Raw genomic sequence first — 56,852 nt, forward strand, 5'->3', positions numbered from 1 at the left:
TGGCGCCCTGCCCCGCCCGACAAGACGCTCCGGACAAGGCGCCATAAATCATGCCCGCCCCGGACGACCCCCCACCCCGGCCCCGACCCCGGCCCCACCCGCAGCCCCCACCACGGGAACGGCCCGGGCCGGGGCGGCAGCCCCCGCCGGGGCCGAAGTAACAGCCCACCCGACCCCACCCCGCCCGGCCAGGGCAACGTCATCCCTCCGCCGGAGCCCGCCCCGTCAGCGCCGCCAGGCTGGAGCGGACGTGGTTCATGTGGGCCCGCATCTCCTCCTGCGCCTCCGCATGCTCCCGCAGGATCCGCTCCGTCTCCCGCCCGACCCGCTCCTCCCGCACCCGCGCCTCCGCCACCAGCTCCGCCGCCCGCGCCTCCGCGTCCTCCTGCCCGTGCCGCGCGGATTCCTCCGCCTCCGCGAACCCCCGCCGCGCCTCGTCCAGCCGCGCCTGCGCGTACCGCTCCTGCTCCGCCGCCCGCGCCTCCAGCTCCGCCTCCCGCGCCGCCAGCTCCCGCTCCGCCGCGTCCCGCCGCTCCACTTGCTCCTGCTCGCGCTCCGCGAGCAACGCCTCCGACCGGCGCCGCGTCTCCGCCAGCCCCGCCTGCGCCTCCGCCCGCCACGCCGCCGCGTCGTCCCGCGCCTCCGACCGCACCTCGTCGGCCTCCCGCTGCGCCCGCAGCAACCCCTGCCGCGCCCGGACCTCCGTCTGCTCCCGCACCGCCTCCCCGTCGTGGCGCGCCAGTTCCGCCACCCGGTCCGCGTGCGCCTCCGCCGCGCCCAGCGCCTCCCCCGCGTCCGTACGCGCGTCCCGGCGCAGTACGTCCGCCTCCTCCTGCGCGAGCAGCAGGATCCGCCGGGCCCGTTCGCTGAGGTCGTCGTACGTCTGCGGAGCCAGCGCCGCCACGGCCTCCCGCAGCCGCTCGGCCTCGGCCTCCATCCGCTTCGCGAGGACGGTCAGCCGTGCCACCCGTTCCCAGGCCTCGTCCCGGCTCCCGGAGAGCCGCGCGAGATACCGGTCGACCTCGTCCATCCGGTAGCCGCGACCGCGCACGGTGGCCAAACCCTGAGGTCCGTGAGGTGACATGGGTGCACTCATCCTGGAAGCGCCTCTCTCGCGGGGATTCCCGTCAAGGATGCGTCATTTGCTCGCAGAAGCCGGAATGGCCGGGCCGGTACCCCGTTCGAGGGTCCCGGCCCGGCCATCCATCCGATCATCCGATCAGAGCAATCCGTCCCACATCTGCTCCAGCAGCACCGACCACCAGCTCTCCGGCGAGGCCAGCGCCGCACTGTCGAGACCCGCCAGATTCGCCTGGAAATCGACGGTCCACCGGCCTGCCTGCTCCGGCGTCAAATGCTGCCGCAGCCGCCACATGTGACCCAGCATCGCCAGCGAACGCGCGAACTGCGGCAGGCTCGAATTCACGAACTGCGGCGCCACGGGCGCCCCGCCCGGACCGGCCTCCACCGGCACCGCCACTATGTGCGCGGTCCCGTACTGAACGCACAGCGCCTTCCCGAAGTCGCTGCCGACGACGAGGTACGAACCCGCGTCGGACGCCGGCTGCACCTGCCGCTGCGCCGCCAGTTCCGCGAGCGTCGGCACCGGCTGGCCCGGTACCGCCTGCGCCCAGAAGAACGGCCCGAAGTCGACGGGAAGACCCGCCCACATCAGGGTCTGCGCCACGATGTCGGGCACGCCCTGCCGGGACACCGCCCGCTGATCGAAGCGGAACACGCCCTGCGGCCCGAACGCCCCGGCCAGCTCCTGCCCGATGACCTCCATCGGGACGGCGGGCTGGAGCGGAACCTGCGGCAGCGGCGCCCGTACCGGCGCGGGCCGCGCCGGACCGTCCGCCACCTGGTGCAGCTCACCCTGATGGGTGAGCAGGTGCCGCATGCCCTGCTGACGGCCCGCGTGGTCCGTTCCGTACGGGGCCACGCTGGTGATCCGCACCTGCGGCCACGTCTCCCGGATCATCCGGGCGCAGTAGCCGCCGGGCAGCTCACAGGAGGCCAGCTCCGTGTGCAGCTCCAGCACCTGCTGGGGCGGCACGTTCATCGCACGGAGCTCGTACAGGATCTGCCACTCGGGGTGCGGTGTACCGGGCGCCGAGCGACGGATGAGCTGCTGCTCGGAACCGTCGGGCGCGCGGTAGCGCAGTACGGCCTGGTAGCCGGGACCGACCGTGGGCACACCGGACGGCACCGGCCCCTGGGCACCCGGATGCGGACCGGAAGGACCGGGCGGCGGACCGGGAGGACCGGGCGGCTGCGGCACACCCGGACCGGCCAGCATCGTCGCCGCGTGGTGCGCACCGCCACCGGGCGCACCCGGCGGACCGGGAGGCGCCGGAGGCTGCCCCACCGGCGGACCGGCCAGCATCGTCGCCGCGTGATCGACCCCGCCCCCGGGCGCACCGGGCGCGCCGGGCGGACCCGGCGGCTGCGGCACACCCGGACCGGCGAGCATCGTCGCGGCATGGTGCGCACCGCCACCGGGCGCACCCGGCGGACCCGGAGGCGCGGGCGGCTGACCCGCACCCGGAGCCCCGGGCGGACCGGGAGGCGCGGGCGGCTGACCGACCGGCGGGCCGGCCAGCATCGTCGCGGCATGGTCGATCCCCCGCCCGGAGGAACCCCCCGGCACACCGGGCGGACCGGGAGGCGCGGGCGGCTGACCCGCACCCGGAGCCCCGGGCGGACCCGGCGGCTGCGGCCGGCCCACCGCCGGGCCGGCCAGCATCGTCGCGGCGTGATCGACCCCCCGCCCGGAGGAACCCCCGGGCACACCGGGAGGCTGCGGCGGCTGCACCCCGCCGGCACCACCGGCGGGGCCGCCCGCGGGACCGCCCGGCCGGGAGACCTGCGCCTTGCTCGTCGGCGCGTCGGCGATGTCCGCCGCCTCCGGCGACTGCCCCAGCGCGGGGACCACGGCCGTCCTCGGCAGCTGGCTGCCACCGGCCATCAACGTCGTCTTCGCCTCCGGCGCCACACCGGAGGACGAGGGCGCCTCCTCCAGGTCCGACCCGGACAGCGGCGGTGCGAACACCGTCGCGGGCAGCGGTACGGACGCGTCGTCCGCACCGGAGTTCACATCGGTCCCGGCCCACGGCGTGGACCCGGCCGGCACCCCGTCGTTCGCGGTCGGCTCGTACGGGACCTCGCCCCCGCGCCGCAGCGGCACCGGGTCCCCCGCCACGGCCGGAGCCGCGGCCGGCTCGGAAACCGGACCCGGAGCCGCCGGAGCCCCGGGGTCGAAGGACCCGGAAGAAGCGGGCGACACAGAAGGCGGGGAAGAAGACGGGGAAGCGGGCGGGGAAGAAGAGGACGGCGAAGAACGCGGACGGCCCCCCGGGATCCCCGCCCGGTCCGCCGCCTCCTGGAGCCACTCCGGCGGACTCAGGATGAACGAGGTCTGCTCCGCGTCGATCCGCGGCGGCGGCACCGAAGCCTCCGCCGCGGCCGCCGAGGCCGACGCCCCGTACTCCTCCTCGTACCGCCGGATCACCTCACCGACCGGCAGCCCCGGCCACAACGTCACCTCACCGCTGTCCCGCGCGATGACCAGCCGCTGCCGGCCACCCCCCGACACCGGACCGGTGGGCCGGTCCTCGGCCCACACCACGAACCCGAGACCGAACTCCCGCACCCGCACCTCACGGTGCTGGTACGCGGGCACGTCCCCGTTGATCCACTCCTCGGCGCGCTCCTGCGCCTGCGCGAACGTCACCACAGTGCGATCAACCCTCCATGCCCGGACTCAGCACCGGAACCGAACGTGCGAATCCGCCGTCCACCATCAGACCGGCCACCGACTCCAGCTCCGGCGGGTTCCCCGCCAGCCGCTCCAGGAAGGCATCGAAATCGGCACCGCACGGCAGCAACAGCCGCTCCACCCGCTCCTGCACCGACCAGCCGTCCCGGTCGCGCGCGTCGTCGTACGGGGAGAACCAGACCGAACCGATGCCCTGCCCCTTCACCTTCACCGCGAGCAGCCCGCCCTGCACGAAGGCCACGCACAGGTAGTCCTTCGTCAGGTGGTCCCGCAGGCACTTGTTGACGTACACGAGGTCGTTGACCGCGGCCTCCTCACGCACCGTGAAGAACGGCTGGTCGACCAGCAGACCCAGCTCCACGAACAGGCCCGCCCCCACCGGAGCACAACCGCCCGCCGCCTTCAGGAACGACCGGTACGCCTCCGGCAGCCGGTACCCGAGGTCCTCCTCGACCCCCTGCACCTGCTGCTCCGACACCGAGACCACGGCCTTCGGCAGCTCCAGGTGCGCCGGACGCACCTCCTGGAGCGGCCGCGTACCGCGCTTGTCGTGGTCGACCGGGGCCGTCGCCAGTCCGGCGTGGTGCCGCAGCAGCGCCTTGACCTCGACCGGGACCAGCTCCATCCGGCGCGACCCCGCCACGTGGTGCCAGGTCCAGCCGTGCGGAGTCGCCACCGCACCGACCGTGTCCCACAGCTCGTGGCCCGCCGCCCGCATCGCCGCGTTCGCGGACACGCAGTCCGTCAGACGCAGCTCGTCGACACCGAAGCCCTCCGGCGGCTCGGCGATCTCCACCGCCGCACGCGCGTAACGCGAGAAATCGGGATGACCGTCCCCGTCCATCCGCACACCGTGGGGATGGCGGGCGGCCCGGACCGGGTCCGGGAAGTGCACGACCTGCCCCGAGTAAGCGGCGTTGGGTGGCGCGGCCTGCTGCCCGAGCCGACCTGTCGTCATGGCGGTAGCCCCCTGCTGGATCTGGCTGGTTCACCACAGCCTATGTGTTCAGGCAAGACCGGCACCCGCCCCTACCCAGTGCGCACGCCCGCCAGGCAGGAACATCCGAATTGATACGAATATTCGACCCCGCTTCCACACGGCAGGTGACATTTGACAGGCTGTCCCCGCAGCACGGGGGCGTGCGCGACAGCGGCCACCACCGCCGCCACGGGAGGGAAGGCGCGACCATGCAGACCGCGACACCACGAAACACGGCAACCCGCACCGACCACGCGGAACCGACGGAAGCCGGCACCACCGGCCCCGCCGGCGACCCCCGCCTGCGCTGGAGCAGCACCGACGGCACCACACCACCCGTCCTGCGCTTCCGCCGCGACGGCATCCTCCCCACCGTCGCCGCCGCACTCTCCGTACGCGGCGAAACCCTCACCGGCACCGCCGGCAAGGCCGACCAGCCGCCCGTCCTCCACCCGCTCGTCCAGGACTTCCTCGACACCCTCACCAGCGGCCAACGCGAACGCTTCACCGGCCGGTGCCCCGAAGCCATCCTGCTCTCCCGCCACCTCACCGCCGTCGAAGCGGCCCGCAGCCGCCGCGCCTCCCGCAAACCGCTCACCGCCGGCGAGGCCCGCCGCTCCCTCAAACACTCCCGGATCACCGCCCGCCGCATCCGCGAGGACGGCGACCCCCTCCACGGCAGCTACGCACCCCCGTGCCGCTCCTGCGACGCGCTCCTCACCCACTTCGGCGTACGCCCCGTCGACCTCACCCACCCCGAGTAGCCACCATGACCGCCTCCTCAGCCTCCTACGACCGCTCCTCGGCCACCCGCTTCCAGGGCCCCGTGGACTCCGCCCTGCGCACCGCCGGCTGGGAACCCGGCCGCTGGGACATCAAGCAGGCCGAATACTGGGCCGACGCCCTGCGGGACCACACCACCCCCGCCGGACACCGCCACAACGTCTTCCCGGCAGCCGTCGAAGCCTGGGCCGAATTCGGCGGACTCATCGTCACCGCCCCCGGACCCGGCCGCCAGACGGCACCCACCACCGTGCGCCTCGACCCGCTCACCGGCCTCCACCTGGCCCGCACCTTCGCCGACCTCGGCCGCGCCCTCTCCACCCAGCTCTGCCCGCTGGGCGTGGACTCCGACGGCGCCTCCCACCTCGCGATCGACCGCGAAGGCCGCGTCTACGGCATCGACCACACCGGCGACTGGTACCTCGGCGCCGGCCTCGACGAAGCCCTCACCCTCCTCCTGACCGGCCTCCAGCCGGCCCGCCTCAGCACGGAGGGCTGAACCGGGACCCGGCCGCCCCCACGCGGCCGCCCCGCACACCCCCGGCACGTACCGGCCCGGAGCCGTCCCCCGGCCGTGCCCTCACGCTCACCGGAGCACCACCGGACCCGCCGCCCCGCACCGCACCGCACCGCGAAGCCCCTACGCACCCCGCCCGCGCGGCAGCACCGCCGACACCCGGAAACCCCCCGCCTCCGTCGGCCCCGACACGAACACCCCGCCCAGACCCAGCACCCGCTCCCGCATCCCGACCAGCCCGTTGCCCCCGCTCGGCAGCCCCGGCACGTCCGCCTTCCCGTCACACGGCCCGTTCTCCACCTGCATCGCCACCTCCCCCTCCCGATGCGCCAGCCGCACCACCACCCGTGCACCCGGAGCGTGCTTGTGGCAGTTCGTCAACGCCTCCTGCACCACCCGGTACGCCGTCTGCTCCACCTCCGCCGGATACGCGTCCCCCACACCCGGCTCCCCCTGCACCACCAGCTCGACGCTCATCCCCGCCGCCCGCGACTGCCCCACCAGCGCCTCCAGCTCCGCCAGCGACGGCCCGTCCTCACCGGCCCCCGCCACCGGCGCCACCACCAACGGCTGCGCCACCGGCTTCGGCGACTCCGCCCGCAGCACACCGAGCATCTCCCGCAGCTCCGTGAGCGCCTGCCGCCCCATGTCCCCGACCAGCGCGGCGTTCCTCACCGCCTTCACGGGATCCTTCAGCGCGACCGCCTGGAGCGCCGCCGCGTGCACCACCATCAGCGACACCCGGTGCGCCACCACGTCGTGCATCTCGCGCGCGATGCGGGTCCGTTCCTCGGTACGGGCCCATTCCGCCCGCTCCTCCGCCCGGTCGGCGAGCAGCGACAGCTCCCGTTCCAGCGAGTCCGCACGCTCCTGGAGGCTCTCCATCAGCCGGCGCCGGGCACCCACGTACAGCCCGAGGAGGAGCGGCGGCACGGTCAGCGCCACCGCCATGAACGCGGACAGCACCAGCACCAGCGTGCCGTCGGCCTCCACGTCCCCGCGGGTGCGCATGTACGTCACCACGAACGTCCCGGCGAGCGCCATCGAGGCCAGCGTCGCCACGATCCGGCGCGGCACCTCGGAGGCGGCCAGGGTGTACAGCCCGACCAACCCCAGCAGGAAGCCCATCATCGCCGGGGTCACCGCGATCCCGACCAGGACCACCGCGATCGGCCAGCGGCGCCGCAGCACGAGCGTGGACCCCACCACGAGCCCGAACAGCACCCCGACGGCCACGGGCACGCCCGCCTCACGGGCCGTCGGCACCCCTTCCAGGGCGCACTCGATCGCGGAGGCCACCCCCAGCCCCACGTCCAGGACGGCCCCCCGCCGCCGCTCCCACCACCAGGGCCCGTCCCGCCCCGCCCCGCCGCGCTCTACCCCCGTACCGGTCATGCCGTCCAGCGTACGCACGGCCCTCAGCACACCCGCCAGCGAAATTCCCGCTTCCTCGTCGGCGTCGCCGCGTATCGGGGGAAAGGGGCCGAGGCCAGACCTCAGCCCGGAAGAACGCCGGTGCGGGTTACCGCGGCTGCCTGTCCGTGCGCGTCTTGCGGGGCGCGGAACTTTACCGTCGCATCGAGGGCTGGTGGTACGGCATAGTAGGGGCGTCTAGTTGAGGCGGCACAGGCAGATGTCCGTTTTGGGCTAGATCGCCATCCCCTGTGGTGTAATTGGCAGCACTGAGGCTTTTGGTGCCTTATGTCCGGGTTCGAGTCCTGGCGGGGGAGCCTTGCACGTTCGGGTCCTGACCTCCGCGGTCGGGACCCGGCTTCGTTTGGGGCCCCTGACCCCCCGCTATCCTTCACGGGTCCACCACCCGAAGCCGAAGGGCACACCCGTGAGCGCAACCCGCCCGGCAGCCGTCGTCGTACTCGCAGCGGGTGAAGGCACCCGCATGAAGTCGGCCACTCCCAAGGTTCTGCACGAGATCAGCGGGCGCTCGCTCGTCGGTCACGTGGTCGCCGCATCCCGCGAACTGGACCCCGCGCACCTCGTGGTCGTCGTGGGTCACGCCCGCGAGCAGGTCACCGCGCACCTCGCCGCGATCGACGCCGGCGTCCGCACCGCAGTCCAGTACGAGCAGAACGGCACCGGGCACGCCGTCCGGATGGCGCTCGAAGGGCTCGGCGGACCGGTCGACGGGACCGTGGTCGTGGTCTGCGGGGACACCCCGCTGCTGACCGGCGAGACGCTGGAGCAGCTCGCGCGGACGCACGAGGCCGACGGCAACGCCGTCACCGTGCTGACCGCCGAGGTGCCGGACTCCACCGGCTACGGGCGCATCGTCCGCGACGGCGCCACCGGCGCCGTGACGGCGATCGTCGAGCACAAGGACGCCACCGACGCGCAGCGCGCGATCCGTGAGATCAACTCCGGGGTCTTCGCGTTCGACGGCGCGCTGCTGTCCGACGCGCTCGGCAAGGTGCGTACGGACAACAGCCAGGGCGAGGAGTACCTCACCGACGTGCTCGGCATCCTGCGCGAGGCGGGGCACCGCGTCGGTGCGGCGGTGGGCGCCGACCACCGGCAGATCCTCGGGATCAACAACCGGGTGCAGCTGGCCGAGGCGCGGGCGTTGCTGAACGCGCGGCTGCTGGAGCGGGCGATGCTCGCGGGCGTGACGGTCGTGGACCCGGCGAGCACGTTCGTGGACGTGACGGTGACGTTCGGGCAGGACGCGCTGGTGCACCCGGGTACGCAGCTGTTGGGTGAGACGCACGTCGGCGAGGGCGCCGAGGTGGGTCCGAACACGCGGCTGAAGGACACGCGGGTGGGTCCGCGGGCGCGGGTGGACAACACGGTGGCGGACACGGCCGTGATCGGGGAGTCGGCGAGCGTGGGTCCGTTCGCGTACCTGCGGCCGGGGACGAACCTGGGGCCGAAGGCGAAGGCCGGTACGTACGTGGAGATGAAGAACGCGACGATCGGCGAGGGCACGAAGGTGCCGCACCTGTCGTACGTGGGCGACGCGACGATCGGCGAGTACACGAACATCGGTGCGGCCAGTGTGTTCGTGAACTACGACGGTGAGCACAAGCACCACACCACCGTCGGCTCACACTGCAAGACGGGTTCCGACAACATGTTTGTGGCACCCGTCACCATCGGGGACGGTGCCTATACGGCGGCCGGCTCGGTGATCACCAAGGACGTGCCGCCCGGTGCGCTGGCCGTGGCCCGTGGCCAGCAGCGGAATATCGAGGGCTGGGTGGCCCGCAAGCGTCCGGGCAGCGCGGCGGCGACGGCCGCGCAGTCGTCGGTGGACAAGGACTCCGGTCACCCGTGAGGTGAACTGACCGGAAACGGGTACGCCCGGGACGGCGTACCGTGATAGGTGCACGCAATTCGGCTGGCTCACCGTGTGCGGGACGGACGCACACGGGGGCGAGCAGCTTTCCACACGTCTGAGGAGACAGTGCTGTGACCGGGATCAAGACGACCGGCGAGAAGAAGCTGATGCTCTTCTCCGGCCGCGCCCACCCCGAGCTGGCCGAGGAGGTCGCGCACCAGCTGGGGGTCGGCCTCGTGCCGACCAAGGCTTTCGACTTCGCGAACGGTGAGATCTACGTCCGCTTCCAGGAGTCGGCACGTGGCGCGGACTGCTTCCTGATCCAGAGCCACACGGCTCCGATCAACAAGTGGATCATGGAGCAGCTGATCATGATCGACGCGCTGAAGCGCGCGTCGGCGCGCTCCATCACCGTGATCGTCCCGTCCTACGGTTATGCCCGTCAGGACAAGAAGCACAAGGGCCGCGAGCCGATCTCGGCGCGTCTGGTCGCGGACCTGCTGAAGACCGCGGGTGCGGACCGCATCCTCACGGTCGATCTGCACACGGACCAGATCCAGGGCTTCTTCGACGGTCCGGTGGACCACCTGTCGGCGCTGTCGGTCCTCGCGGACTACGTGGGTGCCAAGGTGGACCGCACGAAGCTGACGATCGTCTCTCCGGACGCCGGCCGTGTGCGGGTGGCCGACCGCTGGTGCGACCGTCTGGACGCGCCGCTGGCGATCGTGCACAAGCGCCGCGACAAGGACGTCGCCAACCAGGTGACCGTCCACGAGGTCGTGGGTGAGGTCCGGGGCCGCGTCTGCGTCCTGGTGGACGACATGATCGACACCGGTGGCACCATCTGTGCCGCGGCCGACGCGCTGTTCGCGCACGGCGCCGAGGACGTCATCGTGACGGCGACGCACGGCATCCTGTCGGGTCCGGCGGCCGACCGTCTGAAGAACTCGAAGGTCAGCGAGTTCGTGTTCACGAACACCCTGCCGGACCCGTCCGACCTGGAGCTCGACAAGATCACGGTGCTGTCGATCGCTCCGATGATCGCCCGCGCGGTGCGCGAGGTCTTCGAGGACGGTTCGGTGACCAGCCTGTTCGAGGAGCAGCAGTAACCGCTCCGCGGTAGATCCTTTTGGTGCGGCCTCCCCCGCCGGGTACACTCCTCGAGTTGCTCGGCGAGGGAGGCCGTACCTGTTTTCGGGTGCGGATGCTCCGTTATCGACGCGCTCTTCGTAGCAGGCCGTTTCGGCCGGGTGACTGTCATCTTGTTTCCGTCACCCCACGAGGAGTGAGCATGTCCGAGATCAAGCTTTCCGCCAAGATCCGTGACACCTTCGGCAAGGGCTCTGCCCGCCAGGCCCGTCGCGACGCCCTGGTTCCCGGTGTCATCTACGGTCACGGCCAGGCCCCGAAGCACGTGAACGTCGAGGGTCACGCCCTTCAGCTCGCGCTCCGTACCCCGAACGTCCTGCTGTCCCTGGACATCGAGGGTGAGGGCACCGAGCTGGTCATCCCGAAGGCCGTGCAGAAGCACCCGCTGAAGCGTTCGATCTCGCACGTCGACTACCTGATCGTCAAGAAGGGCGAGAAGGTCACCGTCGACGTCGCGATCGTCACCGAGGGCGAGCTGGCCGCCGGCGGCAACATGCTGGAGACCCTGCAGAACACCGTCTCCGTCGAGGCCGAGGCCACCCACATCCCGACCGAGGTCACCGTCTCCATCGCGGGCCTCGAGGCCGGCGACACCATCCACGCCAAGGACCTGGTCCTCCCGAAGGGCACCACCCTGGCCATCGACGGTGACGTCGCCGTCCTGCAGGTCGTCGCCCCGCAGGCCGAGGAGCCGGCCGCCGAGGCCGAGGGCACCGAGGCCTGAGCCTCGCCCCACCCCCTCAGCAGTTGCTGACCGACCGCCGTCCGGCTCCACTGGAGCGGGACGGCGGTCGTTCTCGTACACGGGCATAAGGAGCTTTTGATGTCGGACGACGCGGCGCCGTGGCTGGTCGTCGGTCTGGGGAACCCCGGGCCGGAGTACGCGGGCAACCGCCACAACATCGGGTTCATGGTGGCCGATCTGCTGGCCGAGCGGATCGGCGGCAAGTTCAAGGCGCACAAGGCCCGGGCCCAGGTGGTCGAGGGCCGCATCGGTCCGCCGGGCCCGGCGAACCGCCGGGTGGTGCTGGCGAAGCCGATGTCGTTCATGAACCTGTCGGGCGGCCCGGTGACGGCGCTGCGCGACTTCTACAAGGTGCCGCTGGAGCGGATCGTGGCGGTCCACGACGAGCTGGACATCGACTATCCGACGCTGCGGCTGAAGCTGGGCGGCGGGGACAACGGGCACAACGGCCTGAAGTCGATGACGAAGGCGATGGGCGCGGACTACCACCGGGTGCGGTGTGGCATCGGCCGGCCGCCGGGCCGGATGCAGGTCGCGGACTTCGTGCTGAAGGACTTCTCGTCCGCGGAGCGCAAGGAGCTGGACTGGTTCGTGGACCGGTCGGCCGATGCGGTGGAGTGCCTGATCCAGGAGGGCCTGGAGCGGGCGCAGTCGGCCTACAACTCGTAGCCGTCCACGCGCGAAGGCCCCCGTCACCGTTTCGGTGGCGGGGGCCTTCGTGTGTGTGGCGGGGTCAGCCGGTGTTGCGCAGGCCGGCGGCGACGCCGTTGACGGTGAGCAGCAGGGCGCGGGCCAGGAGCGGGTCCGCTTCCTCGCCGCGGGCGGCGGTCGCGCGCTGGCGGGCGAGCAGGGAGACCTGGAGGTAGGAGATCGGGTCGAGGTAGGCGTCGCGGACGGCGAAGGTCTGCTGGAGGACCGGGTTGGAGTCCAGGAGCTTCTTGCCGCCGGTGATGCGCAGGACCTCGCGGACGGTGAGCTCGTGCTCGGCTTCGATGCGGGCGAAGACGTGCTTGAGGTCCTCGGGCACGAGGGTGTCGACGTAGTGGCGTGCGATGCGCAGGTCGGTCTTGGCGAGGGTCATCTCGACGTTGGAGAGGAAGTTGCGGAAGAAGTGCCACCGCTCTCCCATCTCGCTGAGGGCGGCGTCCTGGCCGGCTTCGCGGAGGGCCTTGAGGCCGGAGCCGACGCCGTACCAGCCGGGGACGATCTGGCGGGACTGGGTCCAGCCGAAGACCCAGGGGATGGCGCGCAGTCCGTCGAGGCCGGCTCCGGAGTCGGGGCGGCGGGAGGGGCGGGAGCCCAGGTGGAGGTCGGCGAGCTGGTCGACGGGGGTCGCGGCGAAGAAGTACGCGGGCAGGTCGGGGTCTTCGACGAGTTCGCGGTAGGTGGTGTGGGCGGCGTCGGAGACGATGTCCATGGCCGCGTCCCAGCGGGCGAGGGCCTCGTCGGACTGGCGGGGGGCGGTGTGGAGGGCGGAGGCCTGGAGGGTGGCCGCGACGGTCAGTTCCAGGTTTTCGCGGGCCAGTGAGGGGACGAGGTACTTGTCGGAGATGACCTCGCCCTGCTCGGTGACCTTGATCTCGCCTTCGAGGGTGCCCCAGGGCTGGGCGAGGATCGCGTCGTGGGAGGGGCCGCCGCCGCGGCCGACGGTGCCGCCGCGGCCGTGGAAGAGGCGCAGGCGGACGCCGTAGCGGTGGGCGACGTCGCGGAGCCGGCGCTGGGCGCGGTGGATCTCCCACTGGGAGGTGGTGATGCCGCCGAACTTGGAGGAGTCGGAGTAGCCGAGCATGACCTCCTGGACGTCGCCGCGCAGGGAGACGAGGCGGCGGTAGGAGGGGTCGGCGAGCATCTCGTCGAGGATGACGTCGGCGGCGCGGAGTTCGTCGGTGGTTTCCAGGAGCGGGACGATGCCGATCTTGGCCCAGCCGCCGTGGAGGTCGATGAGGCCGGCCTCGCGGGCGAGGACGGCGGCGGCGAAGACGTCGTCGGCGCCCTGGCACATCGAGATGATGTAGGACTCGATGACCTCGGGGCCGAACTTCTCGAAGGCGTCCTTGATCGCGCCGAAGACGCCGAGGGTCTTGTGGCCGGCGGCGTCGAGGGGGGCCGGGGTGGGGGCGAGGGGGCGGCGGGAGCGGAGTTCCTTGGCGAGGAGCTTCTGCCGGTAGTCGCGGGGCATGTCGGCGTAGCGCCAGGATTCCTCGCCGAGCCGGTCGAAGAGCTGGCCCAGGGCGTGGTGGTGGGCGTCGGCGTGTTCGCGTACGTCCATGGTCGCGAGCTGGAGGCCGAAGGCGGCCAGCGTGCGGATGGTGCGGTCCATGCGGCCGTCGGCGAAGAGGGCGCCGCGGTGTTCGCGCAGGGAGGTCTGGACGAGGGTGAGGTCGGTGAGGAGCTCGGCGGTGCCGAGGTAGTCGCGGCCTTCCTCGTGGGGGGTGCCCTTGGCGAGGCGCTCGCGGGTGTTGACGAGCTTCTGGCGGATGCAGGTGGCCTTGAGGCGGTAGGGCTCTTCGGCGTTGAGGCGCTTGTACCGGGGGCTGATCTCGGGGAGGCGTTCGAGGTCGGCCTGGAGGGAGGTGAGGAGTTCCTCGGTGGCGCCGGTGTAGCGGATGGAGTTGGACAGCAGCCCGCGCAGGAAGTCGATCAGTTCGAGGGCGTCGGTGATGCCGTGTTCGTGCTGGAGGATCAGGACGTCGCGGGTGACGTCGGGGGTGACGTTGGGGTTGCCGTCGCGGTCACCGCCGATCCAGGTGCCGAAGGTGAGCGGGCGGGTGCCGGCGGGGAGCTCGACGCCGACGCGCTGGAGTTCGGCGGCGAGGTCTTCCAGTACGTCTCCGACGGCGCCGGCGTGGAGCTCGTCGAGGTAGTAGATGGCGTTGCGGGCCTCGTCGGCGGGCTCGGGGCGGACGACGCGCAGTTCGTCGGTCTGCCAGACGAGGTCGATGTTCTCGGCGAGCCGCAGGTCGTGGCGGCGGCGCTCGCCGGCCCCGGAGACGGGCTCTTCCAGGAGGGCGGCGATGCGGCGCAGCTTGTTGAGGACGCTGCGGCGGGCCGCCTCGGTGGGGTGTGCGGTGAAGACGGGCCGGACGTTGAGGTTCTTGACCGTCTCGCGCAGGTGCTCGGGGTCGGCGTCCTTGAGCATGTCGGCGGTGCGGGCCAGCAGGCCGCCTTCGGCGGCGCGGTGGGCGCGCAGTTCCTTGCCGCGGTGCACCTGCTCGGTGACGTTGGCGAGGTGGAAGTAGGTGGAGAAGGCGCGCACGAGCTTGGCGGCGGTCTCCAGGTCGGTGTCGCCGAGGAGGGCGGCCGCGGCTTCGCCGTCGGTGCGGGTGAGCGCGCGGACGCGTTCGACGAGGTCGAGGAGGTCTTGGCCCTCCTGGCGTACGAGGGTCTCCCCGAGGAGGTCGCCGAGGCGGCGGATGTCCGCGCGCAGCTCTGCGTTGGCCGTGTCCGCGGCGGTCGCGGCGACGGAGGTGGCGGGGGCCTGGTCAGCACTGCTCACAGGTGCGGCTCCTTGCAGTGTTCGAGCGCTACTGGGCGGGGGGCTCCCGGGTGCGCGCGGCGGTGCCGCGTCCTGATGCGCAGCTCGGGCTGCCCGTGCGGACCGCGCTGTCCGACGACACCAGGATAGGTGTCCTGTGCGGGTGACCGGGCAGGGTGCCCGCCCAGTGGACCGTGCGGGTCGGAGCGGGAAGGTCCCGGCCGTGCTCCTCTTGCCGGAAGCGGCAGCTTTGCCATACTTACGATGCCGTAGGTTACGGATGCGTAGGTCCGGGCCCGGTGCCTGCCGACTCCTCACCCCCCGGGGGAACCCCCATGACCACCAGTCCCGATCTGATCGAGGACGCCTCGGCGTCCTCCGTGCGCGGTGGCGATCCCGCGTCCGAGCCGTCCGCGACGCGCGGCGGCGAGAGCAAGCGGTCCGTCGAGCAGGTCGCCCTGCTGCTGTTCATCACCGTCCCCTTCGTGGCGCTGCTGGCGGCGATCCCGCTGGCCTGGGGCTGGGGGGTGAGCTGGCTGGACGTGGGCCTGATGGTGTTCATGTACTTCCTGGCCTGCCACGGCATCACGATCGGTTTCCACCGGTACTTCACGCACGGTTCCTTCAAGGCGAAGCGGCCGTTGCGGATCGCGCTGGCGGTCATGGGGTCGATGGCGGTGGAGGGTCCGCTGGTGCGCTGGGTGGCGGACCACCGCAAGCACCACAAGTTCTCCGACCACGAGGGTGATCCGCATTCGCCGTGGCGGTTCGGCGAGACGGTGCCGGCCCTGATGAAGGGCCTGTGGTGGGCGCACATCGGCTGGCTCTTCGACGAGGAGCAGACCAATCAGCAGAAGTACGCCCCGGACCTGATCAAGGATCCGGCGATCCGGCGGATCTCGCGGGACTTCGTCTTCTGGACGCTGTTCTCGCTGGCGATCCCGCCGCTGGTGGGCGGTCTGGTGACGATGTCGTGGTGGGGGGCGTTCACGGCGTTCTTCTGGGGTTCTCTGGTGCGTGTGGCGCTGCTGCACCACGTGACGTGGTCGATCAACTCGATCTGTCACGCGGTGGGCAAGCGGCCGTTCAAGTCGCGGGACCGCAGTGGCAACGTGTGGTGGCTGGCGGTGCTGTCGTGCGGGGAGTCCTGGCACAACCTGCACCACGCCGATCCGACGTCGGCCCGGCACGGCGTGCTGCGCGGGCAGGTCGATTCGAGTGCGCGGCTGATCCGCTGGTTCGAGCAGCTGGGCTGGGCGAGCGACGTGCGGTGGCCGTCGGCCGAGCGGATCGATGCCCGGCGCCAGGAGAAGACGTCGAACCCGGCATGATGGGGGACGTGGCGATCGACGGCAGCAGTTCCAGCAGCGACAAGCCCCGGCGAGGCCGCCGGGTCCGGATGACGGGCGCCGAACGGCGTCAGCAACTGCTGGACATCGGCCGCGCCCTGTTCGCCGAGAAGGGTTTCGAGGGCACGTCGGTGGAGGAGATCGCGGCGAAGGCCGGGGTGTCCAAGCCGGTGGTGTACGAGCACTTCGGCGGCAAGGAGGGCCTGTACGCGGTGGTGGTCGACCGCGAGATGCGCCAGCTGCTGGACGGGGTGACGGGGGCGCTGACGGCGGGGCACCCGCGGGAGCTCCTGGAGCAGGCGGCGTTCGCCCTGCTCGACTACATCGAGAGTTATACGGACGGCTTCCGGATCCTGGTCCGGGACTCTCCCGTGGCGCAGTCGACGGGTACGTTCGCCTCGCTGATCAGTGACATCGCCACGCAGGTGGAGGACATCCTGGGTCTGGAGTTCAAGGCCCGCGGCTTCGATCCGAAGCTGGCGCCGCTGTACGCGCAGGCGCTGGTCGGGATGGTGGCGCTGACGGGTCAGTGGTGGCTGGAGACCCGGCGGCCGAAGAAGGCCGAGGTCGCGGCGCACCTGGTGAACCTGGCCTGGCACGGGCTGGAGAACCTGGAGCCGAGACCGCGGCTGGTGGGTCACCGCAAGAGCTGAGCGGACGCGACGGCGCCCCGTCACCGGAGGTCCGGTGGCGGGGCGCCGTCGCGTCACGCGGCTACAGGCAGGGCTCTTCCAGGCCGTGCCGTCGCACGTCGTGGGCCTCCAGGAACTCCAGCCGGTTGCCGACCGGGTCCTCGGAGTAGAAGCGCTTGTGGCCGGGCAGGTCGCCGTCCCAGACGACGGATGCCCCGCGCTCCTCCAGTCTGCGCGCGTACGCCTCGATGCCGCTCACCCTGAGGCCGGGGTGGGCCTTGCGGGCCGGGCGGAAGTCCTCTTCCACCCCCAGGTGCAGCTGGACGCCGCCGGCGGCGAACCAGCAGCCGCCGCGGGCGGCGAGGACGGGGGGTTTGGAGAGCTCCGTCATGCCCAGGACACCTGTGTAGTAGGCGCGCAGCGCGTCTTCCGAGCCGGGGGGCGCGGCGAGTTGCACGTGGTCGACGGCGGTGAGCACGGTCAGGCCTCCTTGCGGGCGACGGCGAAGATGCGGCGGAAGGGGAAGACGGTGCCGCGCGGGCCGGGCGGGTAGGCCTCGCGCAGGATTTCCCGGTATTCGGCGAGGAAGCGTTCGGCTGCCTCGCGGTCGTCGCCGAGGGCGGTGAGCACGGGCCGCAGGGCGGTGCCCTTGACCCAGTCGAGTACGGGGTCGGGGCCTTGCAGCATCTGGTGGTAGGTGGTTTCCCACACGTCGACGGCGCAGCCGAGCTCGGTGAAGCGGGCGAGGTATTCGGCGGGTTCGAGGAGGTGGATGTAGCGGGCGCCGTGGCCGGCGAGGCGGGAGCGCCAGCGGGCGGTGTCGCAGAGGTCGGCGAGCAGGCGGTGGCTGGGGGCGCCGAAGTTGCCGGGGATCTGGAAGGCGAAGGTGCCGCCGGGCCGCAGTCCGTTGATCCAGGCGGCGAAGGAGCCGGGGTGGCTGGGCACCCATTGCAGGGCCGCGTTGGACACGATCAGGTCGTAGGTCTCCTCGGGCATCCAGTCGGCGATGTCGCCGCGGCGGAAGTCGAGGTGGCCGCCGCCGGCGGTGGGTCCGGCGTGTTCGGCGGTGGCGCGTTCGAGCATCTCGGGTGACAGGTCGAAGCCGGTGATGCGGGCTTCGGGCCAGCGTTCGGCGAGGAGGGCGGTGACGTTGCCGGGGCCGCAGCCGAGGTCGGCGATGCGCAGGCCGGGGGCGCCCTCGGTGGTGCGGCGGGGGGTGGGGAGCTCGGGTATGCGGGTGAGGAGGTCCAGGAAGGGGCGGGTTCGGTGGCCGGCGTGCCGGAGGTACTGCTGGGGGTCCCAGGTGGGTGCGGAGGGGGTGGAGCCGTCCATGGCCTGGGGGCGCACGGCCGGAGCGATGTCGGAATGCATGTTCGAGCCTCCCTGCTGGTGGGGCGGTCGGAAGCGGAAGCCGTTCCGGCCACCTCCATGCCCCATGGTCGGCCAGAATATATCTCGTAGTCAAGATTCTTGATTTCAAGAGACTTCATGTCGACAGACCCCTTACACTGATCGGCATGGAGGACGAGGTCGACCGACTGGTCGCGGCATGGCGGCGAGAGCGCCCTGACCTCGACGTGGAACCGCTCGAGGTGCTCAGCCGCGTCAGCAGGCTCGCGCGCCACCTCGACCGCGCCCGCAGGCTGGCCTTCTCCGAGCACGGGCTGGAACCGTGGGAATTCGACGTGCTGACCTCGCTCCGGCGCGCGGGCGCGCCCTATCAGCTGTCCCCCGGGCAACTCCTGACCCAGACGCTCGTCACCTCGGGCACCATGACCAACCGCATCGACCGGCTCGCCAAGAAGGGCCTCGTCGAACGGCTGCCCGACCCCAACGACCGGCGCGGCGTACTCGTCCGGCTGACGCCCGAGGGCCGCGACCGCGCCGACCAGTCCCTCGCGGGGCTGCTGGCCCAGGAACGGGCGATCCTGGCCCAGCTCTCGACGGCGCAGCGCGGCGACCTCGCGGGGCTGCTACGCCAGTTGACCGCTCCGTTCGACAACGTCCCCGGGTAGTCCCGACAGTTCGGCGGGCCGTACGCCGGCCCTCCTGGCCAGGGCCACGGCAGCCAGCGTGGAGTGCACCCCGAGTTTGCCCAGCACGTTCTGCATGTGGGTGCGGACGGTGTGCGGGGACAGGAACAGCCGGGCCGCCACGTCCTTGCGGCCCAGCCCGGCCACCATGCAGCGGAGCACCTCGTGCTCCCTCGGCGTGAGGGATTCGACGAGCCGTTCGCTGTCCGTACGGTGCTTGCGGGCCGCGGTGAGCTCCCGGAGCACCCCGGTGAGCAGCGCGGGCGGCAGGTGGGTCTCCTCGCGCAGCACCCCCCGGATGACCGCGAGCAGCCGTGACAGGGAGCAGTCCTTCGCCACCCACCCGGAAGCGCCCGCCTGGAGGGCCAGGGCGGCCCGGCGGGGGTCGTCCCGTTCGGCGAGGACCACCGTGCGGACCCCGGGGTGGGCGACGCGCACCCCGGCGACGAGCGCGATCCCGTCGGGCCCGGGCGGCGCCCCGGAGCCCGGCTCCCGCTGGGCGGGTACGGTCCCGGCGGCGGCACCGAGGTCGGCGTCGACGAGCATGACGTCGAAGCGGCGGCCCTCGGCCGCCGCGCGTTCGAGACAGCGCGCGGCCGCGGGACCGCTGCCGGCCGCGGACACGTCCACGTCCGGCTCGGCCGCGAGCGCGGCTGCGAGGGACTCGGCGAAGATGCGGTGGTCGTCGACCACCAGAACCCGGATGCGAACCACAAAACCCCCAAGGGTCGGGGAACGGACGGCTGCGGGTACGACGCCCGGACCAGGAGGTCCACAGGGCGCCGCGGCCGCCGCCGCGACTTCTGTGCACTACCCCGGACCGGACGCCGTACCCGGCGTGTCTCGACCCCTGAATCAACACCGGCCCCCACCGGTGTCACGCATCAGCGTAGGGCCGGGGGCGTCTCGCGGTTGGCCGAATAGCAGAAGTTTTTCCGGGGATTTTCCGCTGGGCGGGTCCCGAACAGGCTTTGGGGTGGCTGGTTTTCGATGGCCCTGAGGGTCCGGACGGAGCAATCGGGGCCGGAGTGTGCCATGGGCAGTTGCACGAGGGGGCTTTCACCCGGCGTACGCACGCTGGGCGCCCGCGCAGAGCGCCCGCGCACCGCGCCCGCCGCACACGCGCACGCCCCCCGCACCGGTCGGGTGCGAGGGGCGCGGGGGACGGCCGCGGACCTGCGGCGCGCGGGGCGGGCCGGGGCAGGGCGGGCCGGGGCGGGCCGGGGTCAGGAACGCTGCCCGCGGGCGAAGTTCCAGGCGTCGGTGACGATGGTGGTCAGGTCCGAGCGGGTCGGGGTCCAGCCGAGGCGCTCGTGCGCCGCGCGCGCGGAGGCGACCAGTACCGCCGGGTCACCGGGGCGGCGGGCGGCGACGGTCTCCGGGATGTCCCGGCCGGTGACCTTGCGGACGGTCTCGATCACCTCGCGGACCGAGAAGCCGCTGCCGTTGCCGAGGTTGCAGACCAGGTGCTCGCCCTCGGCCGCCGCCTCCAGCGCCGACAGGTGCGCCTCCGCCAGGTCGGCGACGTGGATGTAGTCCCGTACGCAGGTGCCGTCCGGGGTCGGGTAGTCCTCGCCGAACACCGAGATGGACGCGCGCTCCCCCAGGGCGACCTGGAGGACCAGCGGGATCAGGTGGGTCTCGGGATCGTGCCGCTCACCGAACTCGCGGTAGGCGCCCGCCACGTTGAAGTAGCGCAGCGAGACCGCCGCGAGGCCGTGCGCCACGCACTCCCCCGCGATCATGTGGTCGACGGCCAGCTTGGAGGCGCCGTAGGGGTTGGTCGGCGCGGTGACCGAGTCCTCGGTGAGCGGGCCGTCGGCCGGCTCACCGTAGGTCGCGGCGGTGGAGGAGAAGATGAGCCTGCGGACCCCGGCGCCGCGCATCGCGTCGAGCAGGGCGAGGGTGCCGCCGACGTTGTTGTCCCAGTACTTGCCGGGGTTCACGACGGACTCGCCGACCTGCGAGGAGGCCGCGAAGTGCAGCACCGCGTCGTAGGAGGGGTCCAGGTGCTCGGCGGCGTCCTGGATCCGGCCGTCGATCACGGTGGCGCCCGCGGGGACTCCCTCGCCGAAGCCGGTGGAGAAGTTGTCGAGGACGGTGACCTCGTGGCCGGTCTCCAGGAGACGGGCGGCGACGACGCTGCCCACGTATCCGGCGCCGCCGGTGACCAGGTACTTGCTCACTCGCACTCCTACTGCTCGCGGACGCACGCGTACGCGCGTGCTGGTGACTGGCTTACCGGATTCCGCGGCTCCGGGGAAATCGCCGGAGCCGCGCGACTCATTCCGCGGCCGGCTGCGGACGGGCGGGCAGCACGGCCCGGTCCAGCAGACCGGTGCGCGCGGCCAGCGCGGCCGCCTCCAGCCGCGAACCCACGCCCAGCTTCATCAGCACCCGCTGGACGTGGGTGCGGGCCGTGCTCGGCGCGATCGCCATCCCGGCGGCGATGAGCCGGGTGTCCTCGCCCTCGGCGACCCGGACCAGCACCTCCACCTCGCGCGGGGTGAGCATCCGCAGCAGCCGGCTGCCCTCGTCGTCGGGCTGGGCGGCGGGGTTGAGCAGCTCGGCGAAGGCCCCCTGCAACAGTTGGGGGGCGATCGCCACCTCACCCGCCCGGGCCTTGGCCAGGGCCCGTTCCACGCCCTCGATGCGCTCGTCGTGGCGTACGTAGCCCGAGGCCCCGGCGGCGAAGGCCGCGGCGATCCCGCGCGGGCTGGGCACCGGGCCCAGGACGACGACGGCGATCTGCGGGCGCTCCCGCTTGATCCGGGCGACGGGTTCGAAGATCCCGGGGTCGGCGGGGGTGGCGGTGCCGAACAGACAGACTTCCGGGGCGCGGCTGATGACCAGTTCGGCGGCTCCGGCCGTCGGCGCGGCCGCCGCGAGCACCCGGTGCCCGCGCAGTTTCAGTGCCGAGGCGAGCGCCTCGGCCAGCAGCCGGTGCTCGTCGACCACCATGACCCGTACGCCCATTCAAGGCTCCCACCCCAGATCCTTCTGACCCGGCAAGCTACACGCTTGTTCGACGGGGCGTGCCGGTTACCGCGCAGAAGCCCCCGGAAGGGCGGACCTTCCGGGGGCTTCGGGGTGGGACCGCTCGCGGTCGGCCGCGGTCGGCGCGCGGCCGGCCCGCGGTCAGCTCGCGGTGAAGGAGACGAAGAGGAACTCGGGGTCGGCCTTGTCCGAGTACGGCTTGCGGACCATCGTGCGCGAGATGAAGAACTTGCCGTTGTGGTAGCGGAACTCGGAGTGGTCCGCCGAGAACTGGCCCTCGGCGCGCTGGCCCGTCTTCTCCGGCGGGTTCTCCATGAGGAGGGTTTCCTTCATGGTCTTGCTGTCGATGCTGACGATCTGGCCGCCCTTGTTGTACGGGGGCGACTTGTAGGCGATGACGTTCGAGCCGTCCATGCGCAGCGGGGTGATGGTGTAGCTCTCGCCCGCGTCGGCCCGGTCGGTGGTGGCCTTGCCGGTCTCCAGGTCGAAGGAGACGAGCTCGTTGGTGCGGCCGACGGAGGATCCCGAGCCCTGGTGCTCGTAGGTCGGGAGGTAGACCTTGCCGTTGCCGACGACCATCTTCGAGCACTGCTCGACCTCGGTGGCGGGGCACTCGGGGGCGTAGTTGCCGGTGGCGAGCGGGATGCGGCTCTTGAGCTGGCCCGCGTCGTCGACGACGAAGAGGTCGCTGACGCCGGTGGCGTTCTTGGCCGTGTCGCCGACGTCGGCGGCGACGATGAGCGGCTTCGTGGAGATGATGCCGGCCCACTCGATGCCCGGGGACAGCTTGTACGAGGACTTCGGGGCGCCGCTGACGGGGTCGAGGATCTGCGCGTAGAGGGTCTGGTTGGGGATCCGGCCGCACTTGCGCAGGACCGCGAGGGCCTCGCCGCCCGCGTAGCCGAGGTCGTAGCAGCCCTCGCCGTCGACCTTGGGCGTCCACAGGGACTTGCCGTCGGCCAGGCTCCAGGCGGCGCCGCCGCTGAGGCCGCCGGCGGCGACGGTCTGGCCGCTGATGGAGACCTCGTTGAAGCTGACCGGCTTGTCGCCGCCGGTGGCGGACTTGGCGGTGGCGGACCACACGAGCTTGCCGGTGTTCAGGTCGATGACGCCGACCTGGGTGCACTGCGGGTACTTCTTGTCCTCGGTCGGCATGGCCTCCTGGAAGAGGATGGCCGACTTGTTGTCGGTGACGTGCTTGGTCGCGCCGCAGATCTGGGCGGGGAGCGGGAGCTCCCACTTCTTGCCGCCGTCGACCAGGTTGTAGCCGACGACCTTCGCCACGTCGGACTTGACGTAGGTGGAGTCGGTGAGCCAGGAGCCGTCGACGGAGACGACCTCGGCGGGCGCCGGGCTCGGGACGTTGACGAGGGTCTTCGACTTGGGGTTGGACGGGGCCTTCTCGGTTCCGCCCGGGGCCGCGGGGGCCTTGGGGTCGGCCGAGCCGGTGGGGTCGCCCTCGGCGACGGTCTGGCCGCCGTCCCCGTCGCCGGAGACGTACCAGAAGCCGCCGCCGATGATCATGACCATCGCCAGCAGGGCGGCGCCGACGATCATCAGCTGGGTGCGCTTGTCGTTGCCGCCGCCCGCCGGGCGCTGGGCCGGGGCCTGGACGACGGTACCCGGCTGCGGCGGGTAGCCGTAGCCGGGCTGCTGCTGGGGGTAGCCGTATCCGGCCGGCTGGGTCGGCGGCTGGGCCGGCGGCTGGGGAACGGTCGGCGGGGCCGAAGGGGGCGGCGGCGTGGGCGCGCCGAAGCCTCCCGACGGGGGCTGCTGCGGGGGCGGCGGGGTACTCATGGAGTGCTGTTGCCTCTCGGTGGGCGGCTCGGTGGACTCGTTCACTTGCCGAAGGCCATCAGGAGCTTCTCTTCCTTGCCCTCGCCGGCCAGCCTGGTGACGGAGAGGAAGAAGCGTCCGTCCTCGTAGGCGGTCTGGGAGAACATGAAGGAGCCCTCGATCTTCGCGGCGGGGCCCGAGGGCAGCTTCAGGAGCACCTTGGGCGTGCCGCTGCCGGCCGGGAGCGACACGATCTCGCCGGGCTCGTCGAGGGCGCCCCTGCGGTAGGCGGTCAGCTGGCCGTTGGCGGCCTTCAGCGGGACGAAGGTCTGCTTGTCGCCGGCCTTGGTGCGCCACTTGGTCTTGCCGGTGTTGAGGTCGAAGGCGACGATCTCGGCGCTCGCGGTGTCCAGTTCCGCGCCGGTGCCCAGGTAGACGGTGTCGCCGTCGACGACGGAGTTCCCGCAGTGCTGGAGGCCCTCGCTGGTGCTGCTGCCGCCGCAGTTGATCGTGAAGTTGCCGTCGCCGGAGAGCGAGTTGCGCTTCTGTCCCTTGTCGTCGATGACGAGGATGCCGCGCTGCTTGGTCTCGCGGTTCTGGGCGTCGATGACGGTCGGGCTGACCGAGTAGACGGCCTTGACCTGGAAGCCCTTGGGGAGCTTGTAGGACCAGGTCTTCTTGCCGGTGTTCGGGTCGGCGTCCTGGATCTCGACGGTCTTGTCGGCGTCCTGGCACATGGCCACGGCGATCATCTTGCCGTTGCCGGCGGCGTAGTCCGTGGGCTTGCAGCCCTCGGGGCCGGCGTCGGAGAAGAGCTTGTCGCCGGTGCTCAGGCGGTGGGCACTGAGGCCGCCCATCCAGCCGAGGGCGAAGGTGTCCCCGGTGAGGGTGACCGTGGTGTCGACGGCGGACTTGAAGAAACCGTCCATGACGACTTCCTTGGTCCAGACCTCCTTGCCGCCCTTGAGGTCGATCAGCTTCATCTGGTTGCAGTTGGAGTCGTCGGCGTTCTTGACGACCATGACGGTCTTGCCGTCGGGGGTGGTCTGACCCGTGAGTCCGCAGATCTTCGTGCCGAGGTCGAGCTTCCACTTTTCCTTGCCGTCGGCCACCGCGTAGGCCACGACGGACTTGTCGACGGTCTTGACGACGGCGTCGCCGACCACCCACTGCCCGGCGGTCGGGATCCCGACGGCGGGGCCCTCCATCTTGGCGGTCTTGAGCCAGAGCGCCTTGTCCTCGCCGGGCTTGCGGCCGGAGTTGAGGTCGGTCGGGTACGAGACGCCGGCGCCCTTGCCGTCGCCCTTGTCCACGGAGGCCGAGGGGGAGGGTTCGCCGGAGGGGGCGGGGCTCTGCGCGACGGGTTCCTTGGGCGCCTTGCCGTCGTCCCCCGCGAGGAGGAACCAGCCGCCGGCGCCCAGTACGAGCACGCCGGCGACGGCGGCCGCGATCAGCGCGGCCGGCTTGCGCCGGCCGGGCGGCGGCGGGACGGGGGGCATGCCCTGCGGCGGGGGCGGGAACCCGTAGCCGCCCTGCTGCACGGGCTGCGGAACGGTCGGCGGCTGCTGCTGGGCGTACGGGTTGGCGCCCTGTGGCGGGAATCCGTACCCCTGCTGGGGAGGGCCGGGCAAGTGTCCGTAACCGGACGGCGGCGGCGGCTGGTTCGGCGGCTGGGGCGGCTCGGTCATCAGCGCATACCTTCGGCGTCAGGCGGTCAAGCGGTCGGTAGAACGACCCTTTCTATCACTCGTGGCCGACATGCGACGGGCCGGTCCGACCCCTGTTCCCAAGGGAGGACCGGCCCGTGACTCGGCCGTTATCCGACCGGACGGCGCTCAAAAGTGTCCGGACTCACGCTTCTTCGGCCAGTTCCAGCCAGCGCATCTCCAAGTCGTCCCGCTCCGAGATCAGTTCCCGGAGCTCGGCGTCGAGCTTGGCGACCTTGTCGTAGTCGGTGGAGTTCTCGGCGATCTGCGCGTGCAGGTTCGACTCGCGGTCGGACATCTTGTTGAGCTGCCGCTCGATCTTCTGAAGCTCCTTCTTCGCGGCGCGCGAGTCCCCCGAGGCGGACGACTTCGCGGCCGGCGCCGGGGCCGCCGGGGCGGCCGCCTCGATCATCCGCTGCCGGCGCTCCAGGTACTCGTCGAGGCCGCGCGGCAGCATCCGCAGGGAGGCGTCCCCCAGGAGCGCCATCACCGTGTCGGTGGTGCGCTCGATGAAGAACCGGTCGTGGGAGATCACGATCATGGAGCCGGGCCAGCCGTCGAGGAGGTCCTCCAGCTGGGTCAGGGTCTCGATGTCGAGGTCGTTGGTGGGCTCGTCGAGGAAGAGGACGTTGGGCTCGTCCATCAGCAGCCTCAGGATCTGGAGCCGGCGCCGCTCACCGCCGGAGAGGTCCCCGACGGGGGTCCACTGCTTCTCCTTGGTGAAGCCGAACTGCTCGCACAGCTGGCCCGCCGTCATCTCGCGGCCCTTGCCGAGGTCGACGCGGTCACGGACCCGCTGGACGGCTTCCAGGACGCGCAGCGAGGGGTCGAGCTCGCCCACCTCCTGGGACAGGTAGGCCAGCTTGACGGTCTTGCCGACGACGACCGTGCCGGCCGCGGGCTGGACGTCGCCCTGCGTGCGGGCGGCCTCGGCGAGGGCGCGCAGCAGGGAGGTCTTGCCGGCGCCGTTGACGCCGACGAGGCCGACGCGGTCGCCCGGGCCCAGGTGCCAGGTGAGGTGCTTGAGCAGGGTCTTGGGGCCGGCCTGGACGGTGACGTCCTCCAGGTCGAAGACCGTCTTGCCGAGGCGGGCGTTGGCGAACTTCATCAGCTCGGAGGTGTCGCGCGGCGGCGGCACGTCGGCGATGAGCTCGTTGGCGGCCTCGATGCGGTAGCGCGGCTTGGAGGTCCGGGCGGGGGCGCCGCGGCGCAGCCAGGCCAGCTCCTTGCGCATCAGGTTCTGCCGCTTGGACTCCTCGGTCGCGGCGATGCGGTCGCGCTCGGCGCGGGCGAAGACGTAGTCGCTGTAGCCGCCCTCGTACTCGTGGACGTCGCCGCGCTGCACGTCCCACATGCGGGTGCAGACCTGGTCGAGGAACCAGCGGTCGTGGGTGACGCAGACGAGCGCGGAGCGGCGTTCCTGGAGGTGCTTGGCCAGCCAGGAGATGCCCTCGACGTCGAGGTGGTTGGTGGGCTCGTCGAGGACGAGGAGGTCCTGGTCGGCGATGAGCAGCTTGGCGAGGGCGATGCGGCGGCGCTCGCCGCCGGACAGCGGGCCGATGACGGTGTCGAGGCCCTGGCCGAAGCCGGGCAGGTCGAGTCCGCCGAAGAGGCCGGTGAGCACGTCGCGGATCTTGGCGTTGCCGGCCCACTCGTGGTCGGCCATGTCGCGGATGATCTCGTGCCGGATCGTGGCGGAGGGGTCGAGCGAATCGTGCTGGGTGAGGACGCCCATGCGCAGGCCGCTGTTCTGGGTGACCCGGCCGGTGTCGGGTTCCTCCAGCTTCGCGAGCATCCGGATGAGGGTGGTCTTGCCGTCGCCGTTGCGGCCGACGACACCGATCCGGTCCCCCTCGGACACGCCGAGGGAGATGCCGTCGAGCAGGGTACGGGTGCCGTACACCTTGCTGACTGCCTCGACATTGACCAGATTGACGGCCATCAGACGCGCTCCAGGGAAGGGGTGTGGATCAGCCCCTCAGCCTAACGCTCCGGAGCGACACCGACCGATCCACCAGCAGGGCGCCCGCCAGAGCCATGCCGATGGCGGCGGGTGCGGTCAGGGGCAGGGCGATGAGGGTGGCGCTGTGGCCCTCCAGGATGCCGCCGAGGCCGGTCATGGAGAGGCCGAGGATCCCGAGGAGGCACAGGGTGATGCCGAGGGCGGCGGCGGGCCCGTTGCCGGGGGCCCGCGCGGCGGGGGCGGACGCGGGAGCGGGTGCTTCGAAGCGGCGGAAGCAGGCGACCAGCAGGGCGGTGACCAGGGCCGCGAGGAGGATCCGCGGCGGGACCTGCGCCCACCAGGCGGCGGTGGCCGGCTCGGGGAGGGTGAGGCCGAGGGCGAGCTGGGCCGCGTACACGCCGAGCATGGCGGTGAGGTGCCACAGGAACGCGGTCATGGCGATGCCGTTGGCGGCGACGACGCGCCGCCAGACGCGGGGCCGCTCCAGCCAGGCCGTGGCGGGGCCCGCGCACAGCTGGACGGCGCCGACGAGCCACAGGCCGTGGCACAGCAGGGCGAGGGTGGGCGGGGCCATGTTCGACACCTTTTCCCCGGGCATCCCGACCATGGACAGCGGGTACGGTCCGGCCGCGACGAGCAGGACGGCTCCGGCGAGCCCGGCGGCGGCCAGGACCGCCGGCCGGGTGAGGCGCCCGTCGGCGCGCAGGAAGCCGAGCTGGTGCACGGCCAGCCACACGAAGGCGAAGTTCAGGAACTCCACGTACGGGACCCCGAGCGCGAAGCGCAGGACGTCGACCAGCGCGGCCGCCCCGGCGAGCGCGGCGAAGGCGGCCCAGCCGTGGCGTTCGTGCAGGGTGAGCAGGGGCGGGGTGAAGGCGACCATCGCGAGGTAGATCCCGATGAACCACAGCGGCTGCGTGACCACCCGCAGGGCGGCGCCGGTCAGCCGTCCGCCGTCCAGTCCCGCGAGCTGGACGGCCAGTGCGAGGGCGGCCCACACCAGGACGAAGACGAGGGTGGGCCGCAGCAGCCGCTGGAGGCGGGCCCGCAGGAAGGCGGCGTAGACGGGTCCGTCGGCCTTGCGGGCGAGCGAGCGGTACGAGAGGGCGTGCGCGAACCCGCCGACGAAGAAGAACACCGGCATGATCTGGAGCCCCCAGGTGAGCACCTGGAGCGGGGGGACGAGGGCGAGCAGGTTCCCTATGCCGTCTCCGGCGACGGCCGCCATCAGCCAGTGGCCGAGCACGACCGTGCCGAGCGAGGCGACCCGGAGCAGGTCCACGTACCGGTCGCGGCTCGCGGGGGTCGCGGCGGCCATGTCGCGTGCGGTGACTGTCATGTCCCCCACGGTCGTGGCCGGGCTGCCGCGGCGACAGGGTACGGATACTCAGATCGCGCTGGGTACCGCGGCCGCCCGGCCGCCGGGCGGGGTCAGGCCGGCAGCACCGTGGCGCCGGGGACGGGGCCCGACGCGGTACGGGTGGTGCGGCAGGTGCCGGAGGCCTCCAGTGCGGCGGCGACCTTGGCGGCGCCTTCCTCGTCCCGGACCAGGAAGGCCGTGGTCGGGCCGGAGCCGGAGACCAGCGCGGCCAGCGCCCCGGCGCCGATGCCCGCCGCGAAGGTGTCGGCCAGCCGCGGGCGCAGCGACAGCGAGGCGGCCTGGAGGCCGTTCGACAGGGCGGGCGCGAGCCGGTCCGGGTCGCCGGAGGCGAGGGCCGCGAGGAGTTCCGGGGAGGCTTCCGGTTCGGGGACGGAGGTGCCCGCGGTCAGCCGGTCGAACTCGCGGAACACGGCCGGGGTGGACAGGCCCCCGTCGGCCACCGCGAACACCCAGTGGAAGGAGCCCGCGTCGACCGGGGTGAGCAGCTCGCCCCGGCCGGTGCCGAGGGCCGCGCCGCCGACCAGGCTGAAGGGGACGTCGCTGCCGAGCTCGGCGCAGATGTCGAGGAGTTCGGCGCGCGGGGTGCCGAGCCCCCACAGGGTGTCGCAGGCCAGCAGGGCGGCCGCGCCGTCCGCGCTGCCGCCCGCCATGCCGCCCGCGACCGGGATGTTCTTCGCGATGTGGAGGTGGACGGCGGGCTCGATCCCGGCACGGGCGGCGAGGAGCTCGGCGGCCCGGGCGGCCAGGTTGGTGCGGTCCAGGGGCACCTGGCCGGCGTCCGGTCCCTCGCAGGTGACGGTCAGTTCCGCGGCGGGGGTGGCCGTGACCTCGTCGAAGAGGGAGACGGCGAGGAAGACCGTCGCGAGGGGGTGGAAGCCGTCGGGGCGGGCGGCGCCCACCCCGAGCTGGACGTTGACCTTCGCGGGGACCCGTACGGTCACGCTCACAGCGCGGGCCTCTCCGCGACGGGCTTGTGCTCGGCGATCGCGGCGAACTCCTCCACCGTGAGGGACTCGCCGCGCGCCTGCGGGGAGACTCCGGCGGCGACGAGGGCCGCCTCGGCGCCCGCGGCCGAACCGGCCCAGCCGGCCAGCGCGGCGCGCAGGGTCTTGCGGCGCTGCGCGAAGGCGGCGTCGACGACGGCGAACACCTCGGCCTTCGAGGCGGTGGTCTTGACCGGCTCGGTGCGCCGCACGAGGGAGACGAGTCCGGAGTCGACGTTCGGGGCGGGCCAGAACACCTTGCGGCCGATGGATCCGGCGCGCTTGACGTGCGCGTACCAGTTGGCCTTGACGGAGGGGACGCCGTAGACCTTGTTCCCGGGTTCGGCGGCGAGCCGGTCGGCGACCTCCGCCTGGACCATGACGAGGGTCCGCTCGATGGTCGGGAAGCGGTCCAGCATGGTCAGCAGCACGGGGACGGCCACGTTGTAGGGCAGGTTCGCGACGAGCGCGGTCGGCGCCGGGCCGGGCAGTTCCGTCACCAGCATGGCGTCGGAGTGGACCAGCGCGAAGCGGTCCTTCTTCGCGGGCATCCGCGCCTCGATGGTGGCGGGCAGCGCGGCGGCCAGGATGTCGTCGATCTCGACGGCGACGACCCGGTCGGCGGCCTCCAGCAGGGCGAGCGTCAGCGAGCCGAGACCCGGACCGACCTCGACGACGACGTCGTCCGGGCGCACCGCCGCGGTGCGCACGATGCGGCGGACGGTGTTGGCGTCGATGACGAAGTTCTGGCCCTTCTGCTTCGTCGGGCGTACGCCGAGTACGGCGGCCAGTTCCCGGATGTCGGCCGGCCCGAGGAGGGCGTCAGAAGGGGTTTCGTCGGGCTGCTGCTGCTCTGCGGTGCTCACCGGTACAGCGTCTCAGATCGGCCGGGGGGAACCGGACACCGCACGGCGTTCACGGCACGAGCCCGTTCACGACACGAGCCCGTTCACGACATGAGCCTGCGCCCGCAGTGCGGCCACGGGCTCGCCCCCCGCTGCACGTAGAGCTTCTTCGCCCGGTACGTCTGCTCGGATCCGGAGGCGTCCTGCGGGCGGCCGCTGCCGCCGAGGCCCTGCCAGGTGCGTACGTCGAACTGGTAGAGGCCGCCGTAGGTGCCGGAGGGGTCGGTGGCGGAGGCCCGGCCGCCGGACTCGCAGTGGGCCAGCGCGGCCCAGTTGAGGTTGTCGGCGCCGGAGACGGAGGTCGGCAGCGGTTTCGTGCCGACCTTGACGAGCTGGTGGACGGGCTCGCGGACGACCTCCTCGGCGATCTTGCGGGGCTGCTGGCGGACGCCGTTGACGGTGCGCAGGCCGTAGGTGACCCGGCGCGCGCCGGGCCGCCCGGCCCGCTCGACGACCTCGGTCCCGGCGAACAGGGAGGCGTCCTCGACCCGCTCGGTCGTGTAGGGGATGCGCTCCTCGCGGACCTCGCGGGTGCCGGTGATGCGCAGCACGGTGACCGTCTGGCCGTCGCGGGGGAACTCGCCGGGCGGCACGGAGGTGGTGTCCTGGCCGTGGAGGGTGATGCCGGCCTGGTCCAGGGCCTCCTGGATGGTGGCGGCGTTCGTGCGGATGGTGCGTTCGCGGCCGTCGGCCATGAAGGTGACGCCGCGTTCCGTGCGCACGCCGAGGGTGAGGCCGGAGCGCGGGACGGCGGCGGTGCGGGGCAGGGTGAGGAAGGCGCCTTCGACGCGGACGTCGAGCTGGCGCAGGGCGGCTTCGACGGTGCGGGCGGTGGTCCACACCTGGCGGGTCCGGCCGTCGAGGGTCAGCCGCAGGGGGCGGCCGTAGCGGACGACGATCTCCTCGCCGTCGTCGAGGGCGGAGCCGCGGGCGGGGGCGACGAGGTCGTGCGGGCCCACGCCGAGGCCTTCGGCGGCGAGGAGGGCGTCGACGCTCCCGGCGAAGGTGTGGAGGGTGCGGGGCACTCCGTCGACGGTGAGCCGGACCGCCTTGTCGGCGGCGACGAAGGCCGTGGTGCCGCCCGCGAGGAAGGCGACGACCAGCGCCTGGGGGACGATGCGGCGCCAGCTGTCGCGGGCGGCCGCGTTGCGGCGGCCGCGGCCGGCGGCGCGCTGTCCGCCCGCGCCGCCCGTGCCACCCGCGCCGCCCGTGCCGCTCTGTCCGGGGCCGGCCGGGCCGCCCTGGGCCGGGACCGCCCGCCGGCGTCCGCCGGGTTCCGGGGGTGCGGCCCGGCGTCTGCCGGCCGCCCGGCCGGCGTACGGGGCGTCCCTGTCCGGGACGGGCGGCGCGGGGGGCGGCGCGGGGTCGGCGGCCCGGCGCCGGCCGGTGGGGCGCCGGGCCGCGTCGGCGGCGGGGGCCGGGGCGGACGCGGGTGCGGAGGCGGGTACGGAGGCCCGGCGGCGGGCCGCCCGGCGGCCTTCGGCCCTGGGCCCGGGGACTCCTCCGTCGGGGGCGGGGCCGTCGGGGTCAGGGTCGTACTCGGGGGCCGGGCCGGAGCGTGGAGCGGCGTCGGTGGCGGGGCCGGCGGCCGCGTCCGGGCCGGGGTCCGGTTCCGCCTCCGGCCAGGAGACACGGCGGTGACTGCCCTGTGTTTCGCTCACGTCGCTCGCTCCACTGGTCCGGCCCCTGCTGGTTCGGGCAGGGCACCCTAGCCGGAGCGGGCGTCACGCTTCAAAGCCGTTCGACTACCCAGCGTGTCGGACGAACGGGCGTTCGCGCGGGGGGCGGACGGGGCGGTCAGTACCCGAACGCGCGGGCCGTGTTGGCGGCCAGGGCCGTCGCCATGGCGTCCTCGTCGAGGCCGCGGACCGCCGCCATCGCCCGTACCGTCAGTGGAATGAGGTACGGGGCGTTGGGCCGTCCGCGGTACGGCGCCGGGGTGAGGTAGGGGGCGTCGGTCTCCACCAGCACCAGCTCCAGCGGGGCCACCGCGAGGGCCTCGCGCAGCGGGTTGGCGTTCTTGAAGGTGACCGTCCCGGCGAACGACATGTAGTAGCCGGCGGCCGCGCACTCGCGGGCCATCTCGGCGTCCCCCGAGTAGCAGTGGAAGACCGTCCGCTCGGGCGCGCCCTCCTCGCGCAGGACGCGCAGCACGTCGGCGTGGGCCTCGCGGTCGTGGATGACCAGGGCCTTGCCCCGGCGCTTCGCGATCTCGATGTGGGCCCGGAAGGAACGCTCCTGGGCGGCCATGCCCTCGGGGCCGGTGCGGAAGTGGTCGAGGCCGGTCTCCCCGACGGCCTTGACGTGGTCCAGCGCGGCGAGGGCCTCGATCTCGGCGAGGGCCTCGTCCAGGGCCGCCTCGCCGCCGCCGGGCCGGGCGCCCTGGCGGGACCAGCCGTCCGGGTCGCCGTGGACGATCCGGGGGGCTTCGTTCGGGTGCAGGGCCACGGCCGCGTGGACGTTCGCGTACGCGGCGGCCGTCTCGGCGGCCCAGCGGGAGCCCTTCACGTCGCAGCCGACCTGGACGACGGTGGTCACGCCCACGGAGGCGGCCTTCGCGAGGCCCTCCTCGACCGTGCCGGACTGCATGTCGAGGTGGGTGTGCGAATCGGCCACCGCCACCCGGAGCGGTTCGGGCAGCGGCGGCGGTACGTCCTTCGAGGCGGAGGAGGAGGCGGCGGAGGAAGGGCTGGGGCTCATACGGCCGATCTTATGACCGGCGGAAGAGCCGCATCAGCCGGGCGAACGGGCCGCGGCGTTCCCCGGCGGGATCGACGGCGACGGGCCCGGGCGCGTCGTGCGACGGCGTCCTCTTGCGGGGCCTCGGCGCACGGGGCGTGGAGGCCCCCGCCGGAACGGGTCCGGCGATGCCGGGGGCGACGGGGTGGTGGTAGAGCCGGTCGAGCATCCCGGTGACCGTCGAGACCTGGCCCTCCCGCATGATCCGTACGATGTGTCCGCCGCAGTTCAGGCAGGTGGGGTTGGACAGCGGCGAGGGGACCCGCTCGCCGGCGGCCTTGTAGACGATGAACGCCTCGCCCCTGGCGTCGACGTGGTGTTCTATCGCGTAGGCCTGTTCCCAGCCGTACCCGCACCTCATGCACGCGAAGGAGTAGGCCTCGTGCGCGGTCGGCACGGCCGGCGCGGCGGCCGGTGCGTGCGCGGGGACCGGTACGTGTACGGGGGCCGGGGCGGGTGCCGGGGTGTCTGCGATCTCACTCATGCCAGCTCCTCTTGTTCCACTGGTGCCATGTCCAGTGGACGCCTCTTCGGGCGGGAGCGCATCAGGCCCTGTCTACTGTTGGACGGCCTTTGGGCGACTCATGCCCAAAGCGCCCGGTGCGCGGTCTGAGCTTTGCCTTTCAGGGTAGCCCTTTGCCGATTTACGGCACCTTTTGTGCCGCGTTCTTTGCCGCCACGACCGCGTCGAACACGTCCCGCTTGGGTACGCCGGCCTCCGCGGCGACCGCCGCGATGGCCTCCTTGCGGCGCTCCCCCGCCTCTTCGCGCACCCGTACCCGGCGCACGAGCTCCTCGTCGTCCACGTCTCCCGGTCCGGCGGCGGGGGCGCCCTCGACGACGATCGTGATCTCGCCGCGCACGCCTTCGGCCGCCCAGAGCGCGAGCGCGCCGAGCCCGCCGCGCTTGACCTCCTCGTAGGTCTTCGTCAGTTCGCGGCACACGGCCGCGCGCCGGTCGGCGCCGAACACCTCGGCCATGGCGGCCAGGGTGTCGTCGAGCCGGTGCGGCGCCTCGAAGTAGACGAGGGTGCGGCGCTCGCCCTCCACCTCGCGGAGCCGGCCGAGGCGTTCGCCCGCCTTGCGGGGCAGGAAGCCCTCGAAGCAGAACCGGTCGACCGGCAGCCCGGACAGGGCGAGCGCGGTGAGCACGGCGGACGGCCCGGGCACGGCCGTCACCTTGATGTCCTTCTCCACGGCCGCGGCCACCAGCCGGTAGCCGGGGTCGGACACCGACGGCATCCCGGCGTCCGTGACCAGCAGCACCCGCTTGCCGGCCTCCAGGGCCTCCACCAGTTCGGGGGTGCGGGCGGACTCGTTGCCCTCGAAGTACGACAGCACCCGCCCGGTGGTGTGCACGCCGAGCCCCTGCGTCAGCCGGCGCAGCCGCCGGGTGTCCTCGGCGGCGATGACGTCGGCCCGCTCCAGCTCGGCGCCGAGCCGGGGCGGGGCATCGGCGAGGTCCCCGATGGGCGTACCGGCCAGGACGAGGACACCGGCGGAGGAGGAAGCTTCGGCAGAACGGGGCTGATCGGTCACCGCCCCATCCTCTCACCCGGACCCGCCGCTCCCCCGTGCCCGGGCCCGCCCCCGAGGACCCGGAACCAGGAGGTGCTGGGGTGCGCACAGGGGTGTTCCCTACGATGACCCGGTGACCAGTACCGCGACGCCGCCGCCCAGCCCCGCGGGGGCCCCGCCCGAGCCGACGGCCGGCCGCGACCTCGAACACGAGCCGCCCGTCTGGCTGCGCCGCCTGCGCGGCTTCGGCTACGCGCCGCGCAGCGCCCCGGGCGGGGCGCGCGCGGACGTCCGTACGCGGCTCGTGCCCCCTTATGCCCGGCCCTCCGCCCAGTTGTGGCAGGCGCTCGGTGTCCGGCCGGCGGCGCAGGACACCTGGCTGCGGGTCATGGCCTGGGCCGGTCCGCTGTTGGTGGCGCTGGTGGCCGGCGTGCTGCGGTTCGCCCACCTCGGCAGCCCGAAGGCGGTGATATTCGACGAGACGTATTACGCGAAGGACGCCTGGGCCACCATCAGGCAGGGCTACGAGGCCAGCTGGCCGAAGGACATCGACAAGTCGATCCTCGCCAACCCCGCGGGGGTGCCGCTGCCCGCGGACCCGGGCTACGTCGTGCACCCGCCGGTCGGCAAATGGGTGATCGGCCTCGGCGAGTGGATGTTCGGCTTCGACCCGTTCGGCTGGCGGTTCATGACGGCGGTCCTCGGCACGCTGTCGGTGCTGATGCTGTGCCGGATCGGGCGCCGCCTCTTCCGTTCCACGTTCCTCGGCTGCCTGGCGGGCGCCCTGCTCGCGGTGGACGGCCTGCACCTGGTGATGAGCCGTACCGCGCTCCTCGACCTGGTGCTGATGTTCTTCGTGCTCGGGGCGTTCGGGGCACTGCTCATCGACCGGGACAAGGCCCGGGCCCGGCTGGCGGCGGCCCTGCCGGTGGACGAGGAGGGCCGTACCCGGCCCGACCTCCATACCGCCGAGACCCTGCGGCTGGGCTGGCGTCCGTACCGGATCCTGGCCGGCGTCTGTCTCGGTCTGGCCTTCGGCACCAAGTGGAACGGCCTGGTGGTGCTGGCGTTCTTCGGGATCCTCACCGTGGTGTGGGACGCGGCCGCGCGCCGCACCGCCGGCGCGGGGGCCCCGTACGCGGCGATGCTGCGCCGTGACGCGCTGCCCGCGTTCCTGTCGACGGTCCCGGTGGCGCTGGGCGTCTACGTGGCGTCCTGGCTGGGCTGGATCCTGAGCCCCGACGACGGCAAGGGCGGCTACTTCCGGGACTGGGCGGCCAAGCACGACCAGGGCAGCGCGCTGTCCTTCCTGCCGGAGTGGCTGCGCAGCCTGTGGCACTACGAGACCGAGGTCTACAGGTTCCACGTGGGCCTGACCTCGGGCCACACTTACGAGTCGAACCCGTGGAGCTGGCTGGTCCTGGGCCGTCCCGTCTCGTACTTCTACGAGTCCCCCTCTCCCGGCACGGACGGCTGCCCGGCGACCGAGGCGGGCAAGTGCGCCCGCGAGGTGCTGGCGCTGGGCACGCCGCTGCTGTGGTGGGCGGGCTGCTTCGCGCTGCTGTACGTGCTGTGGCGGTGGTTCTTCCGCCGCGACTGGCGGGCGGGCGCGATCGCCTGCGCACTGGCCGCCGGCCTGCTGCCCTGGTTCAACTACCAGGAGCGGACGATCTTCTACTTCTACGCCGTCGTCTTCGTCCCGTACCTGTGCCTGGCGCTGGCCATGATGATCGGCGCCCTGCTGGGTCCGGCGGGCTCCTCCGAACGCCGCCGCACCCTCGGCGCGATCGGGGCGGGCGTCCTGGTACTCCTGATCGTCTGGAACTTCATCTACTTCTGGCCCATCTACACCGGCCAGACCCTCCCGATGGACTCCTGGCGCAACAGGATGTGGCTGGACACCTGGATCTAGCGGCCCCGCACGAATCCAGCGGCCCCGCCGTCCGGGCGATGTTCCGGTCCGGTAACAAAAGCGGTGACGGGTGCTCGCGCAGAGTAAGGTCCGCACCAGGGGTTCTTTGAACATGTTCAGAGAACTGTGCTTCGGGGGAGGACGCACATGAACGGGGCGGCAAAGGGCGCCATCATCGGCGGGGTGTTCCTGGCGATGGTCGGCGGAGCAGGATACGGCGCGTACACGCTGGTCGCGGACGAGAGCGGGGGCGGGAACGGCGGCGGGGTGGAGGCCAAGACGGCCCCCGCGCCCAAGGGGAACGGACCCGTCGGCGAGAAGGACGCCGTCGCCACCGCGAAGGCCTTCCTCGCCGCGTGGGCGGCGGGCGACGACGGCACGGCGGCCGAGCTCACCAACAACACGCAGGCCGCGCGGACGGCGGTCGCCGACTACAAGGCCAAGGCGTACGTCTCCAAGGCGGTCATCACCCCCGGCACCCCGAACGGCACCACCGTGCCGTTCAAGGTGGAGGCCGAGGTCACGTACGAGGGCACGACCAAGCCCCTCGTCTACGACTCCCAGCTGACCGTCGTACGCGGCGTGAGCACCGGAAAGCCGCTCGTGGACTGGCAGGAATCCGTCATCCACCCGCAGCTCCAGAAGGACGAGAAGCTGCGCGCGGGCACCCCGGCCAGCCCGCCGGTCAAGGCGGTCGACCGCGACGGCAAGGAGCTGACGGCCGAGCTGTACCCCTCGCTGCGGCCGGTGCTGGAGCAGCTCCGCAAGACGTACGGCGAGAAGGCGGGCGGCACCCCCGGCGTCGAGCTGTGGATCGAGCCGACGGCCGCGGACGCGCCGAAGAGGTCCCTGCTGACGCTGGTCGAGGGCAAGCCCGGGAAGATCGAGACCGTACTGGACGCCGACGTGCAGGCCGCCGCGGAGAAGGCCGTGGCCGCGTACCCGGAGGCCTCGGTGGTCGCGGTCAAGCCGAGCACCGGCGACATCCTGGCCGTCGCCAACCACCGCAGGGACGGCTTCGACGCGGCGCTGCGCGGGCGCCGCGCGCCCGGCTCCACGATGAAGATCGTGACGGCGGCGATGCTGCTGGAGAAGGGCCTGGTGGCGGCGGACAAGCCGGCGGAGTGCCTGCCGAGCGTGTCGTGGGAGGGGAAGCCCTTCCGCAACCTCGGCGGCTTCAGTCTGCAGGGGCAGCCGTTCTCGACGAGCTTCGCCCGGTCCTGCAACACCGCCTTCATCGGCCTGATCAACGAGGTGGGCGACAACGGCGCGCTGCCGCGCGAGGCCAAGGAGGTCTTCGGCATCGGGCTGGACTGGAAGGCCGGCGTCGTTACCGAGGACGGGTCCGTCCCGGTGACCTCCGGTCCCGCTGCCGCCGCCGAGTACATCGGCCAGGGCGCGATCCAGATGAACCCGCTGAACCTCGCCTCGATCACGGCCACCGCCCGGACCGGGGTGTTCCGCCAGCCGGTGGTCGTCAAGGCCTCCGTGGACGGCCGGACCCTGGCCACGGCCTCCCGGCCGCTCCAGCCCGGGGTGTCCGCACAGCTCGTCCGCATGATGAAGCGGACGGCCACCGGCGACGGCACCGCCGCCGGCGCGATGTCCGCGGTCGGCGGCTCCGACAAGGGTGCGAAGACCGGTTCGGCGGAGGTCGACGGCGCGGGCAGCCCCGACAGCTGGTTCACGGGGTTCAGCGGTGACGTCGCGGCCGCCGCGATGGTCGAGGCCGGCGGCCACGGCGCGGACGCGGCGGGCCCGATCGTCGCCCGCGTGCTGAACGCCTCCTGACGCACCCGACGGCGTCGCAACCCGGTGGACCTTTCCGGTCACGGCGCTAGTGTCGCGGTATGACGACCACGCATCCCCTCTTCGCCGAGGCTCTGGCCGGGCTGGGGCTCGAACTCTCCGTACGGACCTTTCCCGAGGGGACCCGGACCGCGGCCGACGCCGCCGCCGCGATCGGCTGCGAGCTGAGCCAGATCGTGAAGTCGCTGGTGTTCGCGGCCGACGGGGTCCCGGTGCTGGTGCTGATGGACGGGGCCTCGCGGGTCGACGTGGCGGCGGTACGGCGGGAGCTGGGCGCGGGGAAGGTGACGCGGGCGGACGCGGCGCTGGTCCGCGAGACCACCGGCTACGCCATCGGCGGCGTCCCGCCCTTCGGGCACCGCACCCGGACGCGGGTCCTGGCGGATCCCGCCCTGCTGGACCACGCGGTGGTGTGGGCGGCGGCGGGCACCCCGCACTCGGTGTTCCCCATGGCCCCGAGGGAGCTCATCGCGCACGCGGGGGCCGCGCTGGCCGACGTGCGCGAACGCGCCTGACCGGGACCGGGACCAGGACCGGGACTGGGGCCGGCGGGGCTACGCGCAGGCCTTGACCGCCCGTACGAGGGCCTGCGCGCGCGGGTCGGCGGTGACGGACTTCGCGAGGCCGTTGGTGACGTAGCCGAAGCCGATGCCCGCCTCCGCGTCCGCGAACGCCAGCGATCCGCCCCGCCCCGGGTGGCCGAAGGACGCCGGGGACAGCAGCGGCGACGCGGGACCGTGCAGCATGTGGCCGGGGCCGAAGCGGGTGTTGACGACCAGGACCCGGTCCGGTCCGGACGAGAGCTCGGTGCCGGCCAGCGCGGCGGTCTCCGGCGCGAAGAGGCGGGCGCCGTCCTCGGTGTCGCCCAGCAGCGCCGCGTAGAAGCCGGCCAGGGCGCGGGCGGTGCCGATGCCGGCGGAGGCCGGGAGCTCCGCCGCCCGGTACGCGGGGTCGTTCTCGTCGGGCAGGGGGTCGATCGCGGCGAAGGCGCGCCGGGTCAGGGAGTGCGGGTCGGCGTACGCCTCGGAAACGTTTCTGCGCGGGCGGGTCTTCAGCGCGCCCGCGTGCTCCGGCGCTTCCACGGGGGCGACGCGGCCCACCCGGCCCGCGGCGGCGTCCGGCAGGCCGATCCAGAAGTCCAGTCCGAGCGGCCCGGTGACGTGCTCCGCGAGCCAGCTGCCGAGGGAGACCCCGGTCACCCGCAGCACCAGCTCCGACAGCAGCCAGCTGTACGTCTGGGCGTGGTAGCCGTGGGCGGTGCCCGGCTCCCACAGGGCTGCCTGCGCGGCCACGGCGCGCGCCCCGCTCACCCCGTCGACGGCTTCCGCCGGGGTCAGTGACCGGTCCAGCGCCGGGACGCCCGCGCGGTGGGCGAGCAGGTCGCGGACCCGTACGCGGTCCTTGCCGCCCGCCTTGAACTCCGGCCAGTACGCGCCGACCGGCGCGTCCAGGTCCAGCAGGCCCCGCTGGTGCAGCAGCAACGGGACGGCCGCCGCGACGCCCTTGGTCGCGGAGCGGACCACCTGGGCCGTGCCCGCCTCCCAGGGCCCGGCGGCCGCGCCGTCGGCGTCCTTCGTACCGGCCCACAGGTCGACGACCCAGCGGCCGTCCCGGTACACGGCGACGGCCGCGCCCCGGTCCCCGAGGACCTCGAAGTTGCGTACGAACGCCTCCCGGACGGCCTCGAAGCCCTCCGCCACCGTCCCCTGGACCTCCACGGCCGACTCTCCTCGTGTGCTGTGCGCGTGCTGCTCGCGTGTCCGCGACGGCGCGCGTGCGGCGCCGTACACGAGGGTGCAACGCGCGCGGGCCGGTCCTGCTTCCCGGGCGGGCGCGGCCGGTCAGCGCGGGCGGCGGCCGGGGGCGGCGGTGGCGCGGGGGTCGAAGCCGAAGGGGAGTTCCAGGCGGTGGGCGCCCATGAGGTCCTCGTCGCACAGCAGCTCGCGGGTGGGGCCGTCGGCCGCGATGACGCCCTCGCTGAGAATGACGGCGCGGGGGCACAGTTCCAGCGCGTAGGGCAGGTCGTGGGTGACCATCAGGACGGTGACGTCGAGGGAGCGCAGGATGTCGGCCAGTTCGCGCCGGGAGGCCGGGTCGAGGTTGGAGGAGGGCTCGTCGAGGACGAGGATCTCCGGGCGCATCGCGAGTACGGTCGCCACGGCCACCCGGCGGCGCTGGCCGAAGGACAGGTGGTGGGGCGGCCGGTCGGCGAAGGCCGCCATGCCGACCTGTTCCAGGGCCTCGCAGACCCGGTCCTCCAGTTCGGCGCCGCGCATTCCGGCGGCGGCCGGGCCGAAGGCCACGTCCTCGCGGACGGTCGGCATGAACAGCTGGTCGTCGGGGTCCTGGAAGACGATCCCGACGCGGCGGCGGATCTCGGCGAGGTGGCGCTTCTCGACCGGCAGTCCGGCGACGGTCACGGTGCCGACACCGCCGCCGAGGATGCCGTTGAGGTGCAGGACCAGGGTGGTCTTGCCCGCGCCGTTGGGGCCGAGCAGGGCCACCCGTTCGCCGTGCCCGACGGTGAGGTCGACCCCGAAGAGGGCCTGGTGCCCGTCGGGGTAGGCGTAGGCGACGCCGGAGACCTCCAGGGAGGGCGGGGGCGGGGCGGCGGCGGAAGCGGAAGCAGCGGTCACAGCGTCCATCCCATCAGACAGACGGCGAGCGCCGTCACCGGGAGCACGGCCGCGTACGCCCACTGGGCGCGGCTGGCCGAGACCTCGTCGATCACCGGCATCGAGCCGGCGTAGCCGCGGCTGACCATCGCGAGGTAGACCCGCTCGCCGCGTTCGTAGGAGCGGATGAAGAGGGCGCCGGCCGTCTTGGCGAGGACGCCCCAGTGCCGGATCCCGCGGGCCTCGAAGCCGCGCGAGCGGCGGGCGATGGACATGCGCCGCAGCTCACCGGTGATGACGTCGCCGTACCGGATCATGAAGGAGGCGATCTGGACGAGCAGGGGCGGCAGCTTCAGCCGCTGGAGGCCCAGCAGCAGGGAGCGCAGTTCGGTCGTCGAGGCGAGGACCACGGAGGCGGCCACGCCGAGGGTGCCCTTGGCGAGTACGTTCCAGGCGCCCCACAGGCCGGAGACGCTCAGCGACATGCCGAGCACCTCCACCCGCTCGCCCTCCGCGACGAAGGGCATGAGCACGGCGAAGGCCACGAACGGAACCTCGATCAGCAGCCTGCGCAGCAGGAATCCGGCCGGGATCCGGGCCGCCGCCGCGACGGCGGCGACCAGGACGGCGTACGCGGCGAAGGCCCACATCGCCTCGCGCGGCGTGGAGACGACGACGACCACGAAGGCGAAGACCGCGGCGATCTTGCAATGCGGCGGCAGCGCGTGGACGGGCGAGTGCCCGTGCCGGTAGAGCTTGTGGGCGTGGCCGGCTCCCATGTCAGTGGGCCGAGGGGGCGGCGGTGGAGGTGGCGGTCAGCTCGTCGGCGCGGCGGCGGCGCACGGTCCAGAAGATCCCGGTGCCGACGGCGACGGTGACGCCGACGCCGATGACCCCGGCGAGGCCGCCGGACAGGCGGGGGTTCTCCACGTCCTTGACGCCGTAGTCGGCGAGCGGGGAGTCGGCGGCCGCGTGGTCCTCGACCTTCTCGTCGATGCCCTTGTCGGCGGCGACCTTCTCCAGCCCGTCCGGGCTGGCGGAGGCGTAGAAGGAGACGACGCCGGCCAGGACGAGGGCGGTGGCGAGACCGGTCAGCCACACGGCGCGGGTGGAGCGGGCGGCGGCCGGTGCGGCGGCCGGGGCCGGGGCGGCGGGGGCGTCGACGAGCTCGCCGCCGACGCGCAGCTTCAGCGGGGCGCCGAGGCCGCGGGCGGCGTGGACGAGGTCGGGGCGCACGGCGATGACGGCGCCGACGGTCGCGGCGGTGATCAGGGCTTCGCCGATGCCGATCAGCACGTGCACGCCGACCATCGCGGTGAGCACCTTGCCGATCGGGACGTCCGTGGTCCCTCCGACGGCGTAGACGAGGGTGAAGGCGGCCGCGGCGGCCGGTACGGAGAGCAGGGCTCCGGTGAAGGCGGCGACGGTGACCGAGCGGCGGGTGGCCGGCAGCACCTTGAGGAGGCCGCGGAAGACGGCGTAGGCGACGAGGACGGTGACGCCGCCCATGACGGTGATGTTGACGCCGAGGGCGGTCAGGCCGCCGTCGGCGAAGAGGATGCCCTGCATCAGCAGGACGACCGACACGCAGAGCACTCCGGTGTAGGGGCCGACGAGTATCGCGGCGAGGGCCCCTCCGAGGAGGTGGCCGCTGGTGCCCGCGGCGACCGGGAAGTTCAGCATCTGCACGGCGAAGATGAAGGCGGCGACGAGGCCGGCGAGCGGCGCGGTGCGCTCGTCGAGTTCGCGGCGGGCGCCGCGGAGGCTGACGGCGACCGCGCCCGCGGCCACCACTCCGGCGGCCACCGAGACGGGTGCGTTGATGAATCCGTCGGGCACATGCATGGAGCGGCTCCGCTTCCTGTTTACCTCACAAAATCTTTAACCGTTCAAGAATAGTGCCCAGTTGCAAACAGTTGGCAAGAGCGGCCGCGTCACAAATAGTGCCTCGCGTTTTCGTCGGAATGTGCGAGGCTGGACGGACAAACGGACGCAAATGTTCCGATTTCGAGGAGCCCGTCGATGTCAGCCCCCGCCGAGAACGCGCCAGCGACCGCAGACACGACCGCCGTGGAGGAGCGGGTACGCGCCCGCGTCATCACCGACGACCCCCTCTACCGGACCATCCCGGTCCGCCTGCGCTTCGCGACGGACGAACCGCTGGCCGTACGGATCGTGTTCCCCGCCGAGCTGTCCCCCGAGGGCACCGACAACGAGTGGGTCTTCCCCCGCGCGCTGCTGGAGGCGGGCCTGCTGGCCCCGACGGGTACCGGGGACGTCCGCGTGTGGCCCTGCGGCCGCGTCCAGGCGGTCGTCGAGTTCCACTCCCCCGACGGGGTGGCCGTCGTCCAGTTCGACATCGCCGCGCTCCGCCGCTTCCTGCGCCGCACCTACGCCCCCGCCACCCGTTAGGCGCAGTCGCCCCGTACGGAACGGCCCCGGCCCCGCACCTGGGAACAGGTGCGGGGCCGGGGCGCTGCCACGTGCGCGTACGGTCAGGCGTTGACCAGCTCGCGGTCCTTGTCCGGGCCCTCCGGGTGGCCGGAGCCGTCGCCGAGGTGCTTGCGCAGGCTCTCGCCCTCGACGTCCACGTTCGGCAGGATCCGGTCGAGCCACTTCGGCAGCCACCAGGCCTTGTGCCCGAGGAGCGCGAGCACCGCCGGGACGATGGCCATGCGGACCACGAAGGCGTCGAACAGGACGGCGATGGCCAGGCCGAAGCCGATCATCTTGACCATCTGGTCGCTGGCCCCGAGGAACCCGGCGAACACCGCGATCATGATGACGGCGGCGGCCACGACCACGCGGGCGCTGTACTGGAAGCCGGTGACGACGGCCTGGCCCGGGCGCTCGCCGTGGACGTACGCCTCCCGCATGCGGGTGACCAGGAAGACCTCGTAGTCCATGGCCAGGCCGAAGACGACGCCCACCATGAAGATCGGCATCATCGACATGATCGGACCGGTCTGCTCCACTCCGAAGACCGAGCCGAGCCAGCCCCACTGGAAGACCGCCACGACCGCGCCGAGGGCGGCGACGACCGACAGCAGGAAGCCGAGGGCCGCCTTGAGCGGGACCAGGATCGAGCGGAAGACGAGCATCAGCAGCAGGAAGGCGAGACCGACCACGAGTGCCAGGTAGGGCACCAGCGCGTCGTTCATCTTCTGCGAGAAGTCGATGTTCATCGCGGTCTGGCCGGTGACGTAGACGTCGTCCCCGCTGCCGTCGCGGATCGTGTGGACGAGGTCCTCGGTCGCGGCGGAGGAGGGCCGGTCCTTGGGGATGACGCTGATGATCGCGGCGTCCTTGGCCTCGTTCTGCTGGGGCGGCAGCACGACCGCCACCCCGTCCAGGCCCTTGATCCGGTCGGCGGTGCCGTCGGCGAGCGCCTTGTCCCCGTCGACGACCACCATCAGGGGGCCGTTGAAGCCGGGGCCGAAGCCGTCGGACAGCAGGTCGTACGCCTTGCGCTGGGTCGTGGAGACCGGCTGGGCGCCGTCGTCCGGCAGGCCCATCTCCAGCTTGCTCGCCGGGATGGCGATGACGCCGAGGCCGATGACGCCGGCGAGCAGCACCATGACGGGGCGGCGGAGCACGAAGCGGGCCCAGCGGGTGCCGCCGTTGGCCTTGGGCTTGGCGTCGGCGGGCTTGCCCTTGCCGAAGAGCTTGCTCTTCTCGCCGGCCGGCAGGACCTTCTTGCCCGCGAAGCCGAGGATGGCCGGGACGAGCGTCAGGGCGACGAGCACCGCGATGACCACCGTGCCGGCGGCCGCGACGCCCATCTTGGTCAGCATCGGGATGTTGACGACGGCCAGGCCCACGAGGGCGATGACCACGGTCAGACCGGCGAACACCACGGCGGAGCCGGCGGTTCCGGCGGCCCGGCCCGCGGCTTCGTCGCGTTCACGGCCCTCGGCGAGCTCCGCGCGGTAGCGGGAGACGATGAACAGGGCGTAGTCGATGCCGACCGCGAGGCCGATCATCATCGCGAGGGTGGAGGTGGTGGAGCCGAGGTCCAGCACGTTGGCGAGCGCGGTGATGGAGGAGACGCCGATGCCCACGCCGATCAGCGCGGTCAGCAGCGGCAGTCCGGCCGCGACGAGCGAGCCGAAGGTGATGACGAGGACGATCGCGGCGACCAGGATGCCGATGATCTCGCCGGAGCCCGTCTCGGGCGCCGCCATCAGGGCGTCGCCGCCGATCTCGACGCCGAGCCCCTGCTGCTGGGCCTCCTTGCCGGAGTCCTTGAGCGCGTCGCGGGTGGCGTCCTTCAGCTCCATCCCGCTGACCTTGTACTTGACGCTGACGTAGGTGGTGGAGCCGTCCTGGCTCACCGCCTTCGTCAGGTACGGGTCTTCGACGGAGGCGATCTGGTCGGCGCCGGCGCCGCCCTTCAGACCGGAGATGACCTTCTCGACCTCGGTCTTGACGCCCGGGTCGGTGACCTTGGCGCCCGCCGGGGCCTTGATGACGATGCGGGCGGTGGCGCCGTCGGCGGCCATGCCCGGGAACTTCTTGTCCAGCAGGTCGAAGGCCTTCTGGGCCTCCGTGCCGGGTATCGAGAACGAGCCGGAGGTGGGCGCGGAGGCCGTCGCGGCGCCGAAGCCGGCGGCGAACAGCAGCGCCACCCAGACGAGGGCGACGAAGCGGCGGCGCCGGAAGGCGCCGCGGCCGAGCCGGTAGAGGAAGGTGGCCACGTGGGTGGTTCTCCCGTTCAGGTCGTGGGATGGATCCGGGACGGATCAGGGCATGGAGAGCCGGCCCGACGACGAGAGCGGCGTGTCAGGAGCAGCGGGACGGTGCGGAACGCTTCTGGGGAGTCAGACGCCGAGGGCGGGGAAGATCACGGCGTCCACGAATTCGCTGAGGAAGACCCGGTCGACGGGCCGGTCCTCGATCAGCGGGAGCGAGATGAACGCCCCGATGAGCATGTGCGGTACGAAATCCAGGGCCGGACAGTCCGGCCGGATCTCGCCCCGCTCGACGGCGCGCTGCAGCAGCCGCTGGAGATCGTTGATCTCCGGGTCGACCAGCAGGTCCCGGAGCGCCTTGTGGAGCTCCGGGCTCTCGTGGACCGCATGGGCCAGACCCCTGATCAGGGCGGTGTCCTTGGCCATCTGCACGTCGTCGGAGTGCGCCACCATCATGGCGATGTCCCCCCGCAGGGTGCCCGTGTCGATCTCCCCCAGGGAGACCGGCTGGGTACACCGCAGGGCCTTCGCGACCAGCTCGGGCTTGCTCCCCCACTGGCGGTAGAGGGTGGCCTTGCTGGACTTCGTACGGGCGGCGACCGCGTCCATGGTCAGCGCCTCGTAGCCGACCTCGCGGAGGAGGTCGAGGACCGCCTCGTGGAGTTCGGCCTGCCGCTCGGGGGTGATCCGGGTACGCCGCGCCGACGTCTCCGACGTCTCTTCGGTCATCTCCGCGCCCCCTGTCCGAGCGAAACCCTTCCGTACCGTTAAGACGATACCCCCACCCCCAAGGGAACGAAACCGTTCCGTTTCGTTAGGGGGAGTGGCGTCGGTCACCCGGCCGCCGCGGGCCCCGAATCCCCCGAAGGGGATCACCTGTACGAGTTGCCGGGGCCCCCCGCCGCGGAAAGCATTGGGGGGTGAGTCACGACGTCGCGTACCTCCGGTTCCCGCACCTGCACGACGACCTGCTGTGCTTCGCCTCCGAGGACGACCTCTGGGTCGCCCCCCTCGTACCCGACGGAGCCGAACCCGGCCGGGCCTGGCGGATCACCGTCGACCGGACCCGGGTCAGCCACCCGCGCTTCTCCCCCGACGGCCGGCACATCGCCTTCACCACCTGGCGCAGCCTCGACCCCGAGATCCACCTCGTCCCCGTGGACGGCGGCCCGGCCCGCCAGCTCAGCTACTGGGGCGCCACCGACACCCGCGTCTGCGGCTGGACCCCGCCCGACGAGGACGGCCGCAGCGACATCCTCGCCGTGTCCTCGCACGGCCAGCCCTTCTCCTACTTCGCCTGGTCCTACAGCCTGCCCACCGACGGCAGCCCCGGCGGCCGCCTCCCCTGGGGGCCGGTCTCCGACATCCAGGTCCGGGAGGAGGAGGACGGCGAGCGGCGCAGCCTGCTGCTGACCGGCAAGCCCCCGCACGAGCCCGCCGCCTGGAAGCGGTACCGGGGCGGCGCCACCGGCCGGCTCTGGCTGCACGGGCAGCGGCTGCTGGAGGGCATCGAAGGGCATCTCGACTCCCCGATGTTCGTGGGCGGCAGGATCGCCTTCCTCTCCGACCACGACGGCATCGGCAACCTCTACTCCTGCCTGCCCGACGGCGGCGACCTGCGCCGGCACACCGACCACGCCGAGTTCTACGCCCGCCACGCCTCCAGCGACGGCACCCGGGTCGTCTACCAGTGTGCCGGTGACATCTGGCTCGTGGACTCCCTCGCCCCCGACGCCTCCCCGCGCAAGCTCCGCGTCCGCCTCGGCGGGCCGCGCGCGGGGCGCCGTCCGTACCAGGTGCCGGCCGCCAGCCACGTCGACTCGCTCTCCGTCGACGCCACCGGCCGGGCCAGCGCCGTCGTCGTGCGCGGCAGCCTCTACTGGCTCACCCACCGCGACGGGCCGGCCCGCACCATCGCCGACACCCCGGGCGTACGGGTCCGGCTGCCCGAGATGCTCGGCAGCGGCGGCCAGGTCGCCTACGTCACCGACGCCGAGGGCGAGGACGCGATCGAGATCGCCTACCTCCCCCGCGCCTCCGGGGAACGCGAGCCCCGCCGGCTGGCCTCGGGCGCGCTGGGCCGGGTACTGGAGCTGCTGTCCGATCCGGACGGGGAACGCCTCGCCATCGCCTCCAACGACGGACGGCTGCTGCTCCTCGACGCCACGGAGGAGTCCAACGGCGAGGTCACCGAGCTGATCCGGTCGATCAACGGGCCCGTCACCGACCTCGCCTTCTCCCCCGACGGCTGCTGGCTCACCTGGTCGCACCCGGGCATCGGACGCTCGCTGCGGCAGATCAAGATGGCGAAGATCGCGGGACCCGGCGCGCACACCGTCGTCGACGTCACCAACGGCCGCTTCGAGGACGAGAACCCGGTCTTCACCCGGGACGGCCGCTACCTCGCCTTCCTGTCCTGGCGCGGGTTCGACCCGGTCTACGACGTGCACACCGGCGACCTGTCCTTCCCGCTGGGCTGCCGCCCCTACCTGGTGCCGCTGTCCTCCGCGACCCCCTCCCCCTTCGCGTTCTCCCCCGACGGCCGCCCGGCGGCGGGCGGCCTCGACCCGGCCGAGGGGGAGCCGGAGTCCGGCGACGGCGCGGTCACCGTCGAGGCCGAGGGCCTGGAGAGCCGGATCATCCCCTTCCCCGTGTCCGCGTCGAAGTACTCGGCCCTGTACCCGGTGAGCGGCGGCGGGCTCGTGTGGCTGCGCTGGCCCATCTCCGGCGCGCTCGGCGAGACCTTCGCCAACCCGGCCGACACCAGCGGCAAGCCCACGCTGGAGCACTTCGACGTGACCAAGGCCCGCAAGACGGAACTGGCCTCCGGGCTGGACTGGTTCGCGGTCAGCGGCGACGGCACCCGTCTCGTCGTCAACGACGACGGCGACCTGCGCGCGGTCCCCTCGACGGAGTCCGGCGACGGGGACTCGACCGTCTACCTGGACCTGCGGCGCATCCTGCACGAGGTCGACCCGGCGGCCGAGTGGCGCCAGGCCTTCGAGGAGGCCGGACGGCTCATCCGCGCCTACTTCTGGGAACCCGGCATGTGCGGGATCGACTGGGACGAGGTACTGCGCCAGTACCGCCCCCTCGTCGAACGGGTCGCCTCCCCCGACGAGTTCGCCGACCTCATGCGCGAGGTGCTCGGCGAGCTCGGCACCTCGCACGCGTACGTGTCCCCCGCCCGCCGCAACGAGGGCCCGCCCCACTACCAGCGGGCCATCGGGCTGCTCGGCGCCAACTTCGTGCCCCGGGACGGCGCCTGGATGCTCGCCCGGATCCTGCCCGGCGAGTCCTCCGACTCCAAGGCGCGCTCCCCCCTCGCGGGCACCGGCATCCGCGAGGGCGCGGTCCTCACCCACGTCGACGGCCGCCCGGTCGACCCCGTGACCGGCCCCTACCCGCTGCTCGCGGCGGCCGGGGGCACCACCGTCGAGCTCACCTTCGAGCCCGCCGAGGGGTCCGGCCGGGCCCGGCGCGTGGCCGTCGTACCGCTCGTCGACGACCGGCCGCTGCGCTACCAGGACTGGGTGTCGAAGCGGCGGGCCGTCGTCCGCGAGGTCAGCGGCGGCCGCTGCGGCTACCTGCACATCCCCGACATGGGCGGCTCGGGCTGGGCACAGTTCAACCGGGACCTGCGGATGGAGATGTCCCGGCCCGCGCTGATCGTGGACGTGCGCGGCAACGCGGGCGGGCACATCAGCGAGCTGGTCGTGGAGAAGCTGACCCGCTCGATCCTCGGCTGGGACCTGACCCGGGACGCCCAGCCGGTCTCCTACGCCTCCAACGCCCCCCGCGGCCCGATCGTGGCCCTGGCCGACGAGGCGACCTCCTCCGACGGGGACATGATCACCGCCGCCTTCAAACTGCTGGGCCTGGGGCCGGTGGTGGGCCAGCGCACTTGGGGCGGGGTCGTCGGCATGACCGGCCGCCACACCCTGGGCGACGGGACGGTGATCACCGTGCCGATGAACGCCGCCTGGTTCCCGGAGTACGGCTGGTCGGTGGAGAACCACGGCGTGGAGCCCGACCTCGCGATCCTGCGCACCCCGCTGGACTGGGCCGAGGGGCGCCACGCCCAGCTCGACGACGCCGTGCACCTCGCGCTGGAGCTGCTGGAGCAGGACCCGGCCGCCGTGCCGCCCGGCTACACGGACGTCCCGGACCTGCGCCGCCCGAAGCTGCCGCCGCGGGAGTAGGCGCACCCCGCGGGAGCGGGCACACGAGAGGGGCGCGGCCCGCCGGCCGCGCCCCTCTCCCTGCTGTCGCTCCTACTTGTCGAACGCGTCCTCGTAGGCGTCCCGGACCGGGCGGGCTCCCGGCCGTGCCTCCGGCGCCGGCTCGGGAACCGGGGCGGCCGCTTCCGCCCCGGTCCGCCGCAGTTCGGCGTCCTGCGCCGCGGCCCGCTCCGCGAGCCGCCTCGCCTTGTCCTGGAACTGGTCCCTCAGACCCATGCCGGTCCCTCCTGAACGGTGGTCGGGGCGTGTTGTCGACCAGCCTGACATGGGGGACGTTTCCGCGCATTTCGGCCATATGGCCTAGGTGTTACGCGTGCGCTCCTTCTCGTCGGCGGCCCCGCCGGCTCCCACGAGCCCCTTGGAGACACCGGCCAGCCGCGGCTCGAACCGCTTCATCTCGCGCTGTCCGACCGTCGCGATGATCCCGGGCAGGTAACCGCGCACGCCCTGCATGCCGCGCAGCCACCACTGCGCGTACACGTGCGGCGAGCGCCGTTCGATGCCGGCCACGATCCGGTCCACGGCGGGGCCGAGCGGGTACGTGCGGTTCGAGGGCCACGGCAGGCGCTGGCGCAGCTCGCGCATGACGTCGTTCTCGTCGGCTCCGCGCACCATGTCCGTGTCGGTCCAGGACAGGTAGCCCACGCCGACCTTGACCCCCTTGTAGCCGACCTCGGCCCGCAGGCAGTGGGCGAAGGCCTCCACCCCGGACTTCGAGGCGCAGTACGCCGTCATCATCGGGGCCGGGGTGATCGCGGCGAGCGAGGCGATCTGGAGGAAGTAGCCGCGGCTCTCGGCGAGGACGGGCAGGAAGGCGCGGGCGGTGACCGCCCCGCCGATGAGGTTGACCTCGATCACGCGGCGCCAGGCCACGGGGTCGGAGTCGGCGAACGGGCCGCCGGCGGCGACGCCCGCGTTGGCGACGACGACGTCCACCTTGCCGAAGCGTTCCTTGACCTCCTGCGCGACGCGGGCCATCGCCTCGTGGTCGGTGACGTCGGCGTGCCAGTGGGCGCTGTCGGTGTGGAGCCGCTCGGAGACCTCCTTGAGGGCTTCCGGCTCCAGGCCCACCAGGGCGATCTTCGCGCCGCGCGCGGACAGCTTGCGGGCGAGGAGCTCGCCCACCCCGCGGGCGGCGCCGGTGACGACGGCGACCTGGCCTTCCAGACTGTTGCGGCTCACGGCGTCTTCTCCTTCTCGGCCTCGGTGACTGCTGCCCCGTCGGCCGTGGCGGCCGGCCGTACGGGGAGGTGCTCGGCGGTGAGCGCGCGCAGGGCGGCCGTGACCGCCTCCGGCGCCTCGACGGGCGTCATGTGGCCCGCGCCGGTGAGTTCGGTGAGGCCCGCGCAGTGCGGCAGGGCCGCGGCGAGGGCGCGGGCGTGCGCGATGGGGGTGAGCCGGTCGTCCGTACCGCCGATGACGGCGGTGGGCACGGTCAGCCGGGCCAGTTCGGCGTCCAGGTCCAGGCCGGCCAGTACCCGGGACCAGGCGTGGCGGACCCCGGTGGGACAGCCGTGGACGATGCGGGCGCAGGCCTCCACCCGGTCCGGGGCGGAACCCGGGCCCATGGTCGCGTACTTGAGGACCGAGCGGGCGAGGGGCGTGACGGGCCCGAGGGGGGCGCGCGAGCCGAGCACCGCGTGCGTCGCCCGGGTCCGCAGCCGCCCGGGGCGCAGCGGCAGTACGGTCGCCTCCGCGACGAGCCGTGAGCTGCCGGTGCTGCACAGCAGGGCGGCCGCGGCGTGCTCGGCGAACTCGGGCCGTCCGGCGGCCGCCATGACGGTCATGCCGCCCATGGAGTGCCCGGCGACGACGGCCCGCTCGCCCGGGGCGAGGGTGGCCTTCAGGACGGCGACCAGGTCGTCGGCGAGGGCGTCGGTGCCGTAGGCCCGGGCGGCGGGGCTGCGGCCGTGGCCGCGCTGGTCGTAGGCGACGACGCGGTGGTCCTGCGCCAGGTCCCGTATCTGCGCGGCCCAGAAGGCGGTGGAGCAGGTCCAGCCGTGGGCGAGGACCACGGCCGGGGCGCCTTCGGCGCCGTGGACCTCGGCGTGCAGGCGGGCCCCGTCGGCGGAGGTGACCTCCAGTACCCGGGCCGGGGCGGGCGGCGCGTAGCGCCCGGTGGTGACGTGCGCGGGCCGGCTCACGCCGCCCCCTCCTCGGCGACGGCGGGGGCGGGGGCCGCGGCCGGTTCCACGGGTGCGGGGCGCGGCGCCGGCCCGGCGGGGGCCCCGGCCCGGGCCTTCCCGGCCTTCCCGGCCTTCCCGGACGCCGCCGCGGCCACGGCCGGGGCGCGCTCGCGGTCCCGGACGCGGATGACCTCGTACTCGGAGAGGTCGACGGTCCGGGTCTCCTTGCGGAACTCGCCCGTCGTGCCCGGCCAGACCGTGGTGTTGCGGCCCTGGGAGTCCAGGTACCAGCTGGTGCAGCCGCCGGTGTTCCAGACGGTCCGCTCCATCCGTGCCTGGACGTTCCGGTTCCACTGGTTGACGGCGGAGGGCCGGGCGGCGAGCGCGGTCCGCCCGCCCTGACCGGCCCCGTCGAGGAGGGTCAGCTGGCGCATGTAGTCGGCCATGTAGTTCAGCTGGGACTCGATCATGAGGATCATCGAGCTGTTCCCGAGACCGGTGTTCGGCCCGATGATCGTCATCCAGTTGGGGAAGCCGGCCGCGGTCGCCCCGCGCAGCGCCTGCATCCCGTCCTTCCAGGCGTCGGCGAGGGTCCCGCCCTCCGCGCCCACGACCCGGTCGGCGATCGGCATGTCCGTGACGTGGAAGCCGGTGCCGAAGATGATCGCGTCGACCTCGGTCTCGGTCCCGTCGGCGGCCACGAGGACCGAGCCGCGGACCTCCTTCAGCCCGGAGGCCACCAGGTCCACGTCGGGCCGGGCCAGCGCCGGGTAGTAGGCGTTGGACAGCAGGATCCGCTTGCAGCCGATCCGGTAGGAGGGCGTCAGCTTGGCCCGCAGCTGCGGGTCCTTGATCGAGCGGGACATGTTGGCCTTGGCGAGGGACTCGACCAGGCCGAGCTGGTTCGGCCGCTTGGTGAAGGCGCTGACCTGGAGCTCGCGGATCCCCCACAGCAGCCCGCGGCGCGCGGCGCGGGTGAAGGGCAGCTGGCGGTGCAGCCAGCGCTCGACCGCGCTGATGGCCCGGTCGGTGCGCGGCATGACCCACGGCGGGGTCCGCTGGAAGAGCGTGAGGCGCTCCACCTCGGGGGCGATGGCGGGCACGATCTGGATCGCGGAGGCCCCGGTGCCGATCATCGCGACGCGCTTGCCGCGCAGGTCGTAGTCGTGGTCCCAGCGGGCGGAGTGGAAGACCTTGCCCGGGAACTCCGCCAGCCCGGGGATCTCCGGCACCTTCGGGTCCGACAGCGGCCCGGTCGCGGACACCACCACGTCGGCGGTGAGCTCCCCGGCTGAGGTCTCGATCTCCCAGCGCAGTTCCTCGGTGTCCCAGCGCATCATCCGGACCTCGTGGTTCAGCCGGATGTGGCGGCGCAGTCCGAAGACGTCGGCGACGTGCTCCAGGTACTCCCGGATGGCGGGCTGCCCGGAGAAGGTCCGCGGCCAGTCGGGGTTGGGCGCGAAGGAGAAGGAGTACAGGTGCGAGGGGACGTCGCACGCGCACCCCGGATAGCTGTTGTCGCGCCAGGTCCCGCCCACGGAGTCCGCCCGCTCCAGGACGACGAAGTCCGTGATCCCCTCCCGCCGCAGCCGTACGGCGGCGCCGAGCCCGCCGAACCCGGACCCGATCACCGCCACGCGTACGTGTTCACGTCCCACGTGTGCACGCTCGTCCATGCCGCCCATGCCCGCCGCCTTCCGCTTCCGCAGTCCCAGCCACCACACCGCAACACTGCCAGCAATCACTGGCACAATCGGGAGAGTAGAGCAGCGCCGTACCCATGGGTAGGGGTCGCGCCCGGAAAGTTACCGACGGTACGCCCTAGGCTGCCCGTGTGGCGGACGAAGTGACAGCAGTGACGACGGAGGACGGGCCCGCGATGGCACGCGAATACCGGACCGGGGAACTGGCCGAGGCGGCCGGCATCCCCGTGCGCACCCTGCGCTTCTACCGCGAGCGCAAGCTGCTGCCGCCGCCCCGCCGCGAGGGCCGGATCGCCTGGTACGACGACCACCACCTCGCCCGGCTGCGCACGATCGCCGCCCTGCTGGAGCGCGGCCACACCCTCGGCGGCATCGCCGAACTCACCGCCGCGTTCGAGAGCGGGCGCGACGTCACGCAGCTCGGCGAGCTGCTCGGCATCGGCTGGTCGGAGGAGACCCCGGTGCGGCTGTCCCCGGAGGCCCTGGCCGACTACTTCGAGGGCGAGGTCACCCCGGAGAACCTGGCGGCCTCCCTCGACCTCGGCTACCTCGCCGTCGACGGCGAGGCGATCGTGCACGTCAGCCGCCGCCTGCTGGACGTCTCGTCGGCGCTGGTCCGCGAGGGCGTACCGCTGGCGGTGGTGCTGGAGACGGGCCGCCGCGTGCGCGAACACGCGGACGCGATGGCCGCCCTGTTCACGGAGCTGATCTCCACGCACCTGTCCGAGGAGGCCCTGCCCCGCCTGCGGCCGCTCGCGAAGAGCGTGGTCGAGGCGGAGCTCACCATGGCGATGGACCGGCTGCTCGCCGCCGGTCAGGACCCGAGCGCGTAGACCACCGTCACCGGGGCGTGGTCCGACCACCGCTCCGGGTGCGTCTCGGCGCGCTCCACCCAGGCCTTCACGGCCTTGCCTGCCAGTCCCGGGGTCGCGACCTGGAGGTCGATCCGCCAGCCGGCGTCGTTGTCGAAGGCCCGGCCGCGGTAGGACCACCAGGAGTACGGACCCTCGGCGTCGGGGTGCAGCTCGCGGACGACGTCGACGTAGCCGGCCTCCGCGTACACCTTCCCCAGCCACTCCCGCTCCTCGGGCAGGAAGCCAGCGTTCTTGCGGTTGGTCTTCCAGTTCTTCAGGTCCGCTTCCCGGTGGCAGATGTTCCAGTCCCCGCACACCACGACTTCGCGCCCGTCCGCGGCGGCCCGCACCTTGAGCGCGGCCAGATGGGGGAGGAACTCGGCCATGAAGCGGTACTTCTCGTCCTGCTTCTCGGTGCCCGCCTCGCCCGACGGCAGGTAGAGGCTGGCGACGGTCACGCCCGGCAGGTCGATCTCCAGGTACCGCCCGGAGGCGTCGAATTCGTCGCTGCCGAAGCCGACCCGCACCCGCTCCGGGGCCCGGCGCGTGTACAGCGCGACCCCGGCCCGGCCCTTGGCGGCGGCGGGCGCGAACACGGTGTGCCAGCCCTCCGGCTGCCGCACCTCCTCCGGAATCTGCCCTTCCTCGGCCCGTACCTCCTGGAGGCACACGACGTCGGCGTCGGATCCCGCGAGCCACTCCCCGAAGCCCTTCTTGGCGGCGGCGCGGATCCCATTCACATTCACGGAGGTCACAGTGAGCATCCCAGCACCATAGCCGGACGCTTCCGTACGATGTCCTGATGTCTCACGGGATACATCTGCGCACCGTCGCCTACGACCACCCCGACGCGGTCAAGCTCGACGCCGAGGTCCAGCTCGAATACCAGGAGCGCTACGAGGGCGACGGCGACGCCACCTTCCTCGACCCCGGGATGTTCGTCCCGCCGAACGGCCTCTACCTCCTGGCCTACGACGCCTCGGACGCCCCCGTGGCCAGCGGCGCCTGGCGCCGCCAGGACAAGAGCGACGAGGGCTACTCCGACGGCGACGCGGAGATCAAGCGCATGTACGTCGTCCCCCCGGCCCGCGGCCTGGGTCTGGCCCGCCGCATCCTGGCCGAGCTCGAAGCCGACGCCCGCGCCGCGGGCCGCGTGCGGATGGTCCTCGAAACGGGCGACCAGCAGCCGGAGGCGATAGCCCTCTACCTCTCCTCGGGCTACACCCCGTCCGAGAAGTTCGGCTACTACCGCTTCCACGACTCCAGCCTCTGCATGGCGAAGCCCCTGAACCCCTGACCCGCCCCCGCCGCCCCGCCTGACGACGGCTCACCGGCGGGGCGGGACGGGCCGGCGCGGCCAAGTCCCCCCGCACGGTCCGGACATGCAGAAGATCCCGCCCGGTCTTCCGACCGGACGGGATCTCATGACGTTCCCGAGAGCTACTCGCGAACTGTCGTTTGTGGACCTGTGGGGATTTGAACCCCAGACCCCCTCGATGCGAACGAGGTGCGCTACCAGACTGCGCCACAGGCCCTTGCGACGTGTGAAACATTAGCATCCCCTCGCGGGTGCTCCAAAACGGGTTGTCGGGAGCGTCCGCGCAGGTCACCGATCACTCGTTCGCGGCGCGCGGCCGGTCCTCGCCCTCGTACTGGTCGAAGAGCGGGGTGCGGCCCCGGTCGCGGCCGCGGGGGCGCGGGGTGGCGGCGGCCTGGGGCCGCGGGTCCGGCTTCGGCTCCGGCGCGGGCACCGGCTCCGGCCTGGGCTCCGTCTTCGGCTTCGGGACCCCGGGCTGGGCGCGCAGCCGGGGCTCCGTGGGCTCGGCGGTGCTGGAGCGGGTCGCGCTCCAGGCGTCGGGGGCGGCCGGGCCGGTGGCGCGCGGGGCGACGGGGGCCGTCACGTAGGTCGGCAGCGGAACCGGGACCGGCTCCCAGCTGTCGCCGCGCGCGGGACCGCGTTCGCGCTCGCGCTGCTGGTCCACCCACTCGGCGTGGTCGGTCTGTTCGACGAGCGCCCGGCGCCCGGCCTCCTGGGGGGAGACCGGTGGCGCAGGGTCCGGTTCGGCCGCGCCCGCGGCGGCGGAGTCCTCGGAGGTCCGGCGGCGGGGGCGGTTCTCGCGCAGGTTGCGGGCGGCGGCCTCGGCGCGGCGCCGGTCCATCGTGAACTCGTAGCGGCGGCGCTCCTGGACGCGCAGGTGCACG

48 protein-coding genes and 2 tRNA genes (1 of these 50 running past the window's edge) are annotated in these 56,852 nt (G+C 72.9%); 17 read left to right on the forward strand and 33 right to left on the reverse strand.

Features of this window, described 5'->3' with window-relative positions; genetic code table 11:
* Positions 1-199 precede the first annotated feature (199 nt).
* The 3 genes from ABZZ17_RS04845 to ABZZ17_RS04855 form a co-directional block, all read right to left on the reverse strand.
* Positions 200-1,084 carry a cellulose-binding protein gene (locus tag ABZZ17_RS04845; protein ID WP_356872040.1) on the reverse strand — a complete coding sequence of 295 codons (885 nt, stop codon included), beginning with the start codon at positions 1,082-1,084 and terminating at the stop codon, positions 200-202.
* Positions 1,085-1,219: 135 nt separating this feature from the next.
* On the reverse strand, positions 1,220-3,736 hold the full coding sequence (locus tag ABZZ17_RS04850; RefSeq protein ID WP_356872042.1) for an SUKH-4 family immunity protein: 2,517 nt from the start codon (positions 3,734-3,736) through the stop codon (positions 1,220-1,222).
* Positions 3,737-3,743: 7 nt separating this feature from the next.
* On the reverse strand, positions 3,744-4,736 hold the full coding sequence (locus ABZZ17_RS04855) for an SMI1/KNR4 family protein (RefSeq protein ID WP_356872044.1): 993 nt from the start codon (positions 4,734-4,736) through the stop codon (positions 3,744-3,746).
* 230 nt (positions 4,737-4,966) lie between these two features.
* Here ABZZ17_RS04855 and ABZZ17_RS04860 point away from each other — a divergent pair, with 230 nt between their 5' ends.
* Together ABZZ17_RS04860 and ABZZ17_RS04865 are read left to right on the forward strand one after the other, a co-directional pair.
* Positions 4,967-5,521 (forward strand): YwqJ-related putative deaminase, encoded by a 555-nt coding sequence (locus tag ABZZ17_RS04860; RefSeq protein ID WP_356872438.1) that lies wholly within the window; start codon positions 4,967-4,969, stop codon positions 5,519-5,521.
* 5 nt (positions 5,522-5,526) lie between these two features.
* Positions 5,527-6,039 (forward strand): SUKH-3 domain-containing protein, encoded by a 513-nt coding sequence (locus ABZZ17_RS04865; protein WP_356872046.1) that lies wholly within the window; start codon positions 5,527-5,529, stop codon positions 6,037-6,039.
* Between the two features lie 141 nt (positions 6,040-6,180).
* On the opposite strand, the gene ABZZ17_RS04870 is transcribed toward ABZZ17_RS04865, so the two are convergent.
* On the reverse strand, positions 6,181-7,452 hold the full coding sequence (locus ABZZ17_RS04870; protein WP_356872048.1) for a histidine kinase: 1,272 nt from the start codon (positions 7,450-7,452) through the stop codon (positions 6,181-6,183).
* Positions 7,453-7,715: 263 nt separating this feature from the next.
* Between ABZZ17_RS04870 and ABZZ17_RS04875 the strand changes: the two genes are divergently transcribed.
* The 5 genes from ABZZ17_RS04875 to pth all read left to right on the forward strand — a co-directional run bounded on the left by ABZZ17_RS04875 (position 7,716) and on the right by pth (position 11,912).
* Positions 7,716-7,787 (forward strand) — tRNA-Gln (locus ABZZ17_RS04875).
* A gap of 110 nt (positions 7,788-7,897) precedes the next feature.
* Positions 7,898-9,346 carry a bifunctional UDP-N-acetylglucosamine diphosphorylase/glucosamine-1-phosphate N-acetyltransferase GlmU gene (glmU, locus tag ABZZ17_RS04880; protein ID WP_356872050.1) on the forward strand — a complete coding sequence of 483 codons (1,449 nt, stop codon included), beginning with the start codon at positions 7,898-7,900 and terminating at the stop codon, positions 9,344-9,346.
* A 134-nt stretch (positions 9,347-9,480) separates the two neighbouring features.
* Positions 9,481-10,458, forward strand: a complete 978-nt coding sequence (locus ABZZ17_RS04885) for a ribose-phosphate diphosphokinase (RefSeq protein WP_031138975.1) — start codon at positions 9,481-9,483, stop codon at positions 10,456-10,458.
* 182 nt (positions 10,459-10,640) lie between these two features.
* Positions 10,641-11,222: a 50S ribosomal protein L25/general stress protein Ctc gene (locus tag ABZZ17_RS04890; protein ID WP_356872053.1), complete on the forward strand. Its 582-nt coding sequence runs from the start codon at positions 10,641-10,643 to the stop codon at positions 11,220-11,222.
* A 99-nt stretch (positions 11,223-11,321) separates the two neighbouring features.
* Positions 11,322-11,912, forward strand: coding sequence for an aminoacyl-tRNA hydrolase (gene pth, locus ABZZ17_RS04895; RefSeq protein ID WP_356872055.1), 591 nt, complete (start codon positions 11,322-11,324; stop codon positions 11,910-11,912).
* 64 nt (positions 11,913-11,976) lie between these two features.
* Here the strand turns inward: pth and ppc are convergent, their stop codons facing one another.
* The gene (ppc, locus tag ABZZ17_RS04900) at positions 11,977-14,670 is read right to left on the reverse strand and encodes a phosphoenolpyruvate carboxylase (protein ID WP_356872440.1); all 2,694 of its coding nucleotides are present in this window, start codon (positions 14,668-14,670) and stop codon (positions 11,977-11,979) included.
* Positions 14,671-15,053: 383 nt separating this feature from the next.
* Between ppc and ABZZ17_RS04905 the strand changes: the two genes are divergently transcribed.
* Together ABZZ17_RS04905 and ABZZ17_RS04910 are read left to right on the forward strand one after the other, a co-directional pair.
* Complete coding sequence (locus tag ABZZ17_RS04905; RefSeq protein ID WP_356872057.1) at positions 15,054-16,049, forward strand: fatty acid desaturase; 996 nt, start codon at positions 15,054-15,056, stop codon at positions 16,047-16,049.
* The gene (locus ABZZ17_RS04910) at positions 16,046-16,720 is read left to right on the forward strand and encodes a TetR/AcrR family transcriptional regulator (RefSeq protein WP_125816680.1); all 675 of its coding nucleotides are present in this window, start codon (positions 16,046-16,048) and stop codon (positions 16,718-16,720) included. The genes ABZZ17_RS04905 and ABZZ17_RS04910 overlap by 4 nt, the downstream gene beginning before the upstream one ends.
* 61 nt (positions 16,721-16,781) lie before the next feature.
* Here the strand turns inward: ABZZ17_RS04910 and ABZZ17_RS04915 are convergent, their stop codons facing one another.
* Positions 16,782-17,177 (reverse strand): VOC family protein, encoded by a 396-nt coding sequence (locus tag ABZZ17_RS04915; RefSeq protein ID WP_356872060.1) that lies wholly within the window; start codon positions 17,175-17,177, stop codon positions 16,782-16,784.
* 2 nt (positions 17,178-17,179) lie between these two features.
* The gene (locus ABZZ17_RS04920; protein ID WP_356872062.1) at positions 17,180-18,070 is read right to left on the reverse strand and encodes a trans-aconitate 2-methyltransferase; all 891 of its coding nucleotides are present in this window, start codon (positions 18,068-18,070) and stop codon (positions 17,180-17,182) included.
* Positions 18,071-18,216: 146 nt separating this feature from the next.
* Here ABZZ17_RS04920 and ABZZ17_RS04925 point away from each other — a divergent pair, with 146 nt between their 5' ends.
* Complete coding sequence (locus ABZZ17_RS04925) at positions 18,217-18,714, forward strand: MarR family transcriptional regulator (RefSeq protein ID WP_356872064.1); 498 nt, start codon at positions 18,217-18,219, stop codon at positions 18,712-18,714.
* Here the strand turns inward: ABZZ17_RS04925 and ABZZ17_RS04930 are convergent.
* The 13 genes from ABZZ17_RS04930 to rsmI all read right to left on the reverse strand — a co-directional run bounded on the left by ABZZ17_RS04930 (position 18,673) and on the right by rsmI (position 34,720).
* On the reverse strand, positions 18,673-19,446 hold the full coding sequence (locus tag ABZZ17_RS04930; RefSeq protein ID WP_356872066.1) for a response regulator transcription factor: 774 nt from the start codon (positions 19,444-19,446) through the stop codon (positions 18,673-18,675). The two genes, ABZZ17_RS04925 and ABZZ17_RS04930, sit on opposite strands and share 42 nt — an antisense overlap.
* 512 nt (positions 19,447-19,958) lie before the next feature.
* Positions 19,959-20,918 (reverse strand): UDP-glucose 4-epimerase GalE, encoded by a 960-nt coding sequence (gene galE / locus ABZZ17_RS04935; protein WP_356872068.1) that lies wholly within the window; start codon positions 20,916-20,918, stop codon positions 19,959-19,961.
* Positions 20,919-21,015: 97 nt separating this feature from the next.
* Positions 21,016-21,708, reverse strand: a complete 693-nt coding sequence (locus tag ABZZ17_RS04940; protein ID WP_356872070.1) for a LuxR C-terminal-related transcriptional regulator — start codon at positions 21,706-21,708, stop codon at positions 21,016-21,018.
* Positions 21,709-21,870: 162 nt separating this feature from the next.
* Positions 21,871-23,571, reverse strand: a complete 1,701-nt coding sequence (locus ABZZ17_RS04945; protein ID WP_356872072.1) for a PQQ-binding-like beta-propeller repeat protein — start codon at positions 23,569-23,571, stop codon at positions 21,871-21,873.
* Positions 23,568-25,193, reverse strand: coding sequence for a PQQ-binding-like beta-propeller repeat protein (locus ABZZ17_RS04950; protein WP_356872074.1), 1,626 nt, complete (start codon positions 25,191-25,193; stop codon positions 23,568-23,570). The genes ABZZ17_RS04945 and ABZZ17_RS04950 overlap by 4 nt, the downstream gene beginning before the upstream one ends.
* Positions 25,194-25,356: 163 nt before the next feature.
* Positions 25,357-27,153, reverse strand: a complete 1,797-nt coding sequence (locus ABZZ17_RS04955) for an ABC-F family ATP-binding cassette domain-containing protein (RefSeq protein WP_356872076.1) — start codon at positions 27,151-27,153, stop codon at positions 25,357-25,359.
* Positions 27,154-27,181: 28 nt separating this feature from the next.
* Positions 27,182-28,513 carry an acyltransferase family protein gene (locus tag ABZZ17_RS04960; protein ID WP_356872078.1) on the reverse strand — a complete coding sequence of 444 codons (1,332 nt, stop codon included), beginning with the start codon at positions 28,511-28,513 and terminating at the stop codon, positions 27,182-27,184.
* A 92-nt stretch (positions 28,514-28,605) separates the two neighbouring features.
* Positions 28,606-29,502, reverse strand: coding sequence for a 4-(cytidine 5'-diphospho)-2-C-methyl-D-erythritol kinase (locus ABZZ17_RS04965; protein ID WP_356872080.1), 897 nt, complete (start codon positions 29,500-29,502; stop codon positions 28,606-28,608).
* Complete coding sequence (gene rsmA, locus ABZZ17_RS04970; protein WP_356872082.1) at positions 29,499-30,404, reverse strand: 16S rRNA (adenine(1518)-N(6)/adenine(1519)-N(6))-dimethyltransferase RsmA; 906 nt, start codon at positions 30,402-30,404, stop codon at positions 29,499-29,501. The genes ABZZ17_RS04965 and rsmA overlap by 4 nt, the downstream gene beginning before the upstream one ends.
* 83 nt (positions 30,405-30,487) lie before the next feature.
* A complete protein-coding gene (locus ABZZ17_RS04975) occupies positions 30,488-32,104 on the reverse strand; it encodes a ubiquitin-like domain-containing protein (protein ID WP_356872084.1) in 1,617 nt (538 codons plus the stop codon).
* Between the two features lie 136 nt (positions 32,105-32,240).
* Entirely contained in the window at positions 32,241-33,143 is a 903-nt protein-coding gene (locus ABZZ17_RS04980; RefSeq protein WP_356872086.1) for a TatD family hydrolase, read from the reverse strand.
* 10 nt (positions 33,144-33,153) lie between these two features.
* Positions 33,154-33,543, reverse strand: coding sequence for a hypothetical protein (locus tag ABZZ17_RS04985; RefSeq protein WP_356872442.1), 390 nt, complete (start codon positions 33,541-33,543; stop codon positions 33,154-33,156).
* Between the two features lie 283 nt (positions 33,544-33,826).
* Positions 33,827-34,720 (reverse strand): 16S rRNA (cytidine(1402)-2'-O)-methyltransferase, encoded by an 894-nt coding sequence (gene rsmI, locus ABZZ17_RS04990; protein WP_356872088.1) that lies wholly within the window; start codon positions 34,718-34,720, stop codon positions 33,827-33,829.
* Positions 34,721-34,925: 205 nt separating this feature from the next.
* On the opposite strand from rsmI, the gene ABZZ17_RS04995 reads away from it, so the two are divergent.
* The 3 genes from ABZZ17_RS04995 (at position 34,926) to ABZZ17_RS05005 (ending at position 38,935) form a co-directional block, all read left to right on the forward strand.
* Positions 34,926-36,611 carry a phospholipid carrier-dependent glycosyltransferase gene (locus ABZZ17_RS04995; protein ID WP_356872444.1) on the forward strand — a complete coding sequence of 562 codons (1,686 nt, stop codon included), beginning with the start codon at positions 34,926-34,928 and terminating at the stop codon, positions 36,609-36,611.
* A 147-nt stretch (positions 36,612-36,758) separates the two neighbouring features.
* Positions 36,759-38,402 carry a penicillin-binding transpeptidase domain-containing protein gene (locus tag ABZZ17_RS05000; protein WP_356872090.1) on the forward strand — a complete coding sequence of 548 codons (1,644 nt, stop codon included), beginning with the start codon at positions 36,759-36,761 and terminating at the stop codon, positions 38,400-38,402.
* A gap of 59 nt (positions 38,403-38,461) precedes the next feature.
* Entirely contained in the window at positions 38,462-38,935 is a 474-nt protein-coding gene (locus tag ABZZ17_RS05005; protein WP_356872092.1) for a YbaK/EbsC family protein, read from the forward strand.
* A 39-nt stretch (positions 38,936-38,974) separates the two neighbouring features.
* Here ABZZ17_RS05005 and ABZZ17_RS05010 read toward each other — a convergent pair whose 3' ends face one another.
* The 4 genes from ABZZ17_RS05010 to ABZZ17_RS05025 all read right to left on the reverse strand — a co-directional run bounded on the left by ABZZ17_RS05010 (position 38,975) and on the right by ABZZ17_RS05025 (position 42,880).
* Positions 38,975-40,138: a serine hydrolase domain-containing protein gene (locus ABZZ17_RS05010; RefSeq protein WP_356872094.1), complete on the reverse strand. Its 1,164-nt coding sequence runs from the start codon at positions 40,136-40,138 to the stop codon at positions 38,975-38,977.
* Between the two features lie 123 nt (positions 40,139-40,261).
* Positions 40,262-41,056, reverse strand: coding sequence for an ABC transporter ATP-binding protein (locus ABZZ17_RS05015; protein WP_356872096.1), 795 nt, complete (start codon positions 41,054-41,056; stop codon positions 40,262-40,264).
* Positions 41,053-41,814, reverse strand: a complete 762-nt coding sequence (gene cbiQ / locus ABZZ17_RS05020; RefSeq protein WP_356872098.1) for a cobalt ECF transporter T component CbiQ — start codon at positions 41,812-41,814, stop codon at positions 41,053-41,055. The genes ABZZ17_RS05015 and cbiQ overlap by 4 nt, the downstream gene beginning before the upstream one ends.
* Position 41,815: 1 nt before the next feature.
* Positions 41,816-42,880, reverse strand: coding sequence for an energy-coupling factor ABC transporter permease (locus ABZZ17_RS05025; RefSeq protein ID WP_356872100.1), 1,065 nt, complete (start codon positions 42,878-42,880; stop codon positions 41,816-41,818).
* Positions 42,881-43,057: 177 nt separating this feature from the next.
* On the opposite strand from ABZZ17_RS05025, the gene ABZZ17_RS05030 reads away from it, so the two are divergent.
* Positions 43,058-43,447: an SsgA family sporulation/cell division regulator gene (locus ABZZ17_RS05030; RefSeq protein WP_356872102.1), complete on the forward strand. Its 390-nt coding sequence runs from the start codon at positions 43,058-43,060 to the stop codon at positions 43,445-43,447.
* 83 nt (positions 43,448-43,530) lie between these two features.
* Here ABZZ17_RS05030 and ABZZ17_RS05035 read toward each other — a convergent pair whose 3' ends face one another.
* Together ABZZ17_RS05035 and ABZZ17_RS05040 are read right to left on the reverse strand one after the other, a co-directional pair.
* Complete coding sequence (locus ABZZ17_RS05035; RefSeq protein WP_356872104.1) at positions 43,531-45,732, reverse strand: MMPL family transporter; 2,202 nt, start codon at positions 45,730-45,732, stop codon at positions 43,531-43,533.
* A gap of 123 nt (positions 45,733-45,855) precedes the next feature.
* Positions 45,856-46,455 (reverse strand): TetR/AcrR family transcriptional regulator, encoded by a 600-nt coding sequence (locus tag ABZZ17_RS05040; RefSeq protein ID WP_356872106.1) that lies wholly within the window; start codon positions 46,453-46,455, stop codon positions 45,856-45,858.
* A 191-nt stretch (positions 46,456-46,646) separates the two neighbouring features.
* On the opposite strand from ABZZ17_RS05040, the gene ABZZ17_RS05045 reads away from it, so the two are divergent.
* Positions 46,647-49,928, forward strand: a complete 3,282-nt coding sequence (locus ABZZ17_RS05045) for a S41 family peptidase (RefSeq protein WP_356872108.1) — start codon at positions 46,647-46,649, stop codon at positions 49,926-49,928.
* A 72-nt stretch (positions 49,929-50,000) separates the two neighbouring features.
* Here ABZZ17_RS05045 and ABZZ17_RS05050 read toward each other — a convergent pair whose 3' ends face one another.
* From ABZZ17_RS05050 to ABZZ17_RS05065, 4 genes are all read right to left on the reverse strand, one after another.
* Positions 50,001-50,183 (reverse strand): hypothetical protein, encoded by a 183-nt coding sequence (locus ABZZ17_RS05050; protein WP_356872110.1) that lies wholly within the window; start codon positions 50,181-50,183, stop codon positions 50,001-50,003.
* Positions 50,184-50,267: 84 nt separating this feature from the next.
* Positions 50,268-51,149: an SDR family oxidoreductase gene (locus tag ABZZ17_RS05055; RefSeq protein WP_356872112.1), complete on the reverse strand. Its 882-nt coding sequence runs from the start codon at positions 51,147-51,149 to the stop codon at positions 50,268-50,270.
* Positions 51,146-52,111, reverse strand: a complete 966-nt coding sequence (locus tag ABZZ17_RS05060; RefSeq protein ID WP_356872114.1) for an alpha/beta hydrolase — start codon at positions 52,109-52,111, stop codon at positions 51,146-51,148. The genes ABZZ17_RS05055 and ABZZ17_RS05060 overlap by 4 nt, the downstream gene beginning before the upstream one ends.
* Complete coding sequence (locus tag ABZZ17_RS05065; RefSeq protein WP_356872446.1) at positions 52,108-53,769, reverse strand: NAD(P)/FAD-dependent oxidoreductase; 1,662 nt, start codon at positions 53,767-53,769, stop codon at positions 52,108-52,110. Before ABZZ17_RS05065 ends, ABZZ17_RS05060 begins: the two co-directional genes overlap by 4 nt.
* A gap of 203 nt (positions 53,770-53,972) precedes the next feature.
* On the opposite strand from ABZZ17_RS05065, the gene ABZZ17_RS05070 reads away from it, so the two are divergent.
* A complete protein-coding gene (locus tag ABZZ17_RS05070) occupies positions 53,973-54,629 on the forward strand; it encodes a MerR family transcriptional regulator (RefSeq protein ID WP_356872448.1) in 657 nt (218 codons plus the stop codon).
* Here the strand turns inward: ABZZ17_RS05070 and ABZZ17_RS05075 are convergent.
* Positions 54,611-55,414 carry an exodeoxyribonuclease III gene (locus tag ABZZ17_RS05075; RefSeq protein ID WP_356872116.1) on the reverse strand — a complete coding sequence of 268 codons (804 nt, stop codon included), beginning with the start codon at positions 55,412-55,414 and terminating at the stop codon, positions 54,611-54,613. The genes ABZZ17_RS05070 and ABZZ17_RS05075 overlap by 19 nt on opposite strands.
* Before the next feature lie 38 nt (positions 55,415-55,452).
* Between ABZZ17_RS05075 and ABZZ17_RS05080 the strand changes: the two genes are divergently transcribed.
* Positions 55,453-55,947: a GNAT family N-acetyltransferase gene (locus ABZZ17_RS05080; protein WP_356872118.1), complete on the forward strand. Its 495-nt coding sequence runs from the start codon at positions 55,453-55,455 to the stop codon at positions 55,945-55,947.
* Positions 55,948-56,111: 164 nt separating this feature from the next.
* Here ABZZ17_RS05080 and ABZZ17_RS05085 read toward each other — a convergent pair.
* Together ABZZ17_RS05085 and ABZZ17_RS05090 are read right to left on the reverse strand one after the other, a co-directional pair.
* Positions 56,112-56,185: transfer RNA gene (locus ABZZ17_RS05085), tRNA-Ala, on the reverse strand.
* A 78-nt stretch (positions 56,186-56,263) separates the two neighbouring features.
* A protein-coding gene (locus ABZZ17_RS05090) for a hypothetical protein (RefSeq protein ID WP_356872120.1) crosses the window boundary here: on the reverse strand, positions 56,264-56,852 show its 3' portion. The gene runs 485 nt beyond the window's last position; the window shows 589 of its 1,074 coding nt (coding positions 486-1,074); the start codon falls outside the window, past its right edge — the gene reads right to left on this strand; it ends in the stop codon at positions 56,264-56,266.

Source organism: Streptomyces sp. NPDC006512, from assembly GCF_040611935.1.
Classification (GTDB): Bacteria; Actinomycetota; Actinomycetes; order Streptomycetales; family Streptomycetaceae; genus Streptomyces.

Coding starts and splice junctions, on each gene's coding strand:
- ABZZ17_RS04845 (WP_356872040.1), bottom strand. CDS start 1,084: ATGTCACCTCACGGACCTCAGGGTTTGGCCACCGTGCGCGGTCGCGGC.
- ABZZ17_RS04855 (WP_356872044.1), bottom strand. CDS start 4,736: ATGACGACAGGTCGGCTCGGGCAGCAGGCCGCGCCACCCAACGCCGCT.
- ABZZ17_RS04860 (WP_356872438.1), top strand. CDS start 4,967: ATGCAGACCGCGACACCACGAAACACGGCAACCCGCACCGACCACGCG.
- ABZZ17_RS04865 (WP_356872046.1), top strand. CDS start 5,527: ATGACCGCCTCCTCAGCCTCCTACGACCGCTCCTCGGCCACCCGCTTC.
- ABZZ17_RS04870 (WP_356872048.1), bottom strand. CDS start 7,452: ATGACCGGTACGGGGGTAGAGCGCGGCGGGGCGGGGCGGGACGGGCCC.
- ABZZ17_RS04890 (WP_356872053.1), top strand. CDS start 10,641: ATGTCCGAGATCAAGCTTTCCGCCAAGATCCGTGACACCTTCGGCAAG.
- pth (WP_356872055.1), top strand. CDS start 11,322: ATGTCGGACGACGCGGCGCCGTGGCTGGTCGTCGGTCTGGGGAACCCC.
- ABZZ17_RS04905 (WP_356872057.1), top strand. CDS start 15,054: ATGACCACCAGTCCCGATCTGATCGAGGACGCCTCGGCGTCCTCCGTG.
- ABZZ17_RS04910 (WP_125816680.1), top strand. CDS start 16,046: ATGATGGGGGACGTGGCGATCGACGGCAGCAGTTCCAGCAGCGACAAG.
- ABZZ17_RS04920 (WP_356872062.1), bottom strand. CDS start 18,070: ATGCATTCCGACATCGCTCCGGCCGTGCGCCCCCAGGCCATGGACGGC.
- ABZZ17_RS04925 (WP_356872064.1), top strand. CDS start 18,217: ATGGAGGACGAGGTCGACCGACTGGTCGCGGCATGGCGGCGAGAGCGC.
- ABZZ17_RS04940 (WP_356872070.1), bottom strand. CDS start 21,708: ATGGGCGTACGGGTCATGGTGGTCGACGAGCACCGGCTGCTGGCCGAG.
- ABZZ17_RS04950 (WP_356872074.1), bottom strand. CDS start 25,193: ATGACCGAGCCGCCCCAGCCGCCGAACCAGCCGCCGCCGCCGTCCGGT.
- ABZZ17_RS04955 (WP_356872076.1), bottom strand. CDS start 27,153: ATGGCCGTCAATCTGGTCAATGTCGAGGCAGTCAGCAAGGTGTACGGC.
- ABZZ17_RS04960 (WP_356872078.1), bottom strand. CDS start 28,513: ATGACAGTCACCGCACGCGACATGGCCGCCGCGACCCCCGCGAGCCGC.
- ABZZ17_RS04980 (WP_356872086.1), bottom strand. CDS start 33,143: ATGAGCCCCAGCCCTTCCTCCGCCGCCTCCTCCTCCGCCTCGAAGGAC.
- ABZZ17_RS04985 (WP_356872442.1), bottom strand. CDS start 33,543: ATGAGGTGCGGGTACGGCTGGGAACAGGCCTACGCGATAGAACACCAC.
- ABZZ17_RS05000 (WP_356872090.1), top strand. CDS start 36,759: ATGAACGGGGCGGCAAAGGGCGCCATCATCGGCGGGGTGTTCCTGGCG.
- ABZZ17_RS05005 (WP_356872092.1), top strand. CDS start 38,462: ATGACGACCACGCATCCCCTCTTCGCCGAGGCTCTGGCCGGGCTGGGG.
- cbiQ (WP_356872098.1), bottom strand. CDS start 41,814: ATGGGAGCCGGCCACGCCCACAAGCTCTACCGGCACGGGCACTCGCCC.
- ABZZ17_RS05025 (WP_356872100.1), bottom strand. CDS start 42,880: ATGCATGTGCCCGACGGATTCATCAACGCACCCGTCTCGGTGGCCGCC.
- ABZZ17_RS05030 (WP_356872102.1), top strand. CDS start 43,058: ATGTCAGCCCCCGCCGAGAACGCGCCAGCGACCGCAGACACGACCGCC.
- ABZZ17_RS05040 (WP_356872106.1), bottom strand. CDS start 46,455: ATGACCGAAGAGACGTCGGAGACGTCGGCGCGGCGTACCCGGATCACC.
- ABZZ17_RS05050 (WP_356872110.1), bottom strand. CDS start 50,183: ATGGGTCTGAGGGACCAGTTCCAGGACAAGGCGAGGCGGCTCGCGGAG.
- ABZZ17_RS05065 (WP_356872446.1), bottom strand. CDS start 53,769: ATGGACGAGCGTGCACACGTGGGACGTGAACACGTACGCGTGGCGGTG.
- ABZZ17_RS05070 (WP_356872448.1), top strand. CDS start 53,973: ATGGCACGCGAATACCGGACCGGGGAACTGGCCGAGGCGGCCGGCATC.
- ABZZ17_RS05075 (WP_356872116.1), bottom strand. CDS start 55,414: ATGCTCACTGTGACCTCCGTGAATGTGAATGGGATCCGCGCCGCCGCC.
- ABZZ17_RS05080 (WP_356872118.1), top strand. CDS start 55,453: ATGTCTCACGGGATACATCTGCGCACCGTCGCCTACGACCACCCCGAC.